Genomic DNA, 54,561 nt, shown 5'->3' on the forward strand with positions numbered 1-54,561 from the left:
CATCCCCGCGCCCCGTATGTGGTTCTTCTAAACCCCCCCCCACTTCCTGTTCTTCTCGCCCGAAGTCGAGACACGCGAGCGCAACGTGTCTCGACTTCGCTCGACACGAACGGTGGTGGATTCCAGTTCAGCTCTGCTGCGCGCGGCCGCGCTCCATCACGGCCATGCGGCGCGCTTCGACTTCAGCCTTGTTGACCTGGCTGTTCGCGCTGGAACTGCGTTCATGCTCCAGCGCCATCGCCTCGCCGAACGGCACGGCATAGCCATCGTCGATCAGGCGCTTGTAGGCCTGGATCATCCCCGGATCGGCGCTGGCAATATCCGCTGCCAGCTTTTTGGCCGCAGGCAAAAGCTCCTCCGCCGGAACCACGCGGTTGACCAGGCCCCAGGCGCAGGCAGTCTGCGCGTCGAGGAAGTTGCCGGATAGCGACAGTTCCTTGGCCCGGCTGATCCCGATCAGGCGCGACAGCTTTTGCGACAGGCCCCAGCCCGGCATGATCCCGACCCGTGCATGGGTATCGGCGAAGCGGGCGTTCTCGCTGGCGATCAGGATGTCGCAGGCCACGGCAACTTCGAACCCGCCGGTGATGGCGACGCCGTTGATCGCGCCGATCACCGGCTTGCGGCACTGCTCGATCGCTTTCACCGGATTGGCCTGCGGCGTTTCGGCATTGGCCGCGCCCAGGCCCTGGGTGCCGAGTTCCTTGAGGTCAAGCCCGGCGGTAAAGGCGCGCTGTCCCGCTCCGGTCAGGACCACGGCGTGAATGCTGTCATCGGCATCTACCGCGACCATGGCCTTGGCCAGTTCCTCGCGCAGGGCGCTGGACAGGGCATTCATCGCCTCGGGCCGGTTCATCGTTACCACGGCGACATTGCCGTCGCGTTCCACGGTTACCAGCATGGCTTACATCCGCGTCCGGGCGCTTTGGCCGTCGTCGATGCGGATCGTCGCGCCGGTCACGCATTCGCTGCTGGGGGCGACGAGATAGAGCAGGGTCGAATCCATCTGCGCCGGAACCGGCACCCGCTTGCGCGGCAGGTGGTCCGCCGGATTGCCGCCCATGCGCGCGAACATGCCGTCGGTCATTTCCGAAACGAACATGCCCGGCGCAATCGCGTTGACGTTGATGTTGTAATGCGCCCACTCCACCGCCAGCGCCTCGGTCATGCGGGCAATGGCGGTCTTGGTCACGGCATAGAGCGCCGCCCCGCCGCCGTCATAGCGGAAATGGGCGACCGAGCTGATATTGACGATCCGCCCGGGCTTGCCCGCCGCGATCAAGCGCCGCGCCACTTCGCAGGCCAGGATCCACGGCCCGCGCAGGTTCACGCCCAGCACCTGGTCGACCAGTTCCAGGCTCATCTTGTGGGCGCGCTGGGCATCGGGCATCCCGGCATTGTTGACCAGGATGTCGATGGTGCCGAACTCCGCCTCGCCCGCGGCCACGGCGGCGATCATGCTGTCGGCATCGGTTGCGTCCATCTGCACCGCCAGAGCCTTGCCGCCCGCCGCCTTGATCTTGTCGGCCAGGGCCTCAAGCCGGTCCTTGCGCCGCGCCGCCAGCACCACGGCCGCACCCTGGCTGGCCAGCACTTCGGCAAAGCGCGCGCCCAGGCCGGAAGAGGCGCCAGTGACAAAGGCAACCCGGCCGGAAAGGTCGGTCGAAGCATTGGGCAAGGGGTATTCGCTCATTTCAGGACTCCCAGGGCTGGCGCAAATTCAATCGCGCGATTAAACGCCACGATGAACGGCCCGACCGGGCTTGGCAAGCAGGGGAAATGAAAATGACGATGCAGCGCGCCTTGGAAATCGGAGCCCGGGTTGAGGCTTTCGTGCGGGACGTCGTGATCCCTTATGAAACCGATCCCCGCCGCGACAATCACGGCGCGCCGCTGGACGATCTGGTGATGGAAATGCGCGAAAAGGCGCGTGCCGCAGGCGTGCTGACCCCGCATGTCCTGCCCGATGGCGGCCACCTGACCCAGCTGGAAACGGCCTATGTCCTGCAAAAATCCGGCCTATCGCCGCTTGGTCCGCTGGCGGTGAACACCATGGCCCCGGACGAAGGCAACATGTACCTGCTCGGCAAGGTCGGCAGTCCGGAAATCAAGGAACGGTTCCTGAAACCGCTGGTCGAGGGCCGCGCCCGCAGCGCTTTCTTCATGACCGAGCCCGCGCTGGAAGGCGGCGCGGGCAGCGACCCTTCGATGATGCAGACCACTTGCAAGCTCGACGGCAATCACTGGGTGATCAACGGGCGCAAGGCCTTCATCACCGGGGCAGAAGGGGCGAAGGTCGGCATTGTCATGGCCAAGGCCGACGAAGGGGCCTGCATGTTCCTGGTCGACCTGCCCAACCCGGCGATCCGGATCGAGCACGTGCCCAACACCATCGACAATTCCATGCCTGGCGGCCATGCCACGGTGGTGATCGACAACCTGCGCGTGCCCGCAGACCAGATGCTGGGCGAGGCCGGCGAAGGGTTCAAATATGCGCAGATCCGCCTGTCTCCGGCGCGGCTCTCGCACTGCATGCGCTGGCACGGCTGCTGCCAGCGCGCGCATGAAATCGCCACCGACTATGCCAACCGCCGCCACGCCTTTGGCAAGGCGCTGATCGACCACGAAGGGGTCGGCTTCATGCTGGCGGAAAACCTTATCGACCTGAAGCAGGCCGAACTGATGATCCAGTGGTGCGCGCAGGTGCTCGACACCGGTTCACTCGGCACGGCGGAAAGCTCGATGGCCAAGGTGGCCGTGTCCGAAGCGCTGATGCGGATCGCGGACCGCTGCGTTCAGGTGATGGGCGGGCGGGGCGTGACCGATCACACCATCGTCGAGCAGGTCTTCCGCGAAGTTCGCGCCTTCCGCATTTATGACGGCCCGACCGAGGTCCACAAGTGGAGCCTGGCCAAGAAGATCAAGCGGGAATGGAAGGCTGAAAACGGGGGCTAGCCCCCAGCCGCCTCCACCACATCGCGCAGGCGGTCCTTGCCGAACCACATTTCCGTGCCGATGAAGAAGGTCGGCACTCCGAACGCGCCGCGCGCCACGACCGCCTCGGTGTTGGCGACCAGTTCACCCTTCACCTCCGCGTCCTCAACCAGAGCGCCCAGCGCTGCTGCGTCCAGTCCAGCCGCAGAAACCGCCTCGGCCCAGACTGCCGGTTCATCCAGCTTCAGGCCCTGTTCCCACAGGGCAACGAACATCGCCTCGCGGTAGGCAGCGCCGCAACCGAGCCGTTCCGCCGCGACCGCACCGCGCATGGGCAGCAGGGTGTTGACCGGGAAATGCGGGTTGAGCTTGAAGCCGGAAATTCCGTGTCGGGCCATGAAGCGGTCCATTTCCAGCCGGTCATAGGCCATCTTGGATTCGACATGGCCATAGGTCATGACCGGCGGGCGGTTGCCGGTGGCCTTGAAAATGCCGCCCAGCAGGACCGGGACATAGCGGAAGCGGACCTTGCCCTGTGCTTCGATCGCGGGAATCGCGCGGTGGACGAACCACGAATTCGGACCCCCGAAGTCGTAGACAAATTCAATCTCGGTCATCACCACTTCTCCCCGTATGGCCGGATTTCCTGCTCAAAGGTCCAGGCCGATTTCGGCTGGTTGTAAAGCGCCCAATAGGCCTCTGCCACGGCTTCGGGCGGCATCAGCAGATCAGGCTGGGCGGCCAGCGCCTCGGCCCCGATCCGCTCGGTCACCCGGGCCCGGACCCATTCGGTATCGACCCCGGCGTCGATGACCAGATGGGCAACGTGAATGCCCTGCGGCCACAGTTCGCGCGCCGCAGATTGCGCCATGGCGCGCAGGCCCGCCTTGGCTGCGGCAAAGGCGGCATAGCCCGGATTGCCGCGCAGCCCAGCGGTGGCGCCGGTCACGAAAATCTTGCCCGCCCCGCGCGGCGCCATGATCCGCGCCGCTTCGCGCACTGTGGCGAAGCCTGCGAAGCAGGCCATTTCCCAGACCTTGCGGAACACCCGGTCGGTCGTTTCGGTCAGCGGAAACTGCACGTTCGCACCAACGTTGAACACGACCAGGTCCAGGGGCGCAATCGACTCCGCCTCGGCCAGGAAAGCGGCGACGTCCTCGCTCTCGCGCGCATCCAGGCTGCGTCCGGTGACCTGCCCGCCCAGCAAGGGCGCGAGCTTGTCGCCATTGCGGCGACCGGCGTGGACGGCAAAGCCCTCGCCCGCGAACTTGCGGACGATGGCCGCCCCGATGAAGTCGCCAGCGCCAATGACCGCGACCGAGCGGCTGGGCGCGGTCACTTGCGCTCCAGCGAGATCACCGCGACGGTAAAGCGCGAAATGCAGACCAGCTTGCCGGCCTCGTCCTCGATCCGGATGGTCCAGACCTGGGTTGTGCGGCCCAGCGATTCCGCCCTGGCCGTGGCATAGACATAGCCGTCATAAGCCGGGCGGATGTGGTTGGCGTTGATTTCCATGCCGACGCCAACGAACTTGCTGCGATCCACGCACCAGCCCGCTGCAACGGAGCCGACCGTTTCGGCAAAGGCGACCGAGGCCCCGCCATGGAGCCGTCCGAATGGCTGGCGGGTGCGTTCGTTGACCGGCATCCGCGCCTTGATCCAGTCGTCTCCGCAATCGGTGAATTCGATGTCCAGCCAGCCGTTCATGGAATCGGCTCCGCCCGCGGTCATGGCTGCGAGGTCAGGGCGCTCTCCGCCCCACCAGATGATTTGGTTGCTCATTGCAACCTGCATAGAATCAAAACGGCGGCGCTGGCAATCCAGCACCGCCGCTTGATGATCGTCGTGGCCTATCAGGCCGCTTCGGTCACTTTCTTGCCGGCACGCACGCCATCGTAAAGGAATTCGCTGCCTTCCAGATCGGTCGCCGGGATCTGGTCGCGCTCTGCCCAGTAATCCTGGTTGTGGCGCCATTCCGGCTTGTCCCCGCGCTTGGGCAGGTCTTTCAGCCCGCGCATCAGGTAGGTCGGGTTGAAATTGTCGTTCTCGATCCAGTCGCCCAGGGTCATGTCGCGGTCCTCGTCGCGCAGGGCCACGTCGACCCGCTTGGCCCCCTTGGCGTCCATGTGCTTGAGCAGGTTGCAGACAAAATCGCCCACCATGTCCACCCGCAGGGTCCAGCTCGCCCGGAAATAGCCCATGACCCAGACCAGGTTGGGCACGCCGGTGAACATCATCCCGCGATAGTTGACCGTGTCGTGCCAATCGACCTGCTTGCCATCGACATAGAACGGAATGCCGCCCATCATCAGCAGGTTGAAACCGGTCGCGGCGACGATGATGTCCGCCTCGATCTCGGTCCCGTCCTTGGTGCGCACGCCGGTTTCGGTGAAGGTGTCGATCTCATCCGTCACCACGGTCAGCTTTCCGTCCACCGCCGCGCGGAAGATGTCACCTTCCGGGCAGAAGGCGAGGCGCTGCTGCCAGACGCGGTACTTGGGCGTGAAGTGCGGTTCGAACTGGAAGTCGGGCTTGCCGGTAAAGGCGCGGACCAGCTCCTTCAGCTCCTCGAACACCTGATCGGGTTCTTCCTGGCAACGCTTGGTCAGGACGTCCTGATCGTACATGATCTGGGCACGAACGACGCGGTGGATCGTCGGTTCGTCGATCCCGCCGGCGCGCAGCTTGTCGGCCAGTTCGTTCCTGTTTTCCGCGCAGAAGAAATAGGTGGGCGAGCGCTGCAACATGGTGACATGCGCCGCTTCCTTGGCGAATTCGGGGATCACCGTCGCCGCCGTGGCGCCCGATCCGATCACCAGGACCTTCTTGCCCTTATAGTCGGTCTTGGGATCCCACAGCTGGGCATGGACCAGCATGCCCTTGTAGTTTTCCTTGCCCGGCCAGTCCGGCATGTAGGGCTTTTCGTGGTCGTAATAGCCCTGGCACATCCACAGGAAGTTGGCGGTAAAGACCACCTGCGCGCCGTCCGACTTGCGCGTTGCTTCCACCGTCCAGAGGTTCGCCTTGCTGTCCCACGAAGACTTGGTGATGCGGTGGCCGTAATGGATGTGCGGGGCAATCCCGTTCTCCTCGATCACTTCGCCCATATAGTCGAGGATCGCCTGGGCCGAGGCAATCGGCGTGCCGACCCACGGCTTGAAGCGATAACCGAAGGTGTAGAGGTCCGAGTCGGAACGGACGCCTGGGTACTTGTGGGTTTCCCAGGTTCCGCCGAACGTGTCCTTCATTTCCAGGATGGCATAGCTCTTGCCCGGACACTGATCCTGCAAGTGATAGGCCGAACCGATCCCGGAAATTCCGGCGCCGACGATCAATACGTCAACGTGGGTGGCCTTCTGTGCGGCAACGGCAGACGCAGCAGCGCTCATCATCGACTCTCCTCTTCCGTTCTTTTTTAATTATGCGATTAAACCCCCATTCGCGGAAATTGCCAAGCGCGTAATTGATGCCGGTCAAATGCCGCCGTCCAGCCGCAGCCATAACCGGACGATCCGCGCGAAACCAAGGAAGTTGCATCGCGGCGCAGCGGCTTTACAAGGCCATGCATGGCACGCCGCAAGTCCCTTGAGCAGCCTGCAAATCCGGCGCAAAGCCCACCGCGCGCCTGCGTGATCGGGGGCGGAATCGGCGGGCTGGCCCTGGCGATCCGGTTGCAGGCAGCGGGGCATCCGACCGTACTGGTAGAGGCCCGGCCCGAACTGGGCGGCCTGATCCGCAGCTGGCAGCAGGACGGCTTTGTCTTCGAGCAAGGCCCCGCCGCGCTGGCCGACGCAGCCCCCTTGCGCGAACTGTGGAGCCTGACCGGCGAGGATATGGCCGACGCGGTCAAGCTGGTCCCGGTCGCCCCCGCCTGGCGGTGCAGCTGGCCCGATGGTTCCGTGCTCGACCTGCCCGCAGACCCGGCGCAGCTGGCCCGGATCGCGCCGGAGGACATTCCCGGCTACGAAGATTTCCTCGCCTGGTCTGCGGCCAGCCGCGCCGATGGCTGGCAGCGGCTGGCCGATCAGCCGCAGGGTTCGGCGCGCGGTTTGACAGAGGCCCTCGGTCCGATTCTGCGCAACCAGGGGTGGCGCAGCGCGGCGGGCCTTGTCTCCAGCCTGGTCAAGTCGGACAAGCTGCGCCAGGCGCTATCTTTCCAGACGCTGCTTGCGGGCGGCAACCCGTACAAGACTTCGGCGCTCAACCTGCTTGGCCAGATCCCGGACCAGTTGGGCCCGGCCTGGTGGCCGGAGGGCGGCATGGGCAGGCTGGTGCAGGCCCTGGCGCAGCGGTTCCAGAAACTGGGCGGAGAGATCCGCCTGCACGATCCGGTGGTGCGCATTCACACGGTCGGCAACCGCGTGACCGAAGTGGAATGCGCCAGTGGCTGGCGCAGCAAGGTAACCATCGCGGCCAGCAATGCCGACGTGGTCCACACCTACCGCGACCTGCTGCCGGGCACCCAGCGCGGCCCGGCCCTGGCCCGCAAGCTGATGGGCAAAAGCTTTTCGCCCTCGGCCTTCACGGTCCATTTCGCACTGGAAGGGACCTGGCCGGGCATCCCGCACCGCATGGCCCTGTTCGGGCCGCGCTATGCCAGCCTGCTGGGAGACATTTTCACCCACGGCGTCCTGCCGCAGGACATGATGATCCTGCTGTCCCACCCCAGCGTGACCGATCCGGGCCTTGCCCCGCCGGGCCGCAGCGTCTTTTCCGCGACGATCCCGGTGGCGAACCTGATCAAGCTGCCGATTGACTGGGACACGGTCGGCCCAGTCCTGCAACGCCGCGTCCTGCGCGAAGTAGGGCGGCGGCTGGTTCCCGATATCGAGGACCGGATCATCACCGCCTTTCACACTAGCCCACGCGACCTGGCGCTGGACTTCAACGCCTGGGCCGGAGCGGCCTGGAGCCTGGAGCCAATCCCCACGCAGTCCGGGCCGCTGCGCCCCCACCACCGCGACGGCAAGCTGGCCAACCTCTACCTGGTCGGCGCAGGCACCCATCCGGGCGCGGGACTTGCAGCCGTGCTGGCCGGTGCTAAGGCGACCGCCCGGTTGATGGTGGAGACGAAGAAGTGAAGCGCCTTGCAGTCTATTGCGGTTCGGCAACCCCGGCCGATCCGCGCTATATCGAACTCGCCAGCGAAGTCGGCCGGACGCTCGCCGAGCGCGGCATCGGCGTGGTCTATGGCGGCGGGCGGCTGGGCCTGATGGGCGCGGTTGCTTCGGCAGCGCTGTCGGCGGGCGGCGAAGTCATCGGCGTCATTCCCGAAGCTCTGGTCAGCAGCGAAGTGGCCAACCACGACTGCACCGAACTGATCGTCGTGCCCGATATGCACCAGCGCAAGGCGGCCTTTACCCGCCTGTCCGATGGCTTCGTGACCATTCCCGGCGGCGTTGGCACGATGGACGAGCTGTGGGAAGCGGTGAGCTGGGCGCAGCTGGGCTATCATTCCAAGCCGGTCGGCCTGCTCAACGCACTGGGCTTTTTCGACCACCTGATCGCCTTCAACCGGCACATGATCGAAGTCGGCTTCATCCGTCCGGCCCATCAGGGGATCATCGTGGCCGAGCCGGAACTGGACCTCCTGCTGACCCGGATGGCCGCGCATGAGCCGCACACGCCGATCTTCAACATGAAAACTTCGGAATTGTAACACAGGGCGGCGCGGCTTAGGGGCACGACATGAATTCCTATCCCGCCCCTGCGCTCGCCCGTGTTGAGGAAATGACCAAGGCCGCCGCGGCCAATCCCGCGCGCGCCATTGCGTTTCAGGGCGCGCCGGGGTGCAACGGGCACCGCGCGGCGATGGAGTGGGACCCGGAATGCCTGCCGCTGCCGTGCTTCAGCTTTGAAGACGCGCTGGAGGCGGTCAAGGATGGCCGCGCTGCCCGCGCCATTATCCCGATCGAAAATTCGCAGCATGGCCGGGTGGCGGACATCCACTTCCTGCTGCCTGAAAGCGGGCTGTCCATCGTGGGCGAGCATTTCATGGCGATCCACCATGACCTGATGGCCCTGGGCGACGGCCCCTTCACCAGCTGCTATTCACACCCGCAGGCGCTGGGCCAGTCGCGCTTCTTCCTGCGCGAACGCAAGATCGTCCCGCTGGCCTATGCCGATACCGCAGGCGCCGCCGCCCACGTGGCCGAACGCGGCGATCCCAGCCTCTGCGCCATCGCGCCCAAGATCGCGGCCAAGCTCTATGGCCTCAAGACCATCGAGGAGAATGTCGAGGACGCGGCGGACAACATGACCCGCTTCGTCGTCCTGTCGCGCCAGCCGCTCGATCCTGCCGCGCTCAATGGCCGCACGGCGATGACCACCTTCGTCTTCGAAGTGAAGAACATCCCCGCCGCGCTGTACAAGGCGATGGGCGGCTTTGCCACGAACGGCGTCAACATGACCAAGCTGGAAAGCTATCAGAAGGGCGCCAGCTTCGCCGCGACCATGTTCTATGCCGATATCGTCGGCGCACCCGGCGATCCGGCAGTCGACCGGGCGATGGAAGAACTGGCCTTCCACTGCAAGGAACTGCGCGTGCTGGGCACCTATCCGCAGGAACTGGCGCGGGGTTGAGGCTTGGGCTGGGGCGCACCCCATTTCGCATCCCTTCGAGACGCCTTTCAGCTTTCAGCTTCAAGGCTCCTCAGGGCGAACGGCAGATTAGGTGAAAGCTTTTTACTCCAGAGCCGTTCGTGCTGAGGAAGGACCGAAATCGAAGATTGAGGGCCTGTCTCGAAGCACCCCGCGCTAACATTCCAGCCACTCCTAATGCTTCGGGTCCGCGTTCGGTTCAGCCGCTAGCGGCGCGCCTTCCGGCTCGATCACCTTGGGCGGGGCAATGCCGCCGGGACCGTCATCGCGGTAGATCGCCACTTCCTTCAGCCCCTCGCTGTTTGCGCGCCCCCGGTACATGCCCGGCGTGTTGAAGGAAAAGACCGCCTGGCCATCGGGCGAAACCACGATCACCCCGCCGTCTCCGCCCATCTCGCCAGTTTCCAGCATGACGGTGTCCGCCGCCACCTGCGCGCTTTCGCCGGTCAGCCGCATCCGGGCGCAAATCTCGTGCGCCACGCCTTCGCGGATGAAGAATTCGCCGGTGCCGGTGGCAGAGACGGCGCAGGCGCGGTCATCGGCATAGGTGCCCGCACCGATCACCGGGGCGTCGCCGATCCGGTCCCAGCGCTTGCCGGTCAGACCGCCAGTCGAAGTGGCCGCCGCCAGATGGCCCTGCTGGTCAACCGCCACTGCGCCGACCGTGCCGTACTTGTGATCGACCTCGTAAGCGGTCAGCTTCCGCTCTTTCAGGCGCTGCAACTGGTCCCAGCGTTCCTGGGTGAAGAACCACGACGGGTCGGTTTCCTCCACTCCGTGCTCTCGCGCGAATTCTTCGGCGCCCGCGCCGATCAGGAATACGTGCGGGCCCTTGTCCATGACCGCGCGGGCCAGCTTGATCGGGTTCTTGATCCGGCTCAGGCTCGCCACGGCACCGGCCTTGCGGGTGCGGCCGTCCATGATCGCGGCGTCAAGCGAGTTCTTGCCCTCCCAGGTGAACACTGCGCCCCGGCCCGCGTTGAAATGCGGATCGTCTTCCAGCGTGACGACCACCGCCTGGACTGCATCCAGCGCAGTGCCGCCTTTTTCCAGCACGGCGATGCCTGCGGCCAGCCCCCGGTCCAGTGCGGCGCGGTATTCGGCCTCTTTCTCGGGCGTCATCGCCTCGCGCGTGATCGTACCGGCCCCGCCGTGGATCGCGATCGACCAATGCGCGGGCGGAGTGGCGAGGGGTTCCTGCACCGCTTCCTGCGCGGCGACAGGGAAGGACAGGATCAGGGCGAAACCGGTTAGCAACCGGCGCAGCGGGCTTGCAATCATGGCGTGCACGATAGCAGAGAGCCGGCGTGGGGGACAAATCTTCCATGCATCGAGTGAGAAATCCGTGATCCTGCGCGAAGCACTGCCCGCCGACGTACCAGCCTTGTCCCGGCTTGCGACCGAATCGTTCATCGCCAAGTTCGGCGACTTGTACCGCCCCGAAGACCTGGCGGCCTTTCTGGAGGAAAGCCTGTCGGAAAGCGCGATTGCCGCCGAACTGGCCAACCCCGCGCGGGTCTATCGCCTGGCGCAGGGCGATGATGGCGCGCTGCTGGGCTATTGCAAGATCGGCCTGACCTGCGGCTTTCCCCAGCACGCGCGCGGGCACAAGGTGATGGAGCTGAAGCAGCTCTACACCGCGCCGGAAGCGACCGGACAGGGCATCGGCGGCGCGCTGATGGACTGGGCGATGGCGCAATTCACCGCCCACGGCGCGGACGAAGTGCAGATCTCGGTATATGCCTACAACGATGGCGCGCACCGCTTCTATGCCCGCTATGGCTTTGCAAAGGTCGCCGACATTACCTTCAAGGTGGGTGAGCAGCTGGACCCGGAATTCCTTTTCGCCCGGATGCTTTAGGCGGCTGGCGGGAATATGAGACGAATTTGATTTAAGCCGTTTACGCCGGGGCCGAACGCGCCTAGCGGGCAAGGCGGAATGAACCTGCTGCGTCGCCTTCATCCGGCCTTGGCCCTGCTGTTGCTGACAGCAACGCTGGCGCTGCGCATGGCGACTCCGGCGGGCTACATGCCGGTGGCGGACGAGAATGGCATCCGCGTTGCTATCTGTTCGGGCAGCGCTGCCAGCTTTGTCGAGATCGACCCAGGTCTTCCCGCCAAGGAAGCGCCGCGCGATCCCTGCCCCTATGGCCTGGCCATGGGCCCGGCGCTGGACGCCCCCGCCCCTGCCCTGCCGCCTGCTCCGCCGGTCTATGCCCCGGCCCATTACCCCGGCCTTGTCGCTGCCCGCCTGACCGCGTGGCACGCGCTGCGTCCGCCAGCCCGGGGTCCGCCCGCTTTCGCCTGATCTGCATTCTCATCTGAATTACCGATCAAGCGAAAGAACCTGAAATGACTTACCGTCTGCTGTGCAGCGCTACCGCGCTGCCCTTGCTGCTGGCCGTGCCCGCCATGGCCGAGGAAGCCGAGCCCGCCCCGCTCACCGATACCATCGTGGTCACCGGCCAGCGCCAAAGCACCGCGCTGGAAGCCGGAACCGATCCGGTCAGCGGCCATGCCAGCGCTGCCGATGCCGCCGCCCTGGCCGCCCGCCTGCCCGGTGCGGCCCTGATCAACAACGGCGCCATTTCCGGCCAGGTCCAGTATCGCGGCCTGTTCTCGGACCGGCTGGCAATCCGCGTGGCCGGTCAAAGTTTCCAGACCGGCGGCCCCAATGCGATGGACCCGCCGCTCCACTATGCCCCAGCAATCCTGCTGAGCAGCATCAGCGTCAGCCGCGGCGCCGCGCCGGTCAGCGAAGGTCCCGGCATGGGCGCGATGGTTGATGCCCGACTCAAGAGCGTGGATTTCACCTCCAGCGCGGCCATGACTCCGGTCGTCAGCCTTGCCTCCAGCTATCGCAGTGCGGATGATGGCGTGGCCGTAGGCGGGGTCGCGGGCCTTGCCAGCGAACGGGTGCGCTTCAACGTGATTGCGGCCTGGGAACAGGGCGACGACTATCGCATTCCCGGCGGCCGCGCGCGCGACACCGGGTACGAGCGCCTGACCTATGGCCTTTCCGCCGGTTTTTCGACCGGGGACAATCGCCTTTCGCTCGATTGGCGACGGCAGGAAACCGGCCAGAGCGGCAATCCGCCCTATGCGATGGACATCGACTTCTTCCACACCGACTTCGTCCGCGCCGGGTTCGAAGGCAAGCTGGGCACCCTGCCGTTCGATCTGACGCTGGGCTTCAGCGATGTCAGCCACGGGATGGACAATTTCTCGCAGCGGCCCGCGCCAGCCAGCCTGTCCCAGTACCGCTATTCCTATGCCGAGGCGCAGACTCTGACCGCCACCGCGCGGCTGGGCATTGGTCCGGTGCGGATCGGAGTGGACGGCATGACCGTGGACCGCATGGTCAACATCACCAACCCCAACAGCGCCGGTTTCGTGATCGGCTCGCTGGATCAGGTCCGGCAGGAACGGATCGGCGCCTTTGCCGAAGCGCGCCTTGCCCGTGGCGGCTGGCAAGCCGATCTGGGGGTCCGCGTGGATGGTCACACGGCGCGGATGAACAATCCGCAAACCGGCAATGCCGTGCCGATGATGATCGCCAACCTCGCCAAGGCGACCGCCCTCATCAATGGCCAGCGCACGGACACCACCTGGGACGCCGTCATCCGACTGTGGCGCGAGGAAGGCACGGTCCGTCCGCGCCTGACCCTGTCGCGCAAGAGCCGCGTGCCCAATGCGGTCGAGCGGTTTTCGTGGTTGCCGACCGAAGCCAGCGGCGGCCTGGCCGATGGCAATATCTACATCGGCCGCCAAACGCTGAAACCGGAAGTGGCCTGGGCAGCGGAAGGCGGGGTCGACCTGGTAAGCGGCCCGCTTACCTTCCGCCCATCGGCATTCTATCGCCGGATCGAGAACTATGTGCAGGGTACTCCGGTCCCCTCGACCATGACGGCGCAGATTGCCATTGCGACGATGAACGGCGACGCCACCCCCCTGATCGCCAGCAATGTCGCAGCGCAGGTCTATGGCGCCGATGCTGACCTGACCTGGCAGATGCTGGACCGGCTCAAGCTGGAAGGCACGGTCAGCTATGTGCGCGGCAAGCGCCGCGACATTGCCGACAACCTCTACCGCATCGCCCCGCTTAATGGCCGTCTCGCCCTCACCTGGCAGGCGGATCGCTGGTCGGTCACGGGCGAAGCGGTTGGCGCGGCGCGGCAAAGCAAGGTCTCTGCCACCAATGGCGAAGCAGCCAGCCCCGGCTGGGTCGCGGCGAACCTGTGGTTCGACCTGGCGCTGGGCGAGTCGATCTCGCTCAGCGGCGGAATCGAGAACCTGTTCAACCGTCGCTATTCCGATCACCTGGCCGGACGCAACCGGGTGACCGGCTCCGATCTGGCAGTGGGCGAAAAGCTGCCCGCACCGGCGCGCAGCCTGTTTGTGCGGCTGGGCTTCACTTTGTGATGCCCATTGGGACGGGTGGGGTTTGCTCCACCCGTCCTTCGCCCTATATCGCGGCCATGTCCTCGCTTCGACCCTGGCGCGATATCGCGCGGCGCACTTCCCGGCAGATCATGGTGGGCAAGGTCCCAGTCGGCGGCGGCGCGCCGATCACCGTGCAGACCATGACCAATACCCTGACCAGCGACGCCAGGGCGACGATCGACCAGATTCGCCGCTGCGAAGAGGCCGGGGCCGACATCATCCGCGTCTCCTGCCCGGACGAGGCGAGCACCGCCGCCATGCCGCAGATCGTCCGCGCGGCGCAGGTGCCCATCGTGGCCGACATCCATTTCCACTACAAGCGCGCGCTGGAAGCTGCCGACGCGGGCGCAGCCTGCCTGCGGATCAATCCCGGCAATATCGGATCAAGCGAGCGCGTGGCCGAAGTGGTCCGTGCGGCCAAGGCCAACGGCTGCGCGATCCGCATTGGCGTCAACGCCGGCAGCCTGGAAAAGGACTTGCTGGAAAAATATGGCGAGCCCTGCCCCGAAGCCCTGATCGAAAGCGCGCTGGACCACATCAAGCTGCTGCAGGACCATGACTTCCACGAATACAAGGTGGCAGTGAAGGCCAGCGACGTGTTCCTGGCGGTAGCGGCTTACATGGGCCTGGCCGAAGCGGTCGATTGCCCACTGCACCTGGGCATTACCGAAGCGGGCGGCCTGATCGGCGGGACGGTCAAGTCCTCGATCGGCATCGGCAACCTGCTGTGGGCCGGGATCGGCGACACGATCCGCGTCTCCCTCTCTGCCGAACCGGAAGAGGAAGTGCGGGTCGGCTATGAAATCCTGAAAGCCCTGGGCCTGCGCACGCGCGGTGTGCGGATCGTTTCCTGCCCCAGCTGCGCGCGGCAGGGCTTTGACGTGATCCGCACGGTCGAGCGGCTGGAAGAAGCCTTGCAGCACATCAAGACGCCGATGAGCGTGTCGGTGCTGGGCTGCGTCGTCAACGGCCCCGGCGAAGCCCGCGAAACCGACATCGGCATTACCGGCGGCGGTAATGGCAAGCACATGGTCTATCTGTCCGGCGTGACCGACCATCACGTGCAGGACGATGGCATGATCGCCCACATCGTCAGCCTGGTCGAAGCCAAGGCGGCAGAGATCGAGGCAGGCCGCGCGGTCAGCATGGACGTTACCCACGGCAAGGCGGCTTAAGTAAAACAGTAATACCTTGGCGCTATATTCGTGCCACGATGAACCGACTGTTATTTATTGTCTTTTTCGCGATAGGCGTAATGAGCGTCGCTGCCGCACTGCTGGTCGCGCCGACAGAGCCGGAAACACAGGCGGGCGGTTCCGAAGCTGTATCCGCCGATGCGGCCCAGGCCCACGAAGAGGATCAGGCGCTCAGCCTGACCCGCAATTCGTCGGGCCAGTTCAGCATCCGGGCCTCGGTGAACGGCAGCAGCGATATTGAATTCCTGGTTGATACCGGCGCGGACCTGGTCGCCTTGACCGAAGCTGAGGCCGATGCGCTGGGCATCCTTCCGGCAGAAGAGGAATTCCAGCCCAACATGCAGACTGCCTCGGGAGTCGGATACGGCGCGCCGGTCACGCTGGATGAGGTCGAGGTTGCCGGACAGCGGCTCCAGGGTGTCGAAGCCGTGGTTGTTCGCGGACTGGCCACAAACCTGCTGGGCCAATCGGTCCTGCGCCAGCTTAGTTCGGTCGAGCTCAAGGGCGACAAGATGGTGATCAGGGGCAAGTAAGCGCTATTCGCGATTCCCTCCATCCCTTCAACGCGCTAGGGATGGGGCATGACCATTTCGATCCGTTCCGCCACCGCCGATGACCTGCCGCTGATTGCCCAGTTGATCCGCGACCTGGCCGATTACGAACGCCTTGCCCATGAAGTCCGCTTTGACGACGAGGTGCTGCGCGCCAAGCTGTTCGGCGCGCGCCCCTATGCCGAAGTGCTGATCGGCGAGATCGACGGGGCAGCGCAGGGTTTTGCCCTGTTCTTCCATAACTTCTCCACCTTTGAAGGGCGTCCGGGCATCTATCTGGAAGACCTGTTCGTGCGGCCCGAAGCGCGCGGTTCAGGCTTGGGCAAGGCGCTGCTGTCGCACCTTGCCGCCCTGGCCGTAGAGCGGGACTGCGCGCGGCTGGAATGGTCGGTGCTGGACTGGAACGAGCCGGCAATCGGCTTTTACAAAAAGCTGGGCGCGCGGCTGATGGACGAATGGACCGTGATGCGCGTCGATGGGCAGGCCCTGGCACAACTGGGCGCGGCTGCGCGCTAGGCTACCGATTTGGGCTTGGCAGGCCATTAAGTCTCCGGTTATCCACCAAGCGCTATGACGGGGGTCATGAAACGCCGCGATTTGATTCTGGGAACGCTGGCAGCGGGGGCCGCGCTGTCGGTGCCTGGCCGCGCCCTGGCCAAGGCGGCGCAGGATGCCTCGCTCGATCAGGAATTCGACCAGGCTTTCGGTCTTGTCACCACGCCGCAGGCACCTGCGGTTGTCGAACCGGCCCTGCCGCTGGTTGCACCGCCCAATCCCGCCTATGACGCCAAGCTGATCGCGACGGCCAAGCGCGAGCTGGAACGGGCAGGCGCAACGGTGTGGCGCGGGGATATTGTCGGGATTGCGGACTTTGCCCGCGCCTCCACCCTGCCGCGGTTCCACTTCGTCAACCTGGAAAGCGGCACGATCCGCTCCTTCCGCGTCTCGCACGGGCGCGGATCGGACCCGGCCCATTCCGGCTTTCTCCAGCAGTTCTCGGGCGTTCCGGGTTCCGAAGCGACGTCGCGCGGGGCCTACCTCACCGCCGAATGGTACTATGGCAAATATGGCACCTCGATCCGGCTGCTCGGCCTCGATGCGGACAACCGCACCGCGCTTGAGCGTGCGATCGTGATGCATCCAGCCAGCTATGCTTCGGCCGCCCATGTTGCCAGGTTCGGCAAATTGGGCCGTAGCGAGGGCTGCTTTGCCATGGGGCCGGAAGACTTCAACGAAGCGCTGTGGAACCTTTCGGGCGGCCGCCTGCTCTTTGCTGACCGCATCGGCGACGCTTGAACCAGCAACAATCCCGCAAGGCCCTGGTCGGCGTTCTGGTGCTGGGAGCGGTCCTGCTCTCGGCTCCGTTGCTCTGGCGGGCCTGGACAACCGGGCATGAACTGGACGGCAAGGCAAAGGTGTTTGACGCCGCTACCCCGCGCCCGGTCAGGGACATGCTGGGCTGTCTCGTCCACCGGCCCGAAGGCGGGCTGAAACTGGACATCGTCAGCCAGAACCACTTTTCCGATCCCGCGCGCGGCATCACCGTGCGGATCGAACCGCGCGGACAGGGCAGCAGGATCGAAGCCTGGGTGACGCAAGGCAGTGCGCTGACCGCTGGCGAGACCGCCCAGCTGCAAGGCTGCGCGGCCTCCTGACGGGGGCGTCTGACGGCGATGGAAATGCGCTGAAACGCTCCCCTTCGAGACGCCTTTCAGCTTGCAGCTTCAAGGCTCCTCAGGGCGAACGGTATTCACTATTTCCGTTCGCGCTGAGGAGGAGCCGAAATCGTAGATTGAGGGTCCGTCTCGAAGCGCCCAAAGCAGTCCAGATGTTTCAGCTTAAAGCGGATTATCCAGCTTGATCACCTTTTCGGTGGTCTTGCGCTTGCCGTCCCACGGCTCGCGCGGCGCGGCGAAGGCGGCGAGGACCGGGGCGTCACGCTTATACAGGTCGGCGAAGGTGCCCATCTTGCCGGTGATGTCCGTCGCCATGGTGAAGTACATGATATAGACCGGGAAGGTCTTGGTCATCGGCACGCGGGTGTACTTGCCGGACTTGACGATCTCGACCATTTCGTCGGTCGACTTGCCCGACCCCAGGATGCCCATGGTCATGCCCAGCTCCATTGCCCGTTCGGTGCGGATGCAGCCGTGGCTGAGCGCGCGCAGGGTGCTGTTGAACAGGTTGCGGTTTGGCGTATCGTGGAGGAAGATCGCATGTTCGTTCGGCATGTCGAGCTTCATGAAGCCCAGCGCATTGTTTGGTCCCGGCTGCTGGACGACTGTAATCGTGCCGTCCTTGTTCTTGGTCACCTTGTAACCTTCGCGGGCAGCCTGGGCCGGATTGCCGACCAGACGCGCACCCAGGCCTTCGCCCTTCACGATCGATTGCGGCACGGTCCAGGTCGGGTTGAAGACCACGCCTTCGACCACTTCGGCCAATTGCGGCGTAGCCGTGCGCCCCGGCTTGCCGACAATGGTGCGGTATGACCGGATGATCGTGTTATCGACCGTCAGGCGCAGCTGGAATTCAGGGACGTTGGTCAGCAGGTAGAACTTGCCCAGTTCGCGCGGCAGCCAGCGCCAGCGGTCCATGTTGACGCGGATCAGGGCGCGCTTCGCCTTGTCCGCCTTGGGCGTCGCCGCCAGCAAGGCCTTGAGCGCGGCATAGTCGGGCGCGGTAGGGGCAAGGTTCTGGATGGTCCCGGCAATGTCGCGGCTGGCCAAGGCCTGGGCCATCACGGCAGAAGTCGGGCTGTTGTCCAGGTCGGTATCGACCACGAACCATTGCACGCGCGAATCCATCCGGGTGCGGCCATCGCGCATGTCCTCGATCAGCCAGGATAGGGACTTGCTGGCCTGGGCGTTGAGCGCTTCGCCCGATCCACCCAGGATCGCGGCGCGCAGGGCATCGGGCTCATAGTCCGCCGGGATCAGGCCTTCGGCACCAATGCCCTGGATCACGCTGAGCAGCTGGCGCGCATCGGCCACGGTCCAGTTCAGCACCGGCTCGTCCACCGGGGCCTGCTCCGGTCCGACCGGCACAGTAGCTGGCGGCGTTGCGCTGGCGGTGGGCGCAGGGCTGGGGAGGATGGGTTCGGGCTGGGCGGCGGCGAGTGCGGCAGCAGAGCTAAGCCCCAGGCCCAGACCAATGCCCCAGCTCAAACGGAAACTGCCCCGCACGTTCATTTCGAAAACTCCAAGTCCAGATGCGCCCGGCCACAGCATTGTGCGGCGACGGGCCAGTTATTGCCCGTTCCGCCATGCCGCTTCAAGCGTTGCGCTAAGCTGAATGCACCGCCTTGTGCAGAACGACGGATTCAGCCGATCAGTTCCAGCCAGTCGCTGCCCAGCACCGCATCGACCGTGCTGCGTGCCTCGCCGTCCAGCCGCGCATAGCGCGCGCGCAGTTCGCGCAGGCATTTGATCTGGTACTTGAACACCCCCTGTTCGTAGGGAAGCCCCATCGCTTCCATCCGGAACGTTTCCTGGCCTGCTTCGGCGGCGGCCTCGTTGGCGCGCAGGAAGGGGACATAGACTTGTCCGGCAATGCGGACCAGTTCCGCCACAACCGGGGCAATGCCCGGCTCCCACTCCCCTTTCATGCCGCTCATGTCGTCGACGTGGGCCAGCCAGCGGTAGGTATAGGGATAGTCCGCCCGCATCATGGCTTGCGGCGTGGGATCGGTGCCGAGCTGCGACAGCTGGCCGTAGATGCCGAATTCGGCCAGGCTGGGGCGGGTGCCGAACAGGCAGTGCTGGTTCACCACATGGCCCTCCAGCGCGGAGAGGACCGCGCGGGTGCTGGCCTCTATCAGCGGGAAATTCTCGCGCGTGCAGCCGACCAGCGCCATGCGCCCCACTTGGCGCGCGCGGAACTGTTCGGCAAAGCCCTGGCTGCGCTCAAGCCCGCCGCCCTTCATATTGTCGAATGCCAGCCAGCGGCTCATCTGGATCTGGTCGACATCTTCCAGCCAGCGATAGCCGAACATCGCCTTGGTCAGCCATTCGTCGGCAAAGTCTTCCAGCAGATGCGCGATGAAGGCCTGGGCCGGATCATCAGGCACCACGCGCCTTTCGGCATGGCGCTGTTCCAGATCGTAGATCACCGGGGTGGAATCGTTGTCATAATGCCCGTCCGGATATTGCAGCACCGGGATCACCGGGGCGCGGACCTGTCCCAGTGCCTCGCGCGTTGCCGCCCCGTCGATCCACCGGTGGGGAATCCGGCGATAGCGCAGCAGCGCGCGCAGCTTCATCGAATAGGGCGAGCCAAGCGCGCCATAGAGCTTGTACATCAACGATACCCCGTGGGATTGTCCGGCCACCATGGCATATCCGGCAAGTCGCCCGACACGGTGAGCGGGAATTGCGGCGCGCGCTTTTCCAGGAAAGCCGCCACGCCTTCATGCACGTCGCCCTTTGCGCCCAGTGCAATGTTCAGCGCGGCATCGACCGACAGCGCGCCTTTTGGCCCCTCCTGGGCCGAGAAGTGCCAGAGCATCCGCCGCGTCAGGGCCAGAGCCACGGGCGAGCAGTTCGCCGCGATCTCCAGCGCCAGTTCGCGCGCCCGCGCTTCGACCTGATCGGCGGGCACCACCTCGCTGACCAGCCCGGCCGCAAGCGCCTCCTGCGCGGGGACCAGCGCTCCGGTCATGCACCACTTGAGCGCAGTAGACAGCCCGACAAGGCGCGGCAGGAACCAGGCCGAGCCTGCCTCTGGCACCAGCCCGCGCCGGGTGAAGACGCAGCCGAATTTCGCATTGTCCGCCGCGATGCGGATGTCGCAGGGCAGGGTCAGGGTCAGGCCCACACCCGCTGCCGAGCCGTTGTATGCGACCAGCAGCGGCTTGAGCGAATTCATCATCGCCGCGACGAAGTCTGAATTCTCTCGCCGTCCGTCGCGGCTGCCAAAGTTCTTGGCGCCTTCACCGCTTTCAGTGTCGAAAGCGCCCGCTCCGGCCGAAACGTCGGCTCCGGCGCAGAATACCCGGCCCGTGCCGGTCAGGACCACCACCTTGACGCTGTCGTCGGCGTCCGCCTGCCCGATGGCCCGGACCAGCTCCGCCCCCATCTGGTTGGTATAGGCGTTGAGCACGTCTGGCCGGTTGAGCCGGAGCCACAGGATCGGGCCTTCCTTCTCGACCAGCAGCGTCTCGAAATCGGCGCTCACCGCGGTTCGATCCGCACCGGCATGGCGGTGAAGCCGTGGAGGAACGGACTGGGCAGGCGTTCCGGCGCCCCTTGCGGGACGACGCGGATATTGCGGTTGACCATCTCGGCGATCAGCGTGGCGATCTGGCTTTCCGCCAGCTTCGCGCCCACACAGCGGTGGATGCCGTGCCCGAAGGACAAGTGCCGCCGCGCGTTCTCGCGGCCCACGTCGAACCGCTCGGCATCGGGGAACATCTTTTCGTCGCGGTTGGCGCTGATGTACCACATGACCACCTTCTCGCCCTTGCGGATGGTCTGCCCGCCCAGCTGCGTATCCTCCAGCGCGGTGCGGCGCATGTGGGTAACCGGCGATTGCCAGCGGATGATTTCCTGCGCGGCATTGGGGATCAGCGAAGGATCGGCGCGCAAGCGGTCGAATTGCTCCGGATACTTGTCAAACGCCTCGACCAGGGCCGACATCGAATTGCGCGTGGTGTCGTTGCCGCCAACGATCAGGAGGGCGATGTTGGCGATCCGCTCCATCGGCTCCATGTGGCCCATGGCTTCGGAATGGACCATGCGGCTGAGGAGATCGTCGGTCGGCGGCTTGCCCCGGCGGTCTTCCAGTTCGCGGTCAAACCGGGCTAGCATTTCGCCCATCTGCATCAAGAACTGCGCACGGTATTCGTCGGTCAGGTTTTCCGCTGAAACGCCGCTGGCCCAGTCCGACCAGCGCTTGATATCGCGCCATTCGTCGAACGGCATGTCGAACAGGATGCACAGCATCCCCAGGGTTTGCGGGATCGAGACGCGCTCTACCCAGTCGAACGTCTCGCCCAGCGGCAGGCCGTCCATCAGTTCCTTGGTCCGCGCTTTTACCGCCGCATCGAGCTTGAGCATCTGGCTGGGCGAAAAAGCCGGAGCGATCACGCGGCGCTGGGCCGTATGGATCGGCGGGTCCTGCGCGATGAAGTTGGGAAAGCCTTCGCCGTTCACCGCCTCGGCAATGGTGATATTGCCCAGGTCCCAGCGCGAGGAGAACACGTCGTGGCGCAGTTCCACCTCTTGCACCAGATCATGTGTCACCACCGACCAGTATGATCCGAACGGGCTTTCCTCGCGCCAGGAAATCGGCATTTCCGCGCGCAATCTGGCGAAGGGTTCGCGCCAGGTGTCCTCCACGTAAAGCGCGTCCTGGCTGACGTCGAAGGGGTTAAGCGGACGATCTGTGACAGTGGCCATGGTTCAAGCCTCCTCAAGCTGGCGGGAGCGGACCGGCAGGGCATTGCCCGCCGCAGCGGCGCGCCGGGCGCCCTTGTCCAGTTCCTTCTTCAAAGCGCGGACATAGTGATCGAAGTCGAGCTGGATCGTGTGGCGCCGCGCCGCGTAATACTGCCCGGTGTAGTAATCCTCGTCCGCCTGGATCACCTGCTCCATCTCGGCCGGATCGGGCGGCAGATATTGTCCGGCAAGGTAAGCGCCGACCAGTTTTGATTGCTGCTCGGCAAAGTTGACCAGAGTGGGCAGCGGCTGGGCCAGGCCCATGTAGAACAGGTCCGGCACGCCCGGTTTCATGATCCGCTTGTAGAGCGGCGGCGGGCGGTTGTCAGAGTCTGCCTTGAAGCTGGGCTCGTCAAAGAACGGGAAGCTGATGTCATAGCCGGTGGCCCAGACGATCACGTCAATCTGTTCGCGCGAACCATCGGTGAAGACCACGCCGTCGCCGTCCAGCCGCTCGATCCCCGGCTTCATCGTGATGTCGCCCGATCCGGCGCGGACCAGGAATTCGCCCGATACCGTGCCGTGGCTTTCGAACGGGCCGATGTCCGGTTCGGGCAGGCCATAGTCGCTCATCTTGCCGACCAGCTTTTTCACCATCCGCGCGCCCAGCCACTGGCGCAGCCTCTTGGGCATCCAGGCTGGGGCCGGGTTCTTGTCGAGAGGCTGGCCCTGGTAATACTTGGGGAAGATCCACACCCCGCGCCGGGTGGAGACGAACAGCCTGGCCGCCATGGGCCGCTGCGACAGTTCGCTGGCCACGTCCATGGCCGAATTGCCCATGCCGACGACCAGCACCCGCTTGCCGACGCAGTCCACCGGCTCGAACGGCGTGCGATACTGGTGCGAGTGGATCTGCGCGCCGTCGAAGTGGCCGGGGTATTCCGGGATGCGCGCCGCCCAGTGGTGGCCATTGGCCACGGCCAGCGCGTCATAGTCCTTCACCTCGCCAGTGGAGAGCGTGATCGTCCAGCCGCCCGCACTCTTGCGCTCGGCTTTCTCGACGCGGGTGTTGAAGCGGATATGCGGGCGCAGGCCGAAGTGATCGACGTAATCGTGAAAGTACTTCAGCAGCAGCGAATGGTGCGGATAGTCCGGCCAGTCGGCGGGAACCGGAAAATCCTCGAACGCCAGGCGCCATTTCGACGTGTCGATATGCAGGCTCTGGTAACAGGCCGACATGCCGTTCGGGTTGTTGTAGTACCAGGTTCCGCCGATATCGTCTGACGCTTCATAGACGTCGAAGGGAATCCCATAGTCCTTCAGCCGCTTGGCCGTGGTAAATCCGCTGCACCCTGCACCAATAATGCAGACGCGCGGCAAGGCTTGGTCTTGCGCCATGTCCAGTACTCTCCCGTGGCCATTTGCTGGCCTTGAGAGGGAGTATGTTTAATCGTGCGATTAATGTCCAGCGCCTATCCTGTCTGGACAATCGCGCCGCACCCTTGCATCGTACCCGCACACAACAGAACACCTCCGGGGAGAAGCCACAGAGGTCTGGAGGGGCAAGAGAATGACTGGTACGTTTGATCCAACTGCCTGGGCGGGCATGTTGCTGGGTCTGACCGCGACCTTCGCGGGGATCGGGGCTCTGCGCAAGCCGGGTGCCTGGCGCGTGATGCTGGAAGAGGTGGAGCGCTCGCCCGCGCTGCAATTCCTGTGCGGGCTGATGGAACTGCTGATCGGGGCTGCGGTCTATCTGGCCAACCCGTTCCTGCCCACAGACCTGCTGGCCTGCGTGCTGAAAGTCATGGGCGGCCTGATGATGGTCGAGGCGTTGGCGATCCTGGGCTTTGTCGACATCTACACCCAGTTCTGGCTGCGCAGCCTGACCCACATGCATCGCGGCTGGGCGATGAGCACGGTATTGCTGGGCATTGTCCTGCTGTCGGCAGGGGCCTTGCGGCTGGTTTAGGCTGGTTCCCGCTCAGCCCCAGCGGGGCGTGCTGGTGACCATCACGCTCGACGGATAGGGCTGCAGCAATGCTTCGGCCCTTTTCCATTCCGCGCGCAGCCAGGTCTGCAAGGCATCGCCGTGCGCAGGCAGGATCACCGGCATCGCGCTGTGACCTGCATCGCGCCACACGGCATTGGCTTCGCAGGTGAGCAGGGCGAAGCTCGGCACTTCGCTGTCTTTCCACACTCCGGCCATGGCGAACAGTGGCTGGTCCGCGCAGGCCAGCCATAGCGCGCGGCGCTTGGCCGTAGCGGAATCGACCCGCCCCCAAGCCATCACCGCGGTTGCCGGGACCAGGCAGCGAAACTCGCTGTTGCGCAGGTTGCCGATCCAGAACGGGCTGCCCGGATTGCGCACCGTCAGCACGCCGCGACCCTGCTCTCCGGCAGAGGGCGGCGGCGGCACGCCCCAGAGGCGCGGGACCAGGCGCAGCGGCTGTCCCGGCCGGCGCGGTCCGGCCACGAATTCGCGCCCCATGGTCAGGACCGGGGCAAAGCCGCCGGGGGAAACGGTCCCGCCCGCCCATGGATCGGCTCCGCCGGCCGCGCCGAAATGGCGAGCGACCTGAACCGACGGGCAATTGAGACGGTAAAGCACGGTCATGGGCTGGACTGTCTGGCCCAGCCGCCCTAAACTGGCAACATCCCCGGGGAGCCTGTGCTGGCTGAGAGGGGCTGGTCACGCAGCCCGACCCGTTGAACCTGAACCCGTTAGCACGGGCGGAGGGAAGGGTTGCCGCGATCAGGCGCTCCTTCTTTCGTTGCCCAAAAGGAGCGCATCATGGCCGACATCAATTCCAAGCTTGAAATCGGTGTAACCACCGGGGCGATCCGGGGATCGAAGAAGATCCACGTCGGCCCGCTGGGCGTCGCCATGCGCGAAATCCAGCTGGAGCCGAGCAGCGGCGAACCGCCGGTGCGGGTCTATGACACCAGCGGTCCCTACACCGATCCCGCCGCCCAGATCGACATTGCCAAGGGCCTGCCCCAGCTGCGCCGCGAATGGATCATGGCGCGCGGCGATGTCGAGGAATACCAGGGCCGCGCGGTCAAGCCGGAAGACAATGGCCAACTGGGCCCGGACCGTTCGGGCGGCGTGCCCGCTTTCCCGCACCCGGTCACCCGCCCGCTGCGCGCCAAGGCCGGCATGAACGTCAGCCAGATGCATTATGCCCGGCGCGGCATCGTCACGCCGGAAATGGAATATGTCGCCACGCGGGAGAACCTGGGCCGCGAAATGGTGCGCGATCTGGTCCGCGACGGGCAGGACTGGGGCGCCAGCATCCCCGACTATGTGACCGGCGAATGGGTGCGCGAGGAAGTGGCGCGCGGCCGCGCGATCATTCCCAGCAACATCAACCACCCGGAAAGCGAACCGATGGCCATCGGGCGCAACTTCCTGGTCAAGATCAACGCCAATATCGGCAATTCCGCCGTCGCTTCGGACGTGGCGAGCGAAGTGGACAAGATGGTCTGGTCGATCCGCTGGGGCGCGGATACCGTGATGGACCTGTCGACCGGGCGCAACATCCATGACACCCGCGAATGGATCATCCGCAACAGCCCCGTGCCGATCGGCACCGTGCCGATCTATCAGGCGCTGGAAAAGGTCGGCGGCATTGCCGAGGAACTGACCTGGGAGATCTTCCGCGATACTTTGATCGAGCAGGCCGAGCAGGGCGTGGACTATTTCACGATCCACGCCGGGGTGCGCCTGCCCTATATCCCGATGACCGCCAAGCGCGTCACCGGGATCGTCAGCCGGGGCGGCTCGATCATGGCCAAGTGGTGCCTGGCGCATCACAAGGAAAGCTTCCTGTACGAGCACTTCGACGAAATCACCGAGATCATGAAGGCCTATGACATCGCCTATTCGCTGGGCGATGGCCTGCGCCCCGGCTCGATCGCCGATGCCAACGACGAAGCCCAGTTCGCCGAGCTGTACACCCTGGGCGAACTGACCAAGCGCGCCTGGGAACAGGACGTGCAGGTGATGATCGAAGGCCCCGGCCACGTGCCGATGCACAAGATCAAGGAAAACATGGACAAGCAGCTGGCGGCCTGCGGCGAAGCGCCGTTCTATACGCTTGGCCCGCTCGTGACCGACATTGCGCCTGGTTATGACCACATCACCAGCGGCATCGGCGCGGCGATGATCGGCTGGTACGGCACGGCCATGCTCTGCTACGTCACGCCCAAGGAACACCTCGGCCTGCCCGACCGCGACGACGTGAAGGTCGGCGTGGTCACCTACAAGCTGGCCGCCCACGCGGCGGACCTGGCCAAGGGCCATCCGGCAGCCAAGGTGCGCGACGATGCCCTGTCGCGCGCGCGCTTCGAATTCCGCTGGCGCGACCAGTTCAACCTCAGCCTCGATCCCGATACGGCAGAGCAGTACCACGACCAGACGCTGCCGGCGGAAGGCGCCAAGACCGCGCACTTCTGTTCGATGTGCGGGCCGAAGTTCTGCTCGATGAAGATCACGCAGGAAGTGCGCGACTTCGCCGCCAAGCAGAACGCCGGGGTCGAAACCTTCGTCGCCGCTGACGAGGCAGAGAAGGGGATGCAGGAGATGGCCGCGAAGTACAACGAAGGCGGCCGCGAACTCTACATCGGCGCAGGGGACCGCGAACACGATTGATGGGGCCTGAAGCTGTTTCCTACATTGGATTAAATGTTTAAAAGGGCGCTGCGCTGCACCACAACGCATTGAAGGTTGAATTCTTAACCCGATAGGCCTATGGTTCGCCTACATCCGAAGCGAGATTCGGGATGTGCCGCCCGCAAGGGTTTCGCGAAATGTGGACGCAAGGGTTTTCTCGCACAACGGCCTCCTCCCTCTGGGTGGGGGCCGTTTCAATTTCGGGACGGCGGGCAGTTGATGTGAACGAGCCGGGCAAACTTCACGGATTGCAAACGCACTTTGGCGGGTAGGTCGGGATTCTTGTAAGCACTGATGATATGCAGAATTCCATCGATCCCGGGAATTCTGTCAGCTTTACGAAGATTGAAAAATACGGGGAACTGCACTCCATCGATTTCACCATAAAATAGATGTCGCAAGACCCCATTACTATCGCGGCTTTCAAAAGCTTTTCCCGCTATGTTATATTCAACAATCTGTCGTATCTGATGCGAACATTGATGCCTTAAAGGGCAGAATGCCCTTTTTTCTCCGTCCACTGTAAATTCATGTGAGGGGGCGTGCTTGGACGGGTTCCATTTTTCACTGAACACATGGTGACTGAAAGTCACACGCAGCACAGCAGGCGCTGCTAATGGCTCCTTGGCAGGAACGGTCACTTCAAAAGGGGCTAAATGGACAAAGGAATATTCAATACCGTCCAGCGAGAATGACTTCATCTGCATTTATGCTACTGATCCGAAAGCAAAAATGCCTGATAGACATAGCCTAGCGCAAAGCAAACAGCAGTAGCTGAGGCTATGAACAGCTAACTAGCCCTAGCCTTTGGAGTAGCCCTGTTTAGCAAACGCAGAGATTCAGATTTAGCCGCCGGACAAATCTTGTTCCGCATCAGATAGTTCCGCCTGTTCGGGCGGCTGATCGAAGCTTTCGCCCAGCACCTCCAGTTCCGCCACGGTCGCTTCGTTGCCGGTCAGCACCGGGGGCGCTTCTTCGACCTGTAAGGCGGGCTGGCTCGGCAACTGTGGCGAGACCCGCCATTGCGGATCGTAGCGCGCATAGACCGCCGCCTGGTGGTATGAGGGGCTGCCATAACCCACGCTGGGTGACAGGTCCTGCGGCATCGACCAAGCGTACAGCGATTCGGTTTCGGCGCGCAGACTGGCCGCGCGGGTGCGCCATTCCGGCTGCTTCGTTGGCAGAGGAGAAGTGGGCGTTATCCCTGCCAGAACCAGTCCTGAGAAAATTCCGAGCAAGGCTGCACCGGAAAATATCGGGGGGCTATGCATATGATTTTCCGCAAGTTGCCGTTTCCAAGACAACCCGCCGATCCAGTCACCGTTCCAGCAATTGGCCGTAAATCGAGCCGCAATTAACTTGCTGCTGACTATTTTTGCTTACTCTGCGGGCAGCAGCGGCGCTTGGGGCGTCGCCAGCAGAGGAAGGCCATGACGCACCCCTTGCAAATCACTTTCGCCACGGCGGCCGGGGAAGCCGCCTGGGAGGAAAGCCTGCGGGACCTGTTCGAACGGCGCGAGCTGGCCGAGGCGGAGCGCCTGCTGCGCCGCGCCCTGGTCGCCACCGGCAGGGAGATGATGCAGCTGTGCCGTCGCACCGGCCTGAACCGGGTGGAGATCACCGGCTGGGAGGAACTGGTCGAAGCCGTCACCCTGCACGAAGGCCCGCCGATCACCGGCGCGACGATTGCGCTTGGCAACGAAAGCGACCTGGCTTTCGAAAAAGGCTCGCTCCACCGGCCCTACATGATGCTGGGCCTCTATACGGACGAAAGCTGGAGCTGGTCCGCCGCAGAGCCGGAAGAAGCCTTGCAGCAGTGCCGCGACGAGACTCCGGCCTGGGCGGGTTATGACGAGGATATCGAGGCTTTCCTGGAAATCGAGGGCCTGGAAGAACTGAACACCGCGCTGATCCATCACAAGCAGCGCCACTTCATCCGCGAGGATGACGGCGCGCCTGCTCCGCTGCGCTACGTCGAATTCGTCCTGGGCTGCTGGTGGCGCGCGCTGCGGTTTCATCAAGCCGTGGCGCTGCAACTGGACCGGCATGGATTGGGCGGAACGATCCCGGTCATTTCCGGCCTGATCGACATGCGGCCCGAAGTGGTTTCGGTCCACTGGCCCCTGGTTCGCGAGCTGCCGGTGATGCAACCGGTCAGCCATGACGAGGACGAAGACGAGGAAGAGGAAGACGACCAGCCGACCCTCACCCGCTTCAACCTGATCCAGCGGGGCCGGTTGGTGCTGGATGAAGATGTCAGTCCCGCCGGTGCATCGCTGCGCCGCCGGATCGAAACGGCAGAGGCGGAAGCGATCGAAGATGTCGTCGATGCACCGGGCCTGATGAAACGGTTGCTCAATCGCAGCTAGGGCAGTTCGGACAGGACGCGCTCTACTTCGGCGGGCTCGCACAGCCCCGTTCCCGGCGTCAGCACCGCTGCGGTTCCCGCTGCAATCCCGCGCCGGAAGGCCTGCTCCGGCGGTTCGCCCCGCAACAGCCCGTGGACCATCCCGGCGACGAAGCTGTCCCCTGCGCCAGTGGCCGAGCGCGCGACCGCCTGAACGCCTGGATGCGTGACCACGCCTGCCTGGTGGGCCAGTACCGCACCCTGCTCGCCCATGGTCACGGCGATCATCTGCGCCTTGCCCGCCCGGACCAGTTCCAGCGCCGCCGCCCCAATTTCCTGGGGCGAGGCAAATTTGCGTTCCAGCAGAATCTCGAACTCGCCGATGCTGGGCTTGGCGAGATAGATCCCGCCCGCTTCGAACGCGGCCTTCAGCGCCGCGCCCGACGTGTCGAGTACCAGTCTGCGCCCCTGCTGCGCCAGCGGAGCGGAGAGGCTGGCGAAGAAATCCGGAGCAACGCCGCGCGGCAGCGAGCCGGACGCGACCAGCCAGGGGCACGGATTGTCCAGCACCGCCCGGACCGCCGCTTGCGCTTCGGCCTGTGACACGGCGGGGCCTTCCGGCACAAAGCGGAATTCATGACCGGTCGAGCGTTCATAGACCGCCAGGCTCATCCGCACCTGGTCGTGCATCGGCACGGCAGTCCGGGCCAGGCCCGCATTGTCCAGCAGGCCGTCGAGCAAGGCTCCGGTCGGCCCGCCGGACATGTAGATCGCCTCAACCGGCGCGCCGAAGCGGTGCAGGACGCGGGCAACGTTGAGGCCCCCGCCGCCCGGATCGTAGCGCTCGTTATGGGTGCGGATCTTGTGCGTGGGCGAGACGGTCTCCGCCTCGCACGAGGAATCGATCGCCGGGTTCATCGTCAGGGTGGCGATGCGTTCCACCAGACGACCCCTGCCCTAACGCTTGCGGACGAATTCGGCGCGCAGGACCAGGCCCTTGATCCCGGGATATTTGCAGTCGATTTCCTGACTGTCGCCGGTCAGCCGGATCGACTTGATCAGGGTGCCCTGCTTCAGGGTCTGCCCGGCGCCCTTGACGTCCAGGTCCTTGATCAGGGTCACCGCATCGCCATCGGCCAGCAGGTTGCCCACTGCATCGCGCACTTCGACGGCACTTGCCGCCGCCTGCTTTGCCGCCAGTTCCGAGGCCGGCAGCCATTCGCCGCTTTCCTCGTCATAGACATAGTCTTCATCGCTGCTCATGCCCCCGGCCTAGAGCGGTTGCCCCTTGCCTGCAAGCGCGGTGACTTCCGTTCGCGCTACAGCCCTTGGACGATCAGCCGCAGGCCAAGCGCGACCATCAGCAGATAGATCAGCGTATAGAACCGCGCGGTGTCCATCCGGCGCACCAGCCAGACGCCCACCAGAGTGGCGACGATGGCCAGCGGAAAGAGCAGGGCGGCAGCTTCCAGCACTTGCCGGTCGAAGGAGCCGAGCAGGACGTAGCTTGGCACTTTCATCCAGTTGACTGCCGCAAAGGTCAGCGAACTGGTGCCGACGAAGACTTCGTGCGGCAGGCGGCGCGGGGTGACCCACATCTGGAACGGCGGGCCACCGGCATGGGCGATCTGGCTGGTAAAGCCCATGGCGACGCCGAACAGCGTCCCGACCCAGCCGGGCGAGCTTGAGGCAGCAACGATCCGCCCGCCGCGCTCGATCCACAGGCGATAGATCCCGAAGGCCAGGGTGATGATCCCCAGCACGACCAGCAGACGCTCTTCCGGGACGGCAGCGGCCAGGCCAGCGGCAAGTGCGATTCCGGCAACCGCGCCGGGCAGCATCCAGCCGACGATCCACCCGTCCCAGGTCTTGCGATAGGACCAGACGCTGACCACGTCCTGGACCATCAGGACCGGAAGCAGCACCGCCGCGGCCGTCACCGGGGGAAGCGAGAGGGCAAGCAGCGGCGTGGCCAGCGCGCCAAGTCCCGAGAACCCACCCTTGGCCAGGCCCAGGATGACCACGGCAATCACGGCCAGCACCAGGGTCATTGGATCGGACAGCAGTTCCATACCTCTGCCAAGGCCACGGATTTGCCCGCTGCGCAAGTGTCTCGACCTTGGCGCTGCGCCCGGCTAGGCTTGGCGCACGCAATTTCAACAGGATTACAGATGCGCCTTCCTCTTCTGCTTGCCGGTACGATCTCCGTCGCTCTTGTTTCTGCCGCGGCCCTGCCGGCAAAGCAGCCGCGCTCGCCCGAACAGGTCGCCGCTGCAGCTCTGGCTGCGGCGCCAGTCTGGGACGGGCATAACGACGTGCCGGAGCAGATGCGCGATCGCCGCAAGAACGTGCTGCAGGGCTTCGACTTTACCGATACGACCGGCACGGCCGACGCAGCCAGCGGCACGGCGGCGATGCAGACCGACCTGAAGCGGATGCGCGCGGGCAAGGTCGGCGCGCAGTTCTGGTCGGTCTATGTCTCGGCCAATCTCAACGACCAGCAAGCGGTGCAGGCCACGCTGGAGCAGATCGACGTGACCAAGCGGCTGATTGCGCGGCATCCTGCGGACCTGACCCTGTGCCTCGATTCCGCCTGCGTCGAAGCGGCGTTCAGGAAGGGCCGCATCGCCAGCCTGATGGGCATGGAAGGCGGGCATTCGATCGGCAGCAGCCTGGCCGTGCTGCGCCAGATGTACGCACTGGGCGCGCGCTACATGACGCTGACCCACTTCAAGAACAACAGCTGGGCCGATGCAGCCACCGATGCCCCCGCGCATAACGGGCTGACTCCGCTGGGCAAGGACATGGTCCGCGAAATGCAGCGGCTGGGCATGCTGGTCGACGTCTCGCACGTCAGCGAGAAGACCATGCTGGACGTGCTGGAAGTGGCCCGCGCCCCGATCATTGCCAGCCACTCCAACGCCTTTGCGATCAACCACCATCCGCGCAACGTGCCGGACGTGGTGCTTGACGGAATCAAGGCCAACGGCGGGATCGTCATGGTCAACTTCTACCCGCCCTATGTGGTCGAGGCGGCGCGCCTGTGGGGTGCCAACCGCGATGCGGAGGAAGCGCGGCTCAAGTCCCTGTGGCGCGGCCAGCCGGACAAGGCGAAGGCGGCTCTGACCGAATGGGAAAAGGCCAACCCCATGCCCAAGGGTTCGGTCAAGGACGTGGCCGATCACCTGGACTATATCGCCAAGCGGATCGGAGTGGACCACGTCGGGCTCGGCGGCGATCTGGACGGGGTCGAAACCACTGTGGTCGGCATGGAGGATGCGTCGACCTATCCCGCCCTGTTCGTGGAACTGGCGCGGCGCGGGTGGGGCCAGCAGGACCTGGCAAAGCTTGCCAGCCGCAACATGCTGCGCGTGCTCAAGTCAGCCGAGCAATATGCCGCGACCCAGCGCGGCGCGGCGCCGCTCGAGAACCCCGCAACCAGCTTCTGAACCAGGCCTATCCGGCGGCGTCGCTCGCCGCCGGATCGGGATTGTGGGGTGCGGTCGCCGTGCCGACCAGTAGGGTCACGCCATAGAGCAGCAGCAGGAGTGCGAGGCTCATCAGCAGGATGCGAAAGGCGAAGGTGCCTTTGCGCCCGGCCTTCGCTTCTTGCGCATCGACATGGATTTCTTCGCCATCGCGGCCTTCGCGGTGCATGAAACGTCTCCGCCTTGGTTCGTCCGGATAAGCAACGCCTGACCCGACGGGGCGGTTCCGCTCAGTGGGCCTCCATCCGCCCCAGCATGCGGAAGAAGAAGGCCGTGGACCAGCCGATCAGGACCATGCCGAGAATCGATTCGAACGCCCCCAGCAGCCGCCACTGCGGCGCGATGTGGATGTCGCTGTAACCGACCGTGGAATAGGAGATGGTCGAGAAATAGAGCGCGTCCTCAAGCCCGCTGACCGCACCCAGCCCCGTATAGACGAAGGCGAACAGCCAGATTTCCAGCCCGTGCAGCGCCAGGATCGACACCACGATGCCCAGGGTGAAAGCCACCCCGCGCGGCGAGAGCGGCGCGATCTGCTTCAGCCGCTCAACCGCCGTCTCGCCACGCAGGGCGTGCGACAGGCTGAACAGGCCCAGGCCGTGGATCACCACGCACAGCACGGCAAGCATGCTGGATACGGCGAACTCGGCCCAGAGCTGCGACATGCCTAGTCGCGCAGCAGTTCGTTGATCCCGGTCTTGGCGCGGGTCTGGGCATCGACGGTCTTGACGATAACCGCGCAATAGAGCGACGGCCCGGGCGTGCCATCGGGCAGCGGCTTGCCGGGCATGGAGCCGGGGACGACCACGGAATAGGGCGGCACGCGGCCGATGTGGATTTCGCCGGTCGCGCGGTCGACGATCTTGGTCGAAGCGCCGATATAGACGCCCATCGACAGCACGGCACCTTCGCAGACGCGCACGCCTTCCACCACTTCGCTGCGCGCACCGATGAAGCAGTTGTCCTCGATCACCACCGGATCGGCTTGGAGCGGCTCCAGCACGCCGCCGATGCCGACCCCGCCCGACAGGTGCACGTTCTTGCCGATCTGGGCGCAGGAACCGACCGTGGCCCAGGTATCGACCATGGTGCCTTCGCCCACGTTGGCGCCGATGTTGACGAAGCTCGGCATCAGGATCACGCCCTTGCCGATGTGCGAGCCGCGCCGGACGACCGCGCCGGGGACCACGCGAAAGCCTGCTTCGCGGAACCGGTTCTCGCCCCATCCGGCGAACTTCGACGGCACCTTGTCAAAGGCCGGCGCGCCCGCCGCGCCGTTTTCGATCACCACGTTGTCGTTCAGGCGGAACGAGAGCAGCACCGCCTTCTTCAGCCACTGGTTGACCTGCCAGCCGCCCTGTCCGTCCGGTTCGGCAACGCGCGCCTTGCCGCTGTCCAGCAATTCCAGCGCGGCATCGACGATCTCGCGGACGTCGCTGCTGGCAGGCGTAACGCCATCGCGCGCTTCCCAGGCTTGTTCGATCGCGGCGGCAAGATCAGCGGACATGTCGGGTACTCCAGAATAAAGTTCGCTCGCGGCCTAAAGCGCCCGGCCGATCGGGGCAAGCGCGGGTTAGCAAGGAGGGGCCAAGAAATTCTCTGTTAAGCTTGCAAGTGCAAGGATTGCCTAGGTACCACTACGCGTGCGGCGTAGGGGCCGCAAAGGGTCTGAGTCCATGTCAAAAGCCGTCTTCGTTCAAGCACGCTGGCACATGGGTGCGGCGATGCTGTCCTTTGCGCTGGTCGCCGGTTGCGGGGGCGGAGGCGGTGGCGGGGGCGGCGTCGCCCCGATTCCGCCTGCGCCCACTCCCAGTCCGACGCCGACCCCGACGCCCACGCCGACGCCCAGCCCGAGTCCCACACCGACTTCGGCATTCCTGACCGCAGAGTTCAACCGTTCGACGGGGCCAGCGCAGCACGGCGCGATCACCGCCTGGTCGACCGGTTATACCGGCAGCGGAGTTACCATCGGGATCATCGATTCCGGCATCGACACGGACAATCCCGAATTCGCGGGCCGGATCGCAAGTTCCTCGCGCGACGTGGTCAGCTCAGGCCGCGGCCTGGACAACCCGGACGACGATCACGGCACCCAGGTGGCCCTGACCGCCGCCGCCGCGCGCAACAACCTGGGCATTGTCGGGATCGCCTACAATGCGACCATCGCGATGTTCCGCGCCGATTCGCTGGGCAGCTGCGCAACCCAGGTGGACACCGATCCGAAGAGCGGTTGCAGCTTTTCCGACAGCGCGATTGCTGCCGGGGTCAATGCCGCCGTCGCAGGCGGGGCCAAGATCATCAACCTTTCGCTGGGCGGCTCTTCCCCCAATTCCCAGCTGCGCAGCGCGATTGCCAATGCCGCGAATGCGGGGGTGGTGATCGTCGTTTCCGCCGGGAACGACGGCGATTCGACCGAAGCGGGCATCGATCCCAACAACCCCGACCCCTTCGCCGCCGGGCTTCGTTCGGCCGGTAACGGCAACGTGATCATCGTCGGCTCGGTCGATGCCAACAACGTGATTTCCGGCTTTTCGAACCGGGCCGGAAACGAAGCCACCTGGTACATGACCGCACGGGGCGAGCGGGTCTGCTGCGTCTATGAAAATGGCGAGATGAAGGTCGTCACCAACCCGGACGGCAGCCGTTCGGTCTATGTGGTGTCGGGCACCAGCTTTGCCGCACCGCAGATCGCCGGAGCAGCCGCCCTGCTGCGCCAGGCATTCCCCAACCTGACCGCCGTGCAAGTGGTGGACCTGCTGCTGCGCACCGCGCGCGATGCGGGCGCTGCCGGGACCGACGCGGTCTATGGCCGCGGCATCCTGGACATCACCGCCGCCTTTGCCCCGCAAGGCGCCACCACCCTTGCCGGAAGCGTCACGGCCCTGCCGCTGGGCAGCAGCACCGGGGTCACCTCCGCGCCGATGGGCGACGCGGGCACCGGCAAAGGCCCGCTGGGCGCGATCGTACTCGACGAATACCAGCGCGCCTATCAGGTCGACCTGGCCGCCGGGTTCAGCAACGCGCGCCAGCAGGCCCGCCTGGGTCCGGCGCTGGAACGCGAAACGCGCCACGTGTCGCTGGGCAATGATCAGGTCTCGCTGGCCTTCTCGGTCGATGCGCGCGGGCGCGTGGCGCAGATGCCGTGGACCGGCCAGTTGCGCCTGTCCCCGGAAGACGCGGTTCAGGCACGGGTCCTGGCAGGCCGCGCCGTGGCGCGCGTGGCCCCCAATTCCAAAATCGCCTTTGCCTTTTCGCAGGGCACTGACGGGCTGGTGGCCCAGCTGCAAGGACGCAGCCAGCCTGCCTTCCTGATTGCCCGCTCGCCGCTGGACGATGTCGGCTTCGGCCGCGACCAGAGCTTCAGCTTTGCTGCAAGGCACCAGCTGGGCAAGACCGGCCTGTCCATTGCCGCAGAGCACGGCTCGGCCATTTCCGCCGCCCCGGTGCTGAGCGGGCTGAGCAACCTGGCGCAGACCCGGCTCACCCCGGCAGACCGCATTGCCGTGACTTTCGACCGCAGCTTCGGCCCGGTAGACGCCTCGCTCGGGGTAAGCTGGCTGGGCGAGCGGCGGACCTTCCTGGGCGCGCTGTTCCACGACGGACTGGGCGCGGGCGGCGCGAACAGCCTGTTCGTGGACGCCAATGGCGAATGGCGCTTTGCCCCGGATTGGCGGCTGGGCGCGGCCTGGCGCGGCGGACAGACCTGGGCCAGGACGGGCGGCTCCATCGCCGCCGGATCGCGCCTGCGCAGTTCGGCCTGGGCGGTGGACCTCGGCCGCGAGAACCTGTTCAAGGCGGGCGACAACCTGGCCCTGCGCCTGTCCCAGCCACTGCGCGTGGAAAGCGGCGGCCTGAACCTGCGCCTGCCGGTGGACTATTCCTACGCGACGCTAAGCCCGACTTACGGCGACCGGCTGATTTCGCTGGCCCCCAAGGGACGCGAACTGGACGCCGAACTGCTCTGGCGCGGTCCGCTCGCCAGCGGCTCGGCCATGGTCAGCCTGTTCTACCGCCGCGACCCGGGCCACTTCGCCCATGCGCCGGACGACAAGGGCGTGGCGGCCAGCTGGTCCTGGCAGTTCTGAGGCCTCTGGGGGCGGATAGGGCGCGACACCCTTCGACAAGCTCAGGGTGAGCGGGTCTTGGGACGCGCCGCACACCCCGCTCAGGCTGAGCTTGTCGAAGCCGGATTGGCCAGATGGGTTCACGCAGAGGCGCGGAGAAGAAAGGGAGGCGCGAAGGGGGCTGCGTCCAAGTTGACACAGTTGACACCCTGTCCACTTCTTCCAACAGGCTCAAAACGGCAGAAATGCTGGGCTTCCCGCGCCTTTTCGTAAAAGTGTTCACGCGGGGGAGCGAAAAAACAGAGCCAGCACGCAGATCTTCTCTGCGCGGACAGCGGGCGTGAGAGATCGACAATTGCAAAGAGCCGCCGCGAATTTAGCAGGCGGCGGCAGAGTAGGAAAACCGGGCGGGGCCTTGATCCGCCCGCCGCCGGATAATGGTTCGCGCAGAGGACGCAGAGGACGCGGAGATGCCAGGAACCCAAGCGTTCCCCCGTCATCCCGGCGAAGGCCGGGACCCAGTCCGGCGAACAAGGTCGCCGCATGCGGCGACGTTTCTATAGGGGCTGGGCTCCGGCCTGCGCCGGAGTGACGGAGGTTGCTATCTCTGCGTCCTCTGCGCTCTCTGCGCGAAACTATTTCCGCTGCCGTTAGGGAATGACGCGACACCCTTCGACAAGCTCAGGGTGAGCGGGTCTGGGGGGCAACGCCAGGTGCCTTACACCCCGTTCTGGGTGAGCGGGTCTGGAGGGCGGATGACCTTGCCCCACACACACCGCTCAGGCTGAGCCTGTCGAAGCCGGATCGGCCAGCGCCAGACCGCGTGGCCCGGCGCTGCCCAACGTGTCTTACATCCCCGCCTTGCGCGCGAATTCCGCCGCCCGGTCGACCAGCGGCTGGACGCGGTCGGACATGGCCTTGGCATGGGCCGAGCTGGCCGTGCCGTCGATCACGCGCTTCTTGATGCCCTGCATGATCCCCGCCAGGCGGAAGAAGTTGTAGGCGAAGTACCAGTTCATGTCCGGCACGCTGGTCCGCCCGGTCTTTTCGCAATAGCGCTCGACCACTTCTTCCAGCTCCGGAATGCCCAGCGCCTTACGGTCAATATCCTGCACGCCCGAGCGACCGCCGTTGTCGGTCACCCAGGCCATGGCGACATAGGAAAAGTCGCCCAGCGGGTCGCCCAGGGTGGACAGTTCCCAATCGAGCACGGCCAGCACTTCCGGGCGGTCCTTGGCCCAGATCATGTTGTCGATCCGGTAATCGCCGTGGACCACGCTGGTGCGGGTCTGTTCAGGCAGGGTGGCCGGAAGCCATTCGATCAGCCGTTCCATGTCCGGCATCAGCTCGGTTTCGGACAGCTTGTACTGCTTGGTCCAGCGATCGACCTGGCGGCCGAAGTAGTTGCCCGGCTTGCCATAGTCGGACAGGCCCGCCTTCTCCACATCGACCGCGTGCAGCGCGGCCAGGGTGTCGATCATCGCCATATAGGTGGCGCGGCGGTATTCCGGCGCATCGTTGGGCATGGCGCCGTCCCAGATGGTGCGGCCATCGACCATGCCCATGACGTAGAACCACGAACCGACCACGCTGTCGTCGGTGCACAGGCCGTATTGCGGCGCGGCGGGGAAGCCCGCCTTCGACAGCGCGGCCTGGACCTTGTATTCGCGGTCGACCGCGTGGGCGCTGGGCAGCAGCGGGCCGAACGGCTTGCGCCGCAGCACGTAGTTGCCGCTTTTCGCCTCGATCTTGTAGGTCGGGTTGGACTGGCCGCCCTTGAACTTGGTCAGGTGCAGCGGACCTTCGAAACCGGCCACATTGGCCTGCATCCATTCGGTCAGCCGGGCTTCGTCCAGCTTGTCCGCACCTTCCGGTTCCACCGTGCCGACAAAGGCTTCGTCCGCGTTGAGCAATTCGGTCATTTCCGCCTCTTACTGATCGAACACGATGACCGAGCGGGCCGAAGCGCCGGACTTCATCGTTTCGAAGCCTTCGTTGATCTTTTCCAGCGGGATGCGCTCGGCAATGATCGTGTCGAGATCGAGCAGGCCGCGCATGTAGAAATCGACCAGACGCGGCATGTCGACCGGGAAGTGGTTCATCCCCATGATCGCGCCTTGCAGCTTCTTGCCGGAAAGCAGGTCCATGGCCGAGAGGCCGACCGAATGGTTCAGGGGCATCATGCCCAGGATCGTGGCCGTGCCGCCGCGGCGCAGCGACTTGACCGCGAGGTCACCCGAGGCCGGACGGCCCACGGCCTCGACCGCGTGATCGACCCCGCCCTTCGTCAGTTCGACGATCTGCGCGGCGGCATCGTCGGCCAGGGCGTCCACCGTGTGGGTTGCGCCCAGCTTGATCGCCAGGTCGCGCTTTTCCGGCATCGGATCGGCGGCAATGATCTTGCCTGCACCGGCGATCTTGGCGGCGTTGATCGCGGCCAGGCCGACGCCGCCGCAGCCGACCACGGCCACGGTTTCGCCCGGCGTCACCTTGCAGGCGTTGAAGATCGTACCCGCGCCGGTCGTCACCGCGCAGCCGATGACCGAGGCGCGGTCGAGCGGCATTTCCGGATCGATCCGGGTGCAGGCGTGTTCGTGGATCAGCATCATTTCGGCAAAGGCCGACAGGTTCAGCATCTGGGCAACCGGGCTGCCATCCTGGCGCGACAGGCGCGGCGCGTCGCCGGGGGCGCGGCGGGTATCGCCGCCCAGGCACAGTGCCATGCGGCCGGTGACGCAGAATTCGCAGTGGCCGCAGAAGGCCGAAAGGCAGGTCACGACGGCATCGCCGACCTTGACCGTGCGCACTTCGCTGCCGACCGCTTCGACGATTCCCGCGGCTTCATGGCCCGGCACGGCGGGCAGGGCGTGGGGATAGGTGCCTTCGATGAAGTGAAGGTCGGAATGGCACAGGCCGCAGGCTGCCGTGCGGATCAGCACCTCGTGCGGGCCAGGCTTGCTGATCTGGAGGTTCTCGATCTCCAGCGGCTGATTCGGTGCAACCAGGACTGCGGCTTTCATCATTCTCTCTCCCTAATGAATCCCCGCCCGCTTGCGGGAGGGGTTGGGGGAGGGCCTGTTATCGGCGGCTGCGATAACAGGCCCTCCCCCTGCCCCTCCCATGGCTGGGAGGGGGGTTTTGGCGCGCCTTCCGCAAAGCGGTCGGCGCAGTTCAGTTAACGCGCCACGCCGAGATCGCCCGAGCTCGGGCCGCTTTCGGGCTGCGGCGCATATTTGCCGAACTCGATACGGGCGATCGAGCGGTTGTGCACTTCGTCCGGGCCATCGGCAATGCGCAGGGTGCGCTGGCCCGCGTACATCTTGGCCAGACCGAAGTCTTCCGAAACGCCGCCACCGCCGTGGGCCTGGATCGCATCGTCGATCACCTTCAGCGCCATGGTCGGCGCCTTGACCTTGATCATCGCGATTTCAGCCTGGGCGGCCTTGTTGCCGACCTTGTCCATCATGTCCGCGGCCTTGAGGCAGAGAAGGCGCGAGCATTCGATTTCGATGCGGGCTTCGGCAACGCGCTGTTCCCAGATCGAGTGGCTGCTGATCGGCTTGCCGAATGCGATGCGGCTGCTGAGGCGCTTGACCATCCGGGCCAGCGCTTCCTCGGCCACGCCGATGGTGCGCATGCAGTGGTGGATACGGCCCGGCCCGAGGCGACCCTGGGCGATCTCGAACCCGCGCCCTTCGCCCAGCAGCATGTTGCTGGCCGGAATGCGGACGTTGTTGAGCTTGATTTCCATGTGACCATGCGGCGCATCGTCATAGCCGAAGACCGGCAGGTGACGGACGATTTCCACGCCCGGAGCGTCCAGCTCCATCAGCACCATCGACTGCTGCTGGTGCTTCTTCGCTTCGAAGTCGGTCTTGCCCATGACGATCGCGATCTTGCAGCGCGGATCGCCCGCGCCCGACGACCACCACTTGGTGCCGTTGATCACATATTCGTCACCTTCGCGGCGGATCGAGCATTCCACGTTGGTCGCGTCGGACGAGGCGACCTGCGGCTCGGTCATCAGGAAGGCAGAGCGGATTTCGCCGTTCATCAGCGGCTTCAGCCACTGTTCCTTCTGCTCGCGCGTGCCATAGCGGTGCAGCACTTCCATGTTGCCGGTATCCGGCGCGGAGCAGTTGAACACTTCCGAAGCCCAGCCCACGCGGCCCATTTCCTCGGCGCAGAGCGCATATTCGAGGTTGGTCAGGCCGGGACCGTCGAATTCGAAGGTATCGTCCACGTGGGTGCGGCCGGACTGCGGCGGCATGAACAGGTTCCAGATGCCCTGGGCCTTGGCGCGGGCCTTTTCCTCTTCAATGACCGGAAGGACTTTCCAGCGCCCACCTTCGGCGTCCTGCTTCTTGTAGTCGCCCTGGCGGGGACGGACGTGGTTTTCGATGAATTCGCGGACGCGGTTGCGCCAGTACACTTGCCGTTCGGTGGGATCAAAATCCATTGCTTCTTCCTTTCCTCATACTGTCGAATCTCGCTTGCGCTCCTGCCACGGTGCAGGCCTTGCGCCAAGGGTGAATTAACTGTGCGGTTAATGCTTCAGACTATGGGTGCATTCCCTCTGCATCCGGGTTTGAACGAGCCGCCGCCAGGGCCGCCAGCCGCGCCTCATGATCGGCGCGGGTGATCGGGAAACGGCGGATGACCAGCGCAACACACATGGCAAAAACCACCACCGCCATGGCATAGGTCAAAGACAGCGTATCAAGTACCGCTTCGGGCACTTGGCCGGGCTTGGCCTTTTCCGGCATCTCGGCAAAGGCCAGCAGTTGCCCGGTGGTGAAAATGCCCAGGCCCGTCGCGCACTTGGTCATGAACATGTTGCCGGCAAAGAACGCGCCTTCGCTGCGCCGCCCGGTCCGTTCCTCGGATGCCTCGACCACGTCGGCGACCATCGAACTGGCCGAGATCATGGCCGAGACGTTGAACACGTTGGACAGGAAGAACAGCGTGAACAGCGGCCAGGTCGATTGCGGCGTGCCAACCTGCGGCCACAGGTCGGCGGCGTGCAGCAGGAACGGGCTGGTCCAGAAGGCCGCGCCGGTCAGAGCCGCGAAAACCGCCGTGTCGCGCTTGCCCCAGCGCTTGTGCAGATGGGGCAGCAGCAGGAAAGTCGTCACCACGCTGGCGAACAGGACAAAGGGAAACAGGCCCAGGTCCTGCGGCGTGAACTGCCAGATGAACAGGTAGAGGTAGTTGCTGATCGAGAAGGTGATCCCCTGGCTGGTATAGGCCAGCCCGCCGCCCAGCAGCAGGATCACGAAGGCGCGGTGCGAAAAGCTTTCGCGCAGTTCGCTGAATGCCGTGGCCAGGCTGAACTTCGACCGGTGGCGCGGGGGATAGCCGGATGCGATCCTGTGCTGCGCAATCGCCGAAATCAGCACCGCGCCGGTGATCAGGAAGGCGCCGGTCAGGCCATAGGCGCGGTATCCCTCCGCATCGAGCAGGCCCTTGGCCAGGAACACGTCATAGGCCAGGAACATCACGAACAGCCCGCCGCCCCAGCCGAACAGGAAGCGGAAGCGCATCAGCCGGGTCCGCTCGTCATAGTCGCGGGTCAGTTCGGGAACGAGCGCGACCGAAGGCACCTCGCAGCACGAAACCAGCGCGCGGACTGCCACGGCCAGGCCGACCAGCCCCCAGAAGGTCGGCTGGGTCGTTTCCGACCACATCAGGTACCAGCTGATTCCCAGCGGAATCGCCGCGATGTAGAGCCAGGGCAGGCGCCGCCCCCAGCGGGTATGGGTGCGATCCGACAGGTAGCCGATGATCGGGTCGATGATCCCGTCGATCACCAGGGCCAGCATCAGGGCCAGGCTGACCAGCTGCGCGCTCATCCCCAGGACCTGGTTGTAATAGAGCAGCAGGAAGGTGGAGAACCCGTTGTCCTTCACCCCATAGGCGATCGAGCCCATGCCATGGAACAGCGCCAGCCGCGTCGGGATGCGGCCCTGAATCGGCTGCATCAGGCTTTCACCGCGCCTGCCCCGGAAGCTTCGGCCATGGCCTGAAGCGCGTCGAACAGGCCGGGCGCTTCCGGATCCCAGCTGTGGCGTGGGCCGACCGTGATCCCGCCATCGACGATCAGCGAGGCCCCGGTCATGAAGCCTGCCGCCTCGCTGCACAGGAAGGCGACGGCATTGGCGATGTCATCCGGCTGGCCGCCGCGCGCCACCGGCTGCGCCTGGCTCGACATCTGGGCGATCATCGCCTTGGCCGTGTCGACCAGTTCGGCCGGCATTTCCATGCTGGCGGTGAAGATGTTGGTGTTGATGAAGCCTGGCTGCACCGCGTTCACGCGGATGCCGTGCTGGGCCAGATCGGTTGCGGCGCACTTGGTCAGGTGCAGCACGCCCGCCTTGGCCACGGCATAGGCGGTGGGCGAATAGCCCGGACCGACCGCCGCGACGGAGCTGGTGTTGACGATGGCCGCGCCGGGGCGCTGCTTCATGTGCGGCACGGCATAGCGGATGCCCATGGCGACCGAGCGGAGCAGCAGGTCCATCGTCCGGTCCCAGCCATCGGCGTCGATCTCGTCAATCGGTTCGCGCGCGCCGCCCGCCCCGGCATTGTTGAACACCACGTCGATCCCGCCGCAGGTTCCGGCGGCATGGTCCATCAGCGCCTTGATCTGGGCCACGTCACAAACGTCGCAGGCGACGGGGATGATATTGTCGCCTTCGCGGGCGACCGCCTCGGCCCCGGCCAGGTTCAGGTCGGCGGCAAAGACCGTTGCCCCTTCGCGGGCGAACAGCAGGGTGGTGGCGCGCCCGATTCCCGATGCTGCACCCGTTACGACGACGCTTTTGCCCGAGAATCGCATGGCCTCTCCTTCTCTCTTGTTTGCGCTAAGCTTAGGTCGCGAAGCGGCGCGGTCAACGCCCTTTGGCTTGACGCTACGGCAAGCTTGCAATCCTACAAATCGCAGAAATCCGGGCTTGCACAGGGGAGCAGAGTCCCCTTAATCCTGCGGTTAAAGAGAGGAGTCACAACCATGTCCGACCTTGATGCCTTCCGCGCCGAAATCCGCGCCTGGCTTGAAGAAAACTGCCCGCCCGAAATGCGTGAACCCGTCCGTGACGAGGATGACGTCTGCTGGGGCGGCCGCAAGTTCAAGTTCAAGAACGAAGCACAAAAGCAATGGCTCGAACGCTGCGCGGCCAAGGGCTACACCGTTCCGGACTGGCCCAAGCCCTATGGCGGCGCGGGCATGTCGCCTGCCGAAGCCAAGATCTGGCGCGAGGAAATGCACCGCATCGGCGCGCGCCCGCCGCTCTCCTCGTTCGGCATCTGGATGCTGGGCCCGGCTCTGCTGAAATTCGGCACCGAAGAGCAGAAGGTTCATTACCTGAACCAGATCGCGCGCGGCGAGATTCGCTGGTGCCAGGGCTATTCCGAGCCGGGTTCGGGATCGGACCTCGTCAGCTTGCAGACCTATGGCGAAGACAAGGGCGATCACTGGGTGGTCAACGGCCAGAAGATCTGGACCTCCTATGCCGACAAGGCCGACTGGATTTTCTGCCTGGTCCGCACCGACAAGACCAACAAGTACCAGGGCATTTCCTTCCTGCTGTTCGACATGGAAAGCCCCGGCGTTTCGACCAAGCCGATCCTGCTGATCAGCGGTAATTCGCCGTTCTGCGAAACCTTCTTCGACAATGTGAAGGTGCCCAAGCACCAGATCGTCGGCGAACTGAATCGCGGCTGGGACGTGGCCAAGTACCTGCTGGGCCACGAGCGCGAGATGATCTCGGGCGCGGGCGGCAACGACCGGCTCAACACCATCGGCGCCTTCTGCAAGCGCAATGGCCTCGAAGACCCGCTGCTGCGCGCCGAACTGGCAATGTTCGACGTCGATGCCCTGGCCTTCACCGCCATGGGCGAGAAGTTCCTCGATGAAATCAAGGTCGGCAAGGCCCACCCGGCCCAGCCGAACATGATGAAGTACGCCGGGACCGAGTTGAACAAGCGCCGTCACGAACTGCTGATGGCGGCTGGCGGCAGCGCGGCGCTGGAATGGGAAAGCGAAAGCTCGAACGGCGGATCAAAGGCGCGTTCGTGGCTGCGGACCAAGGCCAACTCGATCGAGGGCGGCACCAGCGAAGTCATGCTCAACGTGATTTCGAAGCGCATCCTGGACCTGCCGGGGGCTTAATCTTGGCGTCGTCCCCGGCCTGACCGGGGACCGCTGGCCTCGATTGAACGAGGCCGCATCAGGACGCCAGCGATCCCCGCCTGCGCGGGGATGACGAAAAGGAATTTGAAAATGCCGCTGTACCATACCGAAGATCAGGCGATGCTCGCCGATACCGCACGCCAGTTCATGGCCGACGAAGGCAATATCGCAAAACAGCTGCGCCACTGGCGCGACACCAATTGCAAGGACGGTTTCGGCCACGCCCTGTGGAAGCAGTTTGCCGAACTGGGCTTTACCGGCATCCTGGTCAGCGAAGCCGATGGCGGGCTGGGCATGGGCAATGTCGAAGCCGGGATCGTGCTGGAGGAAATCGGCCGCAACCTCACCCCCTCGCCCTTCCTGACCAGCTCGGTCATGGCCGCAACGGCGTTGGGCCAGGCCTCGGACGAACTGCGCGGGCGCTATCTGCCCGGCCTGCTTTCGGGCGACAGCGTCTTCGCCGTGGCGATCGACGAAGGTCCGAAGCATCGTCCCGAACGCATTTCCACCCGCGCCGAGCGCGCCGGCAACGGCTTCAAGCTGAGCGGTTCGAAAGCCTTCGTGGTCCAGGGCGGCAGCGCCGACATGCTGGTCGTCGCGGCCCGCACCGCTGGCAGCGATGACGACAATGACGGGATCACCCTGTTCGCCGTGCCCAAGGATGCGGCGGGCCTGAGCATGGACGTGGTCCGCCTGGTCGACAGCGCGCAGAGCGCCCATGTGAAGCTGGACGGCGTGCAGCTGGATGCCGATGCCGTGATCGGCGAAGTCGATGGCGGGCGCGAGGTGCTGAACCGCGTGCTCAACGCCGGACGCGTCGGCGCGGCGGCGGAAAGCGTCGGCGTGGCGCTCGGCTCGTTCGACATGACCACCACCTATCTCAAGCAGCGCAAGCAGTTCGGCAAGCTGATCGGCGAATTCCAGTCGCTCCAGCATCGCGCCGCGCACCTCTATTCCGAACTGGAAATCGCCCGCGCCACGGTGATCAAGGCGCAGCAGCTGCTCGACGCCGGCAGCGAAAAGGCCGAGCTGATGGTCTCGGTCGCCAAGGCCAAGGCGGGCAAGGCTGCCGGTCTCGCGGTCAAGGAAGGCGTGCAGATGCACGGCGGCATCGGCATGACCGACGAATACGACATCGGCCTCTACATGAAGCGCGACCGCGCTCTCGCCGAATTCATGGGCGACCTGTACTATCACGCAGAACGCGTCGCCCAGCTGAGCGGCTATTGAGGAGCAAGGACATGGCTTTCGATTTCACCAAACTCTTCAGCCTTGAAGGCAAGGTTGCCCTGATCACCGGCGGTTCGCGCGGGATCGGCAAGATGCTGCTCGAAGGTTTCCTCGCCGCCGGGTGCGAGAAGGTTTACATCACCGCCCGCAAGCGCGAGCAGCTGGCCGAGACCGAAGCGGAATTCAACGCCGCCTATCCGGGCAAGGTCATCGGCCTGCCGGGCGACCTCAGCCAGATGGACGACGTGAAGCGCCTGGCCGAGGAACTGGCCAGCCGCGAAAGCAAGCTGGACATCCTGGTCAACAATGCCGGGGCCGCCTGGGGCGCGGAATTTGACCAGTTCCCCGAAGCGGGCTGGGACAAGGTCATGGACCTCAACGTCAAGAGCCTGTTCTTCCTGACCCAGAAGCTGCACCCGCTGCTGACGGCTGCGGCCAGCTTTGACCGTCCGGCTAAGGTGATCAACATCGCCTCGATTGACGGGCTGCGTCCGAACCCGTGGGAGACCTATTCCTACCAGGCATCGAAGGCCGCCGTGATTCACCTGACCAAGCGCATGGCCGCGCGCCTGATCAAGGACAACATCGTTGCCACCTGCATCGCGCCGGGCGCCTATCCCAGCGAGATGAACAAGGCTGCGGCCAAGAACCCGGAAGGCAGCGCCAAGGGCATCCCCTACAAGCGCGTGGGCGTGGCCGAGGACATTGCGGGCGGCGCCATCTACCTCGCCAGCCGCGCGGGCGACTATGTGGTCGGCACCACCATCCCGATCGACGGCGGCATCGTGAACGCCTGGATCCCCAGCGAGTTCAACGACCCGTCGGGGCATTGATCTGAAACGCTCGTCATTGCGATTGGAGTGCTTGGTCGTTTCACTCCTCGCAATGACGAGGTTGGGTCCATTTTGTAAAGTTTCGCGCAGAGGGCGCAGAGATCGCGGAGGGAAAATCTCTGCGCCCTCTGCGCCCTCTGCGCGAAACTTGTGACTGGGCAATCCAGATACCAATGCCTTCGACAAGCTCAGGCGGAGCGGGAACAAGGGCTTACCTTAAAACCCCGCTCAGGCTGAGCTTGTCGAAGCCGGGCAGCGTAAACCGCCTTCACCCTTCGACAGGCTCAGGGTGAGCGTGGGGTGAAATGGCAGGCCGCCCCCCGGCCTAATCCCGCATCAATTCGCGGACGAATCCGATCAGCCCCGTCTGGCGCGCGCGGCGCATGCGTTCGGCGTGGAGGATCTCACAGACCTGGTCATAGCAGGCTTCGACGTCGTCGTTGACCACGACATAGTCATAGCCGTCCCAGTGGCTGATTTCGGCGCGGGCACGTTCCATACGGGCGGCGATCACTTCGGCGCTGTCGGTCCCGCGTCCGTTCAGGCGGCGCTGCAATTCTGCCAGGCTGGGCGGCAGGATGAACACCCGGACCACGTCGGTTTCCATCTTCTGGTACAGTTGCTGCGTACCTTGCCAGTCGATGTCGAACAGGAAGTCCTGCCCTTCGCGCAGCCCCGCCTTCACTTGCGCCTTGGGCGTGCCATAGCAATTGTTGAAGACGCGCGCCCATTCCAGGAACTCGCTGTTTTCGACCATGGCGTCGAACTGTTCCTGCGAGACGAAGTGGTAGTCCTTGCCGTCCACTTCGCCCGCACGCATCGGTCGGGTGGTGGCGGAGACGGACAGCTTGATGTCCGGGTCACGCTCTAGCAGCATCCGGCTGATCGTGGTCTTGCCCGCGCCCGAAGGCGAGGAGAGGATGAACATCAGTCCGCGGCGTTGGAGCGTATTGGTAGCCATGCGCGCTGATGGCGCATCGCGGGGCAGAAAATCAAGCCTTGTCGGCGCCCTTTTCCGCCTGTTCGGCAACGGCCTTGTTTCCTTCGGAGCGCGCAGCCGCCTTGCCCTTGCGCCGGTCATACAGCGTCTTGGCCAGCAAACCGCCGCCGACCACCAGCGCGCCGGGGACCGAACGGGTCGCGATCCGGGCCAGCGCGGTGCCGACCAGGGTCTGCGTCATGGAGCGTCCCTTGACCAGGTTGCGCGCGTCCTGCTTGGAATATTTGGTGCCGAGCAAGGCTACCTCAACCGCCCGGCGGAGCAGCTGCCCGCCGCCGCGCAGGGCGAAATCGGCCAGGACCAGATTGGTCATCGGATTGGGGCTGGGGCTGGGGGTCTTTTCGGCTACGGTATCCAGCGCGCCCTTGGCTGCTTTCTTCCCTTTGCCGAACACACCCTTGGCCATGGCTATTTCTTTCGTCCGAAATCGACGGTGACCACGTTGGACCCGTCATCGCTGGTCATAACGGGCGAGCCTTGGTCTTGCTCCGCGAAATCGGAATAATCCTCGTCCGGCAGGGCAGCCTGGAACTGCAGGCCGAAATCGACAGCGGGATCGACGAAGGCGGTGATCGCGGCGAAGGGAATCACCAGCTTGGTCGGAATCTGGTTGAACGACAGGCCGACCGAGAAGTGGTCCGGCTCCACCGTCAGGTCCCAGAACTTGTTCTGGAGGACGATGGTCATTTCGTCCGGGAAGCGTTCCTTCAGGTGGGTGGGAATGTCCACGCCTGGTGCGGTGGTCTTGAAGGTGATGTAGAAATGATGGTCGCCCGGCAGGACCCCGCCCGCATCGACGACCTGGCCCAGCACCCGCTCAACCACGGCGCGCAGGGCCTCTTGCACGATTTCGTCATAGGGGATCAGGCTGTCAGGCGTCTCGCTCATGAATCCCAAGTGGCGCTGCCCGGCCTGCGGGTCAAGGGGGGAAAGGGGTGAGAGGAATGGGGGCAACGGGAAAGAGATTGCGCCCGCCCGATTCCGGCCTATAGGCGCTCCCCATGCGGACGGCACGCATTGCGCGGAAAACTCACGAAACCGATATCCTCGTCGAAGTGAACCTCGATGGGACCGGTGCCTATGACGTTTCAACCGGGATCGGTTTTCTCGATCACATGATCGAACAGTTCAGCCGCCATTCCCTGATCGACCTGAAATGCCACGTGAAGGGCGACCTGCACGTCGACCAGCACCACACCACCGAAGACAGCGCCATCGCCATTGGCCAGGCGATCAGCCAGGCCCTCGGCGACAAGGCCGGGATCGGCCGCTACGGCACGGCCTACAGCCCGATGGACGAAGCGCTGGCGCGCATCGCACTCGACATTTCGGGCCGCCCCTGGCTGGTCTGGAACGCAAAGTTCACCCAGGAACGCCTGGGCGAAATGGATACCGAGCTGTTCGAGCACTGGTTCCAGTCGATTGCCCAGGCGATCGGCATCACGCTGCACATCGAACTGCTTTACGGCAGCAACAACCACCACATCTGCGAAGGCATCTACAAGGGATTTGCCCGTGCGATGCGGCAGGCGGTGGAGCTGGACCCGCGCAAGGCAGGCGCGATTCCCTCGACGAAAGGGCAACTCGGTGGCTGAGGTGCTCGCGCTGGTCGATTACGGCGCGGGAAATCTCCACTCGGTCGCCAATGCCCTGAAAGCTGCGGGCGCGCAAAGCGTCAGCGTTACGGCCGATCCCGACGTGATCCGCGCGGCGGACCGGATCGTCCTGCCGGGCGTCGGCAGCTTCAAGGCCTGCGCCGAAGGGCTGCGCGCGATTCCGCATCTGGAAGAGACGCTGCGCGAACGGGTGATCGTCGGTGGCGCGCCGTTCCTGGGCATCTGCGTGGGCATGCAATTGCTGGCAGACCGCGGGGTTGAGCATGGCGTTACCCCCGGCCTCGGCTGGATCGGCGGCGAAGTGCGGCTGATCGAACGGACCGACCCGGCGATCAAGATCCCGCACATGGGCTGGAATGACGTGGAAGTTACCTCTCACGCCGCGCTGGTCGAACCGGGCGAGGCCTATTTCCTGCACTCGTACCACTTCGCGCCGGACGCGGGACGCTCGGTTGCCGCCATGACGGATCATGGCGGCGGGCTGGTCGCCGCCGTGGCGCAGGACAATATCGTGGGCGTGCAGTTCCACCCCGAAAAGAGCCAGGCTTACGGCCTTGCCCTGCTGGCCCGCTTCCTGGAATGGAAACCATGATCGGAGCAGGAACCGACCTTTCGAGACCCGTCATCCTGAACTTGTTTCAGGATCCATCGGGCCGCGAATCCCGGTTGCGCAGGGGGAAGGTCAACCGCCCGGTTTGCACTTTTCCTGCTCCAACCGGGCAGGCCGAAGAATGGATCCTGAAACAAGTTCAGGATGACGAAGCGGGTAACAAAGGGCTGTGCCTATGATCGTTTTTCCGGCCATCGACCTCAAGGGCGGGCAGGTCGTCCGTCTTGCCGAAGGGGACATGGATCGCGCCACTGTCTATGGCGACAATCCGGCTGCCCAGGCCCTGCTGTTTGCGGAAGCCGGTTCGCAGTTCCTGCACGTGGTCGATCTGGACGGTTCCTTCGCGGGCCGCGCCGAAAACCGCGCTGCGGTGGAAGCCATCCTGGAAGCCTTCCCCGGCCACGTCCAGCTGGGCGGCGGCATCCGCACGCGCGAGGCGGTCGAAGGCTGGTTCGATCTGGGCGTATCGCGCGTGGTCATGGGCACCGCCGCGCTGAAAGACCCGCAGTTCGTGAAGGACATGGCGGCGGAGTTTCCGGGCGGCATCGTCGTCGCCGTCGATGCGCGTGACGGCATGGTCGCAACCGAAGGCTGGGCCGAAGTGTCCGACGTGTCGGTGGTCGATCTGGCCCGCCGCTTCGAGGACGCGGGCGTCGCCAGCCTGCTGTTCACCGACATTGGCCGCGACGGCCTGCTGAAGGGCGTGAATATCGAAGCGACGGTCGATCTCGCCCGCCGGGTCGACATTCCGGTGATCGCCAGCGGCGGCGTCAAAGGCCTGGACGATATCCATGTCCTTTCGCTCCACGCCCAGGAAGGCATCGAAGGCGTCATTACCGGCCGCGCCCTGTTCGAAGGGCGGCTCGACCTGGCGGCGGCCATCGCCATCGCGAGCAAGGCATGACCGTCCGCATCCGCGTCATTCCCTGCCTGGACGTGCGCGACGGGCGCGTGGTCAAGGGCGTGAACTTCGTGGACCTGCGCGATGCCGGCGATCCGGTGGAACAGGCCCGCGCCTATGACGCGGCGGGCGCGGACGAACTGTGCTTCCTGGACATTTCCGCCAGCCATGAAGGGCGCGGCACCCTGCTGGACGTGGTGCGCCGCACCGCCGAAGTCTGCTTCATGCCGCTGACCGTGGGCGGCGGGGTCCGCTCGGTCGAGGATGCCCGTGCGCTGCTGCTGGCCGGGGCGGACAAGGTGGCGGTGAACAGTGCCGCCGTATCCCGCCCCGAAGTGGTGGCCGACATTGCCGAAAAGATGGGCAGCCAGTGCGTCGTCGCCTCGGTCGATGCGCGGCGCACTCCGCGGGGGAACTGGGAAATCTTCACCCACGGCGGGCGCAAGGCGACCGGGATCGACGCGGTGGAGCATGCCATTCGCCTGGCCGAACTGGGCGCGGGCGAACTGCTCGTCACCTCGATGGACGGGGATGGCACCCAGCGCGGCTATGACCTGGAACTGACCCGCACGATTGCCGATGCCGTGTCCGTGCCGGTGATTGCCAGCGGCGGGGTCGGCACGCTCGACCACCTGGTCGAAGGCGTGACCAAGGGCCATGCCAGCGCGGTCCTGGCCGCTTCGATCTTTCACTTCGGCACCTATACCATCGCCCAGGCCCATGCCGCCTTGCGCGCGGCGGGGCTTCCGGCAAGAGGTTAGGAATCGCGCCGATTGCGCGAAGCGGCGATTCGCTTTAAGGACGCGCGCGAGCCTTTGTACGCAACAGGAGAGAATACTATAGCACCCCCACCCCGGCGCATGATGACGCCCCCCGTGAAAAGCGGGCCGCGCTACAACCAGATGATTACCTCGGACAAGGTTCGCGTCATTGACGAGAACGGCGAGAATCTGGGCGTCATGTACACCCGCGAAGCGATCGAACAGGCAGCCGACGTAGGCCTGGACCTGGTTGAAATCTCTCCCAACGCCGATCCGCCGGTGGCGAAGTTCCTCGATGTCGGCAAGTTCCGGTACGAGGCGCAGAAAAAGGCCAACGCCGCGCGCAAGAGCCAGAAGACGCAGGAGATCAAGGAGATCAAGATGCGTCCGAACATCGACGATCACGACTATGACGTGAAGATGCGCGCGATTCACAAGTTCATCGGCGAAGGCGACAAGGTGAAAGTCACCCTGCGTTTCCGCGGTCGTGAGCTTTCGCACCAGCAGCTGGGCATGAACCTGCTGCGCCGGGTGCAGGAAGACACCAACGAAATCGCCAAGATCGAGGCCTATCCCCGCATGGAAGGCCGCCAGATGCTGATGGTGATTTCGCCGAAGTAACAATCAACAGGGTGAGCGGGGGGCCGCGATGACTGCCAAGCGCGTGTGCTTCTGGCTGGGGCCGCTGGGCTTCCTGTTCACCTTGCTGACCTCCACTCCGGCCGGAATGCCGGAACTCGCCTGGCCGACGGCCGGGCTGGTCTGGTGGATGGCCACCTGGTGGATGAGCGAGGCCCTGCCCCTTTCCGCCACGGCCCTGCTGCCTTTCATCCTGCTGCCGCTGATCGGCGTTTCGGACGCCAACAAGACGGCGGCGGCCTATTACTCGCCCACGATGTTCCTGTTCCTGGGCGGGGCATTCCTGGCCCTGGCGGTTGAGCGGACCGGGCTGCACCGCCGCCTGGCACTCGCCATCCTCAGCCGCGCGGGCCATTCCAACTGGCAATTGCTGCTGGCGGTGATGGCCGCGACGGCGACGATCTCGATGTTCATCTCGAATACCTCGACCGCGCTGATCATGATGCCCATGGCGCTGGCCATGCTCGCTTCGGGCGGGGTGAAGGAAGGCGCGCAGGACGGGATTGCGGGAGCCTTGCCGATGGGCGTGGCCTTTGCCGCCACCCTGGGCGGGTTCGGCACGATTGTCGGCACGCCGACCAATGCCATCGCCGTGGCCCTGCTCAACAAGAGCCTGGGGGTAGAGCTGACCTTCCTGGAATGGAGCGCCTACGGCATCCCGGTGGTGCTGCTGGGCGTACCGCTGGCGGCCTTCATCATCGCGCGGGTGCAGGGCATCCACAGCGACACCTTCGATCCCGCCGCCGCGCGCTCTGCCATCCACTTGCCGGACAAGTGGACCACGCCCGAACGGCGGCTCGCGCCGGTATTCATCCTGACCGTGATCGCCTGGGTTTCGATGCCGCTGCTCAAGCCGCTGTTCCCGGCGGGCGGGCTCGATGATGGCACCATCGCGGCGCTGGCGGGGCTGAGCTTGTTCTTCCTGCCCGATGGCACGGGCCGCCCGCTGCTCAACTGGGACGAGGCGAACCGCGCGCCCTGGGGCGTGATCCTGATGTTCGGCGGCGGGCTGGCGCTGGCCATGGGCATGACCGAAAGCGGGTTGGCCGGCTGGCTGGGCCAGATGCTGCTGCCGCTGCGCGTGGTGCCGCTGCCCATCGTCGCGCTGGTGCTGGTCGCCTTCGTCGTGCTGGTGACCGAATTTGCCAGCAACATCGCTGCCGCCAGCGGGATCATGCCGGTGGTCGGTGCGCTGGTCGCCGCACTGGGCGCGGACCCGATCCTGCTCGCCCTGCCCGCTGCCCTCGCGGCAAGCTGGGGCTTCATGCTGCCCGCTGGCACCGGACCCAATGCGCTGGCCTGGTCGACCGGGCACATCGCCATGCCCCGCGTGCTCAAGGCCGGGCTGCTGCTCGACCTGGCGGGCGTGTTCCTGATGGTGGCGGTCGTCTGGACGGTCGCGACGCTCGTCTGATCCGGTTTCAGTTGAAATCAAATACCTGGCTGGTTATGCCTGTCCGCCCGGTCCGGGTGGAGATGCGCGCCTGCGGAGGTTAGACGCGCCAGTGCCGCCCGCCGACCTGCCCGGCTCCCGCCTTCCTGGGAGCGCTGTTCAGGAAGGAGGCCCCTTTGGCCGATACCCCGCCGCGCAAACCGAAACCCAGCCTGACCGCGCTGGGCGATCACCCGCTTGCGCCCGAAACGCTGATGATGGGCCACGGCTATGACCCGATGCTGTCCGAAGGCAGCCTGAAGGCGCCGATCTTCCTGACCAGCACTTTCGCCTTTCCCAGCGCGGCAGAGGGCAAGCGGTTCTTCGAAGGGATCACCGGCAAGCGTCCGGGCGGGACCGACGGCCTGGTCTATTCGCGCTTCAACGGGCCGAACCAGCAGATCCTGGAAGGGCGCCTGGCCCTGTGGGACGGGGCCGAGGAAGCGCTGGTTTTCTCCAGCGGCATGACGGCGATCTGCGTGCTGATGATGACCTATTGCTCGGCAGGCGACGTGATCGTCCATTCCGGCCCGCTCTATGCGGCAAGCGAAGGCTTTGTCGCCCGCACCCTCAGCCGCTTTGGCGTGACCTATGTCGACTTCCCGGCAGGAGCCACCCGCGAGGAACTGGACGCGGTGCTGGCCAAGGCGCAGCAGCAGGCCGCGGCACAGGGCGG

General features: G+C 65.0%; 57 protein-coding genes and 1 riboswitch (1 of these 58 only partly in view). Of the genes, 28 read left to right on the forward strand and 29 right to left on the reverse strand.

The window, feature by feature from the left end; genetic code table 11:
• Nucleotides 1-127 precede the first annotated feature (127 nt).
• Together ACQKOE_RS09035 and ACQKOE_RS09040 are read right to left on the reverse strand one after the other, a co-directional pair.
• Nucleotides 128-901 carry an enoyl-CoA hydratase gene (locus ACQKOE_RS09035; protein WP_427512491.1) on the reverse strand — a complete coding sequence of 258 codons (774 nt, stop codon included), beginning with the start codon at nucleotides 899-901 and terminating at the stop codon, nucleotides 128-130.
• Nucleotides 902-904: 3 nt separating this feature from the next.
• The gene (locus tag ACQKOE_RS09040; protein ID WP_427512492.1) at nucleotides 905-1,693 is read right to left on the reverse strand and encodes an SDR family NAD(P)-dependent oxidoreductase; all 789 of its coding nucleotides are present in this window, start codon (nucleotides 1,691-1,693) and stop codon (nucleotides 905-907) included.
• 86 nt (nucleotides 1,694-1,779) lie between these two features.
• Between ACQKOE_RS09040 and ACQKOE_RS09045 the strand changes: the two genes are divergently transcribed.
• Complete coding sequence (locus tag ACQKOE_RS09045; RefSeq protein WP_427512493.1) at nucleotides 1,780-2,955, forward strand: acyl-CoA dehydrogenase family protein; 1,176 nt, start codon at nucleotides 1,780-1,782, stop codon at nucleotides 2,953-2,955.
• Here ACQKOE_RS09045 and ACQKOE_RS09050 read toward each other — a convergent pair.
• The 4 genes from ACQKOE_RS09050 to ACQKOE_RS09065 all read right to left on the reverse strand — a co-directional run bounded on the left by ACQKOE_RS09050 (nucleotide 2,952) and on the right by ACQKOE_RS09065 (nucleotide 6,323).
• Complete coding sequence (locus ACQKOE_RS09050; protein WP_427512495.1) at nucleotides 2,952-3,551, reverse strand: 2-hydroxychromene-2-carboxylate isomerase; 600 nt, start codon at nucleotides 3,549-3,551, stop codon at nucleotides 2,952-2,954. The genes ACQKOE_RS09045 and ACQKOE_RS09050 overlap by 4 nt on opposite strands.
• Nucleotides 3,551-4,273, reverse strand: a complete 723-nt coding sequence (locus ACQKOE_RS09055) for an SDR family NAD(P)-dependent oxidoreductase (RefSeq protein ID WP_427512496.1) — start codon at nucleotides 4,271-4,273, stop codon at nucleotides 3,551-3,553. The genes ACQKOE_RS09050 and ACQKOE_RS09055 overlap by 1 nt, the downstream gene beginning before the upstream one ends.
• Complete coding sequence (locus ACQKOE_RS09060) at nucleotides 4,270-4,716, reverse strand: hotdog fold thioesterase (RefSeq protein ID WP_427512497.1); 447 nt, start codon at nucleotides 4,714-4,716, stop codon at nucleotides 4,270-4,272. The genes ACQKOE_RS09055 and ACQKOE_RS09060 overlap by 4 nt, the downstream gene beginning before the upstream one ends.
• A gap of 71 nt (nucleotides 4,717-4,787) precedes the next feature.
• Nucleotides 4,788-6,323 (reverse strand): flavin-containing monooxygenase, encoded by a 1,536-nt coding sequence (locus ACQKOE_RS09065; RefSeq protein ID WP_427512498.1) that lies wholly within the window; start codon nucleotides 6,321-6,323, stop codon nucleotides 4,788-4,790.
• Between the two features lie 177 nt (nucleotides 6,324-6,500).
• Between ACQKOE_RS09065 and crtI the strand changes: the two genes are divergently transcribed.
• Genes crtI through ACQKOE_RS09080 form a run of 3 tightly spaced genes read left to right on the forward strand, consistent with a single transcriptional unit; the run spans nucleotide 6,501 to nucleotide 9,516 of the window.
• Nucleotides 6,501-8,015 carry a phytoene desaturase family protein gene (crtI, locus tag ACQKOE_RS09070; protein WP_427512499.1) on the forward strand — a complete coding sequence of 505 codons (1,515 nt, stop codon included), beginning with the start codon at nucleotides 6,501-6,503 and terminating at the stop codon, nucleotides 8,013-8,015.
• A complete protein-coding gene (locus ACQKOE_RS09075) occupies nucleotides 8,012-8,593 on the forward strand; it encodes a TIGR00730 family Rossman fold protein (RefSeq protein ID WP_374589805.1) in 582 nt (193 codons plus the stop codon). The genes crtI and ACQKOE_RS09075 overlap by 4 nt, the downstream gene beginning before the upstream one ends.
• A 29-nt stretch (nucleotides 8,594-8,622) precedes the next feature.
• Nucleotides 8,623-9,516, forward strand: coding sequence for a prephenate dehydratase (locus ACQKOE_RS09080; protein WP_427512500.1), 894 nt, complete (start codon nucleotides 8,623-8,625; stop codon nucleotides 9,514-9,516).
• 192 nt (nucleotides 9,517-9,708) lie between these two features.
• Here ACQKOE_RS09080 and ACQKOE_RS09085 read toward each other — a convergent pair whose 3' ends face one another.
• Nucleotides 9,709-10,815, reverse strand: coding sequence for an isoaspartyl peptidase/L-asparaginase family protein (locus ACQKOE_RS09085; RefSeq protein ID WP_427512501.1), 1,107 nt, complete (start codon nucleotides 10,813-10,815; stop codon nucleotides 9,709-9,711).
• Between the two features lie 64 nt (nucleotides 10,816-10,879).
• On the opposite strand from ACQKOE_RS09085, the gene ACQKOE_RS09090 reads away from it, so the two are divergent.
• The 8 genes from ACQKOE_RS09090 (at nucleotide 10,880) to ACQKOE_RS09125 (ending at nucleotide 17,379) form a co-directional block, all read left to right on the forward strand.
• Complete coding sequence (locus tag ACQKOE_RS09090; protein ID WP_427512502.1) at nucleotides 10,880-11,395, forward strand: N-acetyltransferase family protein; 516 nt, start codon at nucleotides 10,880-10,882, stop codon at nucleotides 11,393-11,395.
• Nucleotides 11,396-11,473: 78 nt separating this feature from the next.
• Nucleotides 11,474-11,842 carry a hypothetical protein gene (locus ACQKOE_RS09095; RefSeq protein WP_427512503.1) on the forward strand — a complete coding sequence of 123 codons (369 nt, stop codon included), beginning with the start codon at nucleotides 11,474-11,476 and terminating at the stop codon, nucleotides 11,840-11,842.
• A 44-nt stretch (nucleotides 11,843-11,886) separates the two neighbouring features.
• Nucleotides 11,887-13,956, forward strand: a complete 2,070-nt coding sequence (locus ACQKOE_RS09100; protein WP_427512504.1) for a TonB-dependent receptor — start codon at nucleotides 11,887-11,889, stop codon at nucleotides 13,954-13,956.
• A 56-nt stretch (nucleotides 13,957-14,012) separates the two neighbouring features.
• Nucleotides 14,013-15,152, forward strand: coding sequence for a flavodoxin-dependent (E)-4-hydroxy-3-methylbut-2-enyl-diphosphate synthase (gene ispG, locus ACQKOE_RS09105; protein ID WP_427512505.1), 1,140 nt, complete (start codon nucleotides 14,013-14,015; stop codon nucleotides 15,150-15,152).
• 80 nt (nucleotides 15,153-15,232) lie between these two features.
• The gene (locus ACQKOE_RS09110; RefSeq protein WP_427512506.1) at nucleotides 15,233-15,706 is read left to right on the forward strand and encodes a retropepsin-like aspartic protease family protein; all 474 of its coding nucleotides are present in this window, start codon (nucleotides 15,233-15,235) and stop codon (nucleotides 15,704-15,706) included.
• Nucleotides 15,707-15,754: 48 nt separating this feature from the next.
• Nucleotides 15,755-16,240, forward strand: a complete 486-nt coding sequence (locus ACQKOE_RS09115) for an N-acetyltransferase family protein (protein ID WP_427512507.1) — start codon at nucleotides 15,755-15,757, stop codon at nucleotides 16,238-16,240.
• 66 nt (nucleotides 16,241-16,306) lie between these two features.
• The gene (locus ACQKOE_RS09120) at nucleotides 16,307-17,020 is read left to right on the forward strand and encodes a murein L,D-transpeptidase catalytic domain-containing protein (protein ID WP_427512508.1); all 714 of its coding nucleotides are present in this window, start codon (nucleotides 16,307-16,309) and stop codon (nucleotides 17,018-17,020) included.
• The gene (locus ACQKOE_RS09125) at nucleotides 17,017-17,379 is read left to right on the forward strand and encodes a hypothetical protein (RefSeq protein ID WP_427512509.1); all 363 of its coding nucleotides are present in this window, start codon (nucleotides 17,017-17,019) and stop codon (nucleotides 17,377-17,379) included. The genes ACQKOE_RS09120 and ACQKOE_RS09125 overlap by 4 nt, the downstream gene beginning before the upstream one ends.
• Before the next feature lie 183 nt (nucleotides 17,380-17,562).
• On the opposite strand, the gene ACQKOE_RS09130 is transcribed toward ACQKOE_RS09125, so the two are convergent.
• The 5 genes from ACQKOE_RS09130 to ACQKOE_RS09150 all read right to left on the reverse strand — a co-directional run bounded on the left by ACQKOE_RS09130 (nucleotide 17,563) and on the right by ACQKOE_RS09150 (nucleotide 23,496).
• On the reverse strand, nucleotides 17,563-18,912 hold the full coding sequence (locus ACQKOE_RS09130; protein WP_427512510.1) for a L,D-transpeptidase family protein: 1,350 nt from the start codon (nucleotides 18,910-18,912) through the stop codon (nucleotides 17,563-17,565).
• Between the two features lie 131 nt (nucleotides 18,913-19,043).
• The gene (locus tag ACQKOE_RS09135) at nucleotides 19,044-20,051 is read right to left on the reverse strand and encodes a glutathione S-transferase N-terminal domain-containing protein (protein WP_427512511.1); all 1,008 of its coding nucleotides are present in this window, start codon (nucleotides 20,049-20,051) and stop codon (nucleotides 19,044-19,046) included.
• Nucleotides 20,021-20,896 carry an enoyl-CoA hydratase-related protein gene (locus ACQKOE_RS09140; RefSeq protein ID WP_427512512.1) on the reverse strand — a complete coding sequence of 292 codons (876 nt, stop codon included), beginning with the start codon at nucleotides 20,894-20,896 and terminating at the stop codon, nucleotides 20,021-20,023. The genes ACQKOE_RS09135 and ACQKOE_RS09140 overlap by 31 nt, the downstream gene beginning before the upstream one ends.
• Nucleotides 20,893-22,119: a cytochrome P450 gene (locus ACQKOE_RS09145; RefSeq protein ID WP_427512513.1), complete on the reverse strand. Its 1,227-nt coding sequence runs from the start codon at nucleotides 22,117-22,119 to the stop codon at nucleotides 20,893-20,895. Before ACQKOE_RS09145 ends, ACQKOE_RS09140 begins: the two co-directional genes overlap by 4 nt.
• A 3-nt stretch (nucleotides 22,120-22,122) precedes the next feature.
• A complete protein-coding gene (locus ACQKOE_RS09150; RefSeq protein WP_427512514.1) occupies nucleotides 22,123-23,496 on the reverse strand; it encodes a flavin-containing monooxygenase in 1,374 nt (457 codons plus the stop codon).
• A gap of 172 nt (nucleotides 23,497-23,668) precedes the next feature.
• Here ACQKOE_RS09150 and ACQKOE_RS09155 point away from each other — a divergent pair, with 172 nt between their 5' ends.
• Nucleotides 23,669-24,070, forward strand: a complete 402-nt coding sequence (locus ACQKOE_RS09155; RefSeq protein ID WP_374589907.1) for a hypothetical protein — start codon at nucleotides 23,669-23,671, stop codon at nucleotides 24,068-24,070.
• 12 nt (nucleotides 24,071-24,082) lie between these two features.
• On the opposite strand, the gene ACQKOE_RS09160 is transcribed toward ACQKOE_RS09155, so the two are convergent.
• The gene (locus tag ACQKOE_RS09160; protein WP_427512515.1) at nucleotides 24,083-24,715 is read right to left on the reverse strand and encodes an SOS response-associated peptidase family protein; all 633 of its coding nucleotides are present in this window, start codon (nucleotides 24,713-24,715) and stop codon (nucleotides 24,083-24,085) included.
• 34 nt (nucleotides 24,716-24,749) lie between these two features.
• A riboswitch (TPP riboswitch) is annotated at nucleotides 24,750-24,857 on the forward strand.
• Nucleotides 24,858-24,892: 35 nt separating this feature from the next.
• Here ACQKOE_RS09160 and thiC point away from each other — a divergent pair.
• Nucleotides 24,893-26,752: a phosphomethylpyrimidine synthase ThiC gene (thiC, locus tag ACQKOE_RS09165; RefSeq protein ID WP_374589905.1), complete on the forward strand. Its 1,860-nt coding sequence runs from the start codon at nucleotides 24,893-24,895 to the stop codon at nucleotides 26,750-26,752.
• Nucleotides 26,753-26,967: 215 nt separating this feature from the next.
• Here thiC and ACQKOE_RS09170 read toward each other — a convergent pair whose 3' ends face one another.
• Together ACQKOE_RS09170 and ACQKOE_RS09175 are read right to left on the reverse strand one after the other, a co-directional pair.
• The gene (locus ACQKOE_RS09170; protein ID WP_427512516.1) at nucleotides 26,968-27,480 is read right to left on the reverse strand and encodes a hypothetical protein; all 513 of its coding nucleotides are present in this window, start codon (nucleotides 27,478-27,480) and stop codon (nucleotides 26,968-26,970) included.
• A 138-nt stretch (nucleotides 27,481-27,618) separates the two neighbouring features.
• On the reverse strand, nucleotides 27,619-28,011 hold the full coding sequence (locus tag ACQKOE_RS09175; RefSeq protein WP_427512517.1) for a hypothetical protein: 393 nt from the start codon (nucleotides 28,009-28,011) through the stop codon (nucleotides 27,619-27,621).
• 192 nt (nucleotides 28,012-28,203) lie between these two features.
• Between ACQKOE_RS09175 and ACQKOE_RS09180 the strand changes: the two genes are divergently transcribed.
• Nucleotides 28,204-29,142: a hypothetical protein gene (locus ACQKOE_RS09180; protein ID WP_427512518.1), complete on the forward strand. Its 939-nt coding sequence runs from the start codon at nucleotides 28,204-28,206 to the stop codon at nucleotides 29,140-29,142.
• On the opposite strand, the gene ACQKOE_RS09185 is transcribed toward ACQKOE_RS09180, so the two are convergent.
• Genes ACQKOE_RS09185 through ACQKOE_RS09195 form a run of 3 tightly spaced genes read right to left on the reverse strand, consistent with a single transcriptional unit; the run spans nucleotide 29,139 to nucleotide 31,192 of the window.
• Entirely contained in the window at nucleotides 29,139-30,062 is a 924-nt protein-coding gene (locus ACQKOE_RS09185) for a 1-phosphofructokinase family hexose kinase (RefSeq protein WP_427512519.1), read from the reverse strand. The genes ACQKOE_RS09180 and ACQKOE_RS09185 overlap by 4 nt on opposite strands.
• Before the next feature lie 15 nt (nucleotides 30,063-30,077).
• Complete coding sequence (locus ACQKOE_RS09190; protein WP_427512520.1) at nucleotides 30,078-30,383, reverse strand: alkylphosphonate utilization protein; 306 nt, start codon at nucleotides 30,381-30,383, stop codon at nucleotides 30,078-30,080.
• A gap of 56 nt (nucleotides 30,384-30,439) precedes the next feature.
• The gene (locus ACQKOE_RS09195) at nucleotides 30,440-31,192 is read right to left on the reverse strand and encodes a sulfite exporter TauE/SafE family protein (RefSeq protein WP_427512521.1); all 753 of its coding nucleotides are present in this window, start codon (nucleotides 31,190-31,192) and stop codon (nucleotides 30,440-30,442) included.
• 99 nt (nucleotides 31,193-31,291) lie between these two features.
• Here ACQKOE_RS09195 and ACQKOE_RS09200 point away from each other — a divergent pair, with 99 nt between their 5' ends.
• A complete protein-coding gene (locus ACQKOE_RS09200) occupies nucleotides 31,292-32,569 on the forward strand; it encodes a dipeptidase (protein ID WP_427512522.1) in 1,278 nt (425 codons plus the stop codon).
• A 7-nt stretch (nucleotides 32,570-32,576) separates the two neighbouring features.
• Here the strand turns inward: ACQKOE_RS09200 and ACQKOE_RS09205 are convergent, their stop codons facing one another.
• The 3 genes from ACQKOE_RS09205 to dapD form a co-directional block, all read right to left on the reverse strand.
• Complete coding sequence (locus ACQKOE_RS09205) at nucleotides 32,577-32,777, reverse strand: hypothetical protein (protein ID WP_374589897.1); 201 nt, start codon at nucleotides 32,775-32,777, stop codon at nucleotides 32,577-32,579.
• Nucleotides 32,778-32,838: 61 nt separating this feature from the next.
• A complete protein-coding gene (locus ACQKOE_RS09210; protein WP_427512523.1) occupies nucleotides 32,839-33,273 on the reverse strand; it encodes an ion channel in 435 nt (144 codons plus the stop codon).
• Nucleotides 33,274-33,275: 2 nt separating this feature from the next.
• A complete protein-coding gene (dapD, locus tag ACQKOE_RS09215) occupies nucleotides 33,276-34,115 on the reverse strand; it encodes a 2,3,4,5-tetrahydropyridine-2,6-dicarboxylate N-succinyltransferase (RefSeq protein ID WP_427512524.1) in 840 nt (279 codons plus the stop codon).
• Nucleotides 34,116-34,284: 169 nt separating this feature from the next.
• Between dapD and ACQKOE_RS09220 the strand changes: the two genes are divergently transcribed.
• A complete protein-coding gene (locus ACQKOE_RS09220; protein WP_427512525.1) occupies nucleotides 34,285-36,693 on the forward strand; it encodes a S8 family peptidase in 2,409 nt (802 codons plus the stop codon).
• A gap of 827 nt (nucleotides 36,694-37,520) precedes the next feature.
• Here ACQKOE_RS09220 and ACQKOE_RS09225 read toward each other — a convergent pair.
• From ACQKOE_RS09225 to ACQKOE_RS09245, 5 genes are all read right to left on the reverse strand, one after another.
• Nucleotides 37,521-38,594 carry a phosphotransferase family protein gene (locus tag ACQKOE_RS09225; RefSeq protein ID WP_374589893.1) on the reverse strand — a complete coding sequence of 358 codons (1,074 nt, stop codon included), beginning with the start codon at nucleotides 38,592-38,594 and terminating at the stop codon, nucleotides 37,521-37,523.
• Nucleotides 38,595-38,603: 9 nt separating this feature from the next.
• Nucleotides 38,604-39,695, reverse strand: a complete 1,092-nt coding sequence (locus ACQKOE_RS09230; protein WP_427512526.1) for a Zn-dependent alcohol dehydrogenase — start codon at nucleotides 39,693-39,695, stop codon at nucleotides 38,604-38,606.
• A 152-nt stretch (nucleotides 39,696-39,847) separates the two neighbouring features.
• Complete coding sequence (locus ACQKOE_RS09235) at nucleotides 39,848-41,131, reverse strand: acyl-CoA dehydrogenase family protein (RefSeq protein ID WP_374589891.1); 1,284 nt, start codon at nucleotides 41,129-41,131, stop codon at nucleotides 39,848-39,850.
• A gap of 100 nt (nucleotides 41,132-41,231) precedes the next feature.
• Entirely contained in the window at nucleotides 41,232-42,653 is a 1,422-nt protein-coding gene (locus tag ACQKOE_RS09240; protein ID WP_427512527.1) for an MFS transporter, read from the reverse strand.
• Nucleotides 42,653-43,510 carry an SDR family NAD(P)-dependent oxidoreductase gene (locus ACQKOE_RS09245; RefSeq protein ID WP_427512528.1) on the reverse strand — a complete coding sequence of 286 codons (858 nt, stop codon included), beginning with the start codon at nucleotides 43,508-43,510 and terminating at the stop codon, nucleotides 42,653-42,655. The genes ACQKOE_RS09240 and ACQKOE_RS09245 overlap by 1 nt, the downstream gene beginning before the upstream one ends.
• Before the next feature lie 171 nt (nucleotides 43,511-43,681).
• Here ACQKOE_RS09245 and ACQKOE_RS09250 point away from each other — a divergent pair, with 171 nt between their 5' ends.
• From ACQKOE_RS09250 to ACQKOE_RS09260, 3 genes are all read left to right on the forward strand, one after another.
• Nucleotides 43,682-44,842: an acyl-CoA dehydrogenase family protein gene (locus tag ACQKOE_RS09250; protein ID WP_374589888.1), complete on the forward strand. Its 1,161-nt coding sequence runs from the start codon at nucleotides 43,682-43,684 to the stop codon at nucleotides 44,840-44,842.
• A gap of 111 nt (nucleotides 44,843-44,953) precedes the next feature.
• The gene (locus ACQKOE_RS09255; RefSeq protein ID WP_427512529.1) at nucleotides 44,954-46,093 is read left to right on the forward strand and encodes an acyl-CoA dehydrogenase family protein; all 1,140 of its coding nucleotides are present in this window, start codon (nucleotides 44,954-44,956) and stop codon (nucleotides 46,091-46,093) included.
• 11 nt (nucleotides 46,094-46,104) lie between these two features.
• Nucleotides 46,105-46,926, forward strand: a complete 822-nt coding sequence (locus ACQKOE_RS09260) for an SDR family NAD(P)-dependent oxidoreductase (RefSeq protein WP_427512530.1) — start codon at nucleotides 46,105-46,107, stop codon at nucleotides 46,924-46,926.
• A gap of 325 nt (nucleotides 46,927-47,251) precedes the next feature.
• Here ACQKOE_RS09260 and gmk read toward each other — a convergent pair whose 3' ends face one another.
• From gmk to ACQKOE_RS09275, 3 genes are read right to left on the reverse strand one after another with little or no spacing between them, the layout of a single operon-like run.
• Entirely contained in the window at nucleotides 47,252-47,887 is a 636-nt protein-coding gene (gene gmk / locus ACQKOE_RS09265; protein ID WP_427512531.1) for a guanylate kinase, read from the reverse strand.
• Between the two features lie 31 nt (nucleotides 47,888-47,918).
• Complete coding sequence (locus ACQKOE_RS09270; protein ID WP_427512532.1) at nucleotides 47,919-48,332, reverse strand: hypothetical protein; 414 nt, start codon at nucleotides 48,330-48,332, stop codon at nucleotides 47,919-47,921.
• 2 nt (nucleotides 48,333-48,334) lie between these two features.
• A complete protein-coding gene (locus ACQKOE_RS09275; RefSeq protein ID WP_427512533.1) occupies nucleotides 48,335-48,814 on the reverse strand; it encodes an SspB family protein in 480 nt (159 codons plus the stop codon).
• A gap of 113 nt (nucleotides 48,815-48,927) precedes the next feature.
• Here ACQKOE_RS09275 and hisB point away from each other — a divergent pair, with 113 nt between their 5' ends.
• From hisB to ACQKOE_RS09315, 8 genes are all read left to right on the forward strand, one after another.
• A complete protein-coding gene (gene hisB / locus ACQKOE_RS09280) occupies nucleotides 48,928-49,521 on the forward strand; it encodes an imidazoleglycerol-phosphate dehydratase HisB (protein WP_427512534.1) in 594 nt (197 codons plus the stop codon).
• Nucleotides 49,514-50,134: an imidazole glycerol phosphate synthase subunit HisH gene (hisH, locus tag ACQKOE_RS09285; protein WP_427512535.1), complete on the forward strand. Its 621-nt coding sequence runs from the start codon at nucleotides 49,514-49,516 to the stop codon at nucleotides 50,132-50,134. Before hisB ends, hisH begins: the two co-directional genes overlap by 8 nt.
• Complete coding sequence (locus ACQKOE_RS09290; RefSeq protein ID WP_427512536.1) at nucleotides 50,122-50,331, forward strand: hypothetical protein; 210 nt, start codon at nucleotides 50,122-50,124, stop codon at nucleotides 50,329-50,331. Before hisH ends, ACQKOE_RS09290 begins: the two co-directional genes overlap by 13 nt.
• Nucleotides 50,328-51,056: a 1-(5-phosphoribosyl)-5-[(5-phosphoribosylamino)methylideneamino]imidazole-4-carboxamide isomerase gene (gene hisA, locus ACQKOE_RS09295; protein WP_374589831.1), complete on the forward strand. Its 729-nt coding sequence runs from the start codon at nucleotides 50,328-50,330 to the stop codon at nucleotides 51,054-51,056. Before ACQKOE_RS09290 ends, hisA begins: the two co-directional genes overlap by 4 nt.
• A complete protein-coding gene (gene hisF / locus ACQKOE_RS09300; protein WP_427512537.1) occupies nucleotides 51,053-51,814 on the forward strand; it encodes an imidazole glycerol phosphate synthase subunit HisF in 762 nt (253 codons plus the stop codon). The genes hisA and hisF overlap by 4 nt, the downstream gene beginning before the upstream one ends.
• 99 nt (nucleotides 51,815-51,913) lie before the next feature.
• A complete protein-coding gene (gene infC, locus ACQKOE_RS09305; protein ID WP_374589829.1) occupies nucleotides 51,914-52,435 on the forward strand; it encodes a translation initiation factor IF-3 in 522 nt (173 codons plus the stop codon).
• A gap of 28 nt (nucleotides 52,436-52,463) precedes the next feature.
• Nucleotides 52,464-53,867, forward strand: coding sequence for an SLC13 family permease (locus tag ACQKOE_RS09310; protein WP_427512538.1), 1,404 nt, complete (start codon nucleotides 52,464-52,466; stop codon nucleotides 53,865-53,867).
• Nucleotides 53,868-54,022: 155 nt separating this feature from the next.
• On the forward strand, nucleotides 54,023-54,561 hold the 5' end (the start) of the coding sequence (locus ACQKOE_RS09315) for a cystathionine gamma-synthase family protein (RefSeq protein ID WP_427512539.1). Its footprint extends 754 nt past the window's final position; 539 of the gene's 1,293 nt are visible here — the first part of the coding sequence; its start codon is at nucleotides 54,023-54,025; its stop codon lies off the right edge, out of view.

This window comes from Novosphingobium sp. NPDC080210 (assembly GCF_050281025.1).
Taxonomy (GTDB): domain Bacteria; phylum Pseudomonadota; class Alphaproteobacteria; order Sphingomonadales; family Sphingomonadaceae; genus Novosphingobium.

Coding starts and splice junctions, on each gene's coding strand:
- dapD (WP_427512524.1), bottom strand. CDS start 34,115: ATGTCCGCTGATCTTGCCGCCGCGATCGAACAAGCCTGGGAAGCGCGC.
- ACQKOE_RS09220 (WP_427512525.1), top strand. CDS start 34,285: ATGTCAAAAGCCGTCTTCGTTCAAGCACGCTGGCACATGGGTGCGGCG.
- hisB (WP_427512534.1), top strand. CDS start 48,928: ATGCGGACGGCACGCATTGCGCGGAAAACTCACGAAACCGATATCCTC.
- ACQKOE_RS09080 (WP_427512500.1), top strand. CDS start 8,623: ATGAATTCCTATCCCGCCCCTGCGCTCGCCCGTGTTGAGGAAATGACC.
- ACQKOE_RS09225 (WP_374589893.1), bottom strand. CDS start 38,594: ATGACCGAATTGCTCAACGCGGACGAAGCCTTTGTCGGCACGGTGGAA.
- ACQKOE_RS09260 (WP_427512530.1), top strand. CDS start 46,105: ATGGCTTTCGATTTCACCAAACTCTTCAGCCTTGAAGGCAAGGTTGCC.
- ACQKOE_RS09290 (WP_427512536.1), top strand. CDS start 50,122: ATGGAAACCATGATCGGAGCAGGAACCGACCTTTCGAGACCCGTCATC.
- ACQKOE_RS09255 (WP_427512529.1), top strand. CDS start 44,954: ATGCCGCTGTACCATACCGAAGATCAGGCGATGCTCGCCGATACCGCA.
- ACQKOE_RS09040 (WP_427512492.1), bottom strand. CDS start 1,693: ATGAGCGAATACCCCTTGCCCAATGCTTCGACCGACCTTTCCGGCCGG.
- ACQKOE_RS09045 (WP_427512493.1), top strand. CDS start 1,780: ATGAAAATGACGATGCAGCGCGCCTTGGAAATCGGAGCCCGGGTTGAG.
- ACQKOE_RS09230 (WP_427512526.1), bottom strand. CDS start 39,695: ATGATGAAAGCCGCAGTCCTGGTTGCACCGAATCAGCCGCTGGAGATC.
- ACQKOE_RS09155 (WP_374589907.1), top strand. CDS start 23,669: ATGACTGGTACGTTTGATCCAACTGCCTGGGCGGGCATGTTGCTGGGT.
- ACQKOE_RS09240 (WP_427512527.1), bottom strand. CDS start 42,653: ATGCAGCCGATTCAGGGCCGCATCCCGACGCGGCTGGCGCTGTTCCAT.
- ACQKOE_RS09170 (WP_427512516.1), bottom strand. CDS start 27,480: ATGCAGATGAAGTCATTCTCGCTGGACGGTATTGAATATTCCTTTGTC.
- ACQKOE_RS09200 (WP_427512522.1), top strand. CDS start 31,292: ATGCGCCTTCCTCTTCTGCTTGCCGGTACGATCTCCGTCGCTCTTGTT.
- ACQKOE_RS09235 (WP_374589891.1), bottom strand. CDS start 41,131: ATGGATTTTGATCCCACCGAACGGCAAGTGTACTGGCGCAACCGCGTC.
- infC (WP_374589829.1), top strand. CDS start 51,914: ATGATGACGCCCCCCGTGAAAAGCGGGCCGCGCTACAACCAGATGATT.
- ACQKOE_RS09195 (WP_427512521.1), bottom strand. CDS start 31,192: ATGGAACTGCTGTCCGATCCAATGACCCTGGTGCTGGCCGTGATTGCC.
- ACQKOE_RS09205 (WP_374589897.1), bottom strand. CDS start 32,777: ATGCACCGCGAAGGCCGCGATGGCGAAGAAATCCATGTCGATGCGCAA.
- ACQKOE_RS09100 (WP_427512504.1), top strand. CDS start 11,887: ATGACTTACCGTCTGCTGTGCAGCGCTACCGCGCTGCCCTTGCTGCTG.
- ACQKOE_RS09085 (WP_427512501.1), bottom strand. CDS start 10,815: ATGATTGCAAGCCCGCTGCGCCGGTTGCTAACCGGTTTCGCCCTGATC.
- hisA (WP_374589831.1), top strand. CDS start 50,328: ATGATCGTTTTTCCGGCCATCGACCTCAAGGGCGGGCAGGTCGTCCGT.
- gmk (WP_427512531.1), bottom strand. CDS start 47,887: ATGGCTACCAATACGCTCCAACGCCGCGGACTGATGTTCATCCTCTCC.
- ACQKOE_RS09245 (WP_427512528.1), bottom strand. CDS start 43,510: ATGCGATTCTCGGGCAAAAGCGTCGTCGTAACGGGTGCAGCATCGGGA.
- ACQKOE_RS09130 (WP_427512510.1), bottom strand. CDS start 18,912: ATGAACGTGCGGGGCAGTTTCCGTTTGAGCTGGGGCATTGGTCTGGGC.
- ACQKOE_RS09035 (WP_427512491.1), bottom strand. CDS start 901: ATGCTGGTAACCGTGGAACGCGACGGCAATGTCGCCGTGGTAACGATG.
- ACQKOE_RS09050 (WP_427512495.1), bottom strand. CDS start 3,551: ATGACCGAGATTGAATTTGTCTACGACTTCGGGGGTCCGAATTCGTGG.
- ACQKOE_RS09160 (WP_427512515.1), bottom strand. CDS start 24,715: ATGACCGTGCTTTACCGTCTCAATTGCCCGTCGGTTCAGGTCGCTCGC.
- crtI (WP_427512499.1), top strand. CDS start 6,501: ATGGCACGCCGCAAGTCCCTTGAGCAGCCTGCAAATCCGGCGCAAAGC.
- ACQKOE_RS09150 (WP_427512514.1), bottom strand. CDS start 23,496: ATGGCGCAAGACCAAGCCTTGCCGCGCGTCTGCATTATTGGTGCAGGG.
- ACQKOE_RS09310 (WP_427512538.1), top strand. CDS start 52,464: ATGACTGCCAAGCGCGTGTGCTTCTGGCTGGGGCCGCTGGGCTTCCTG.
- ACQKOE_RS09060 (WP_427512497.1), bottom strand. CDS start 4,716: ATGAGCAACCAAATCATCTGGTGGGGCGGAGAGCGCCCTGACCTCGCA.
- ACQKOE_RS09115 (WP_427512507.1), top strand. CDS start 15,755: ATGACCATTTCGATCCGTTCCGCCACCGCCGATGACCTGCCGCTGATT.
- ACQKOE_RS09270 (WP_427512532.1), bottom strand. CDS start 48,332: ATGGCCAAGGGTGTGTTCGGCAAAGGGAAGAAAGCAGCCAAGGGCGCG.
- ACQKOE_RS09250 (WP_374589888.1), top strand. CDS start 43,682: ATGTCCGACCTTGATGCCTTCCGCGCCGAAATCCGCGCCTGGCTTGAA.
- ACQKOE_RS09180 (WP_427512518.1), top strand. CDS start 28,204: ATGACGCACCCCTTGCAAATCACTTTCGCCACGGCGGCCGGGGAAGCC.
- ACQKOE_RS09065 (WP_427512498.1), bottom strand. CDS start 6,323: ATGAGCGCTGCTGCGTCTGCCGTTGCCGCACAGAAGGCCACCCACGTT.
- hisF (WP_427512537.1), top strand. CDS start 51,053: ATGACCGTCCGCATCCGCGTCATTCCCTGCCTGGACGTGCGCGACGGG.
- ACQKOE_RS09190 (WP_427512520.1), bottom strand. CDS start 30,383: ATGAGCAGCGATGAAGACTATGTCTATGACGAGGAAAGCGGCGAATGG.
- ACQKOE_RS09145 (WP_427512513.1), bottom strand. CDS start 22,119: ATGGCCACTGTCACAGATCGTCCGCTTAACCCCTTCGACGTCAGCCAG.
- ACQKOE_RS09095 (WP_427512503.1), top strand. CDS start 11,474: ATGAACCTGCTGCGTCGCCTTCATCCGGCCTTGGCCCTGCTGTTGCTG.
- ispG (WP_427512505.1), top strand. CDS start 14,013: ATGTCCTCGCTTCGACCCTGGCGCGATATCGCGCGGCGCACTTCCCGG.
- ACQKOE_RS09210 (WP_427512523.1), bottom strand. CDS start 33,273: ATGTCGCAGCTCTGGGCCGAGTTCGCCGTATCCAGCATGCTTGCCGTG.
- ACQKOE_RS09275 (WP_427512533.1), bottom strand. CDS start 48,814: ATGAGCGAGACGCCTGACAGCCTGATCCCCTATGACGAAATCGTGCAA.
- ACQKOE_RS09110 (WP_427512506.1), top strand. CDS start 15,233: ATGAGCGTCGCTGCCGCACTGCTGGTCGCGCCGACAGAGCCGGAAACA.
- ACQKOE_RS09120 (WP_427512508.1), top strand. CDS start 16,307: ATGAAACGCCGCGATTTGATTCTGGGAACGCTGGCAGCGGGGGCCGCG.
- thiC (WP_374589905.1), top strand. CDS start 24,893: ATGGCCGACATCAATTCCAAGCTTGAAATCGGTGTAACCACCGGGGCG.